This is a genomic window from Streptomyces sp. NBC_00637 (assembly GCF_045161545.1).
Taxonomy (GTDB): Bacteria; Actinomycetota; Actinomycetes; order Streptomycetales; family Streptomycetaceae; genus Streptomyces.
In genome coordinates this window covers 5,560,260-5,617,930 of the sequence record NZ_CP109046.1, presented here as the reverse complement: position 1 = coordinate 5,617,930, position 57,671 = coordinate 5,560,260, and the positions used below count along the sequence as shown (strand labels likewise).

Here is a 57,671-nt window from a genome sequence, read left to right as displayed (position 1 = left end):
GCCAAGGACCCGAAGTGGGCCCTGGACGTCCTGGAGCGGGTCCGCAAGCACGACGAGCGCTACCGACTGCTGCTGGTCGGCGGCGACATGGACCCGAAGACCAGCCAGGCCACCAAGGACTACCTGGCCGAGTTCGAGGAGCTGCTGGCCCCGCTGGAGGAGTCCGGCGCGGTGGTCCGGCTCGGCCCGACGGACGACGTCCCGTCGAAGCTCGTCGAGATCGGTACGATCCTCAGCTCCTCGGTGCGCGAGGGCTGCCACGTCGGTGTGATGGAGGGCGCGGCCAGCGGTGCCGTTCCCGTCGTCCGCGACTGGCCGTTCTACGCGGGCAAGCCCAACAGCGCCCGCACCCTCTACCCCGAGGGCTGGGTCGTGGCCTCGCCCGCCGAGGCGGCCGAGCGGATCCTGAAGATCACGGCCACCGAGGAGGCCTGGCGCGGGGCGGGCAAGCTCGCCACCGAGCACGCGCTGACCGTGTGGGACTGGCCCGTGGTGCAGAAGCACTTCGAGAAGCTGGTGCTCGAAGAGGGCTGAGCCGGCCGGATCGGCTCCTTGCCGACGGACGCCACGAGTGAGGGCCCCCGGGATCATCCCGGGGGCCCTCGGTCATCCGCTCACTCGCGTACTCACGGGTGCCGCAGCCGCCACCCCGCCCACGCGGACTCCACCATCTCCCGCACACCGCGCTCCGCGCTCCAGCCGAGCTCCTGGTGGATGAGGTCGGCGGAGGCCACGACCCGCGCCGGGTCGCCCGGACGGCGGCCGGACACGTCGGGCTCGACCTCCGCGCGGCCGGTCACGTCCTGGATGACGCCGATCATCTCGGCGACCGAGACGCCCTCGCCGCGGCCGATGTTGAGGACCAGCCGGGCGCCGGGGTCGGCGGCCAGCCGGCGGGCGGCCGCGACATGCGCGGCGGCGATGTCCTCGACGTGGATGTAGTCGCGGACACAGGTCCCGTCGGGCGTCGGATAGTCGTCACCGAAGATCCGCGGCGCGTCCCCGGTCTCGAGGCGCTCGAAGACCATCGGGACGAGGTTGTAGACGCCGTCGTCGCCCAGCTCCGGCGTGGCCGCGCCCGCCACGTTGAAGTAGCGCAGCGAGGCGGTGGCCATCCCGTGCCGGGCGCCGACCGCCCCGACCAGCCACTCGCCGGCGAGCTTGGTCTCGCCGTAGGGGTTGATCGGCGCGCACGGCGTCTTCTCGGTGACGAGGTCGACGTCGGGCATGCCGTACACGGCGGCGGACGAGGAGAACAGGAACCGGCCGACTCCCGCGGCGACGGCCGCGTCCAGCAGGACCCGCATGCCCTCGACGTTCTCGCGGTAGTAGTACAGCGGGCGCTCCACGGACTCGCCCACCTGCTTCTTGCCCGCGATGTGCACGATGCCGGTGATGCCGTGCTCGCGCAGCACCCGTGCGACGGTGTCGCCGTCGAGCACCGTGCCGACCTCCAGCGGCACGCCGTCCGGCAGCCGCTCGGCCCGGCCCGTGCTCAGGTCGTCGAGGACGACGACCCGCTCACCGGCGTCCGTCATCGCCTTCACGACATGCGAGCCGATGAAACCGGCGCCGCCCGTGATCAGCCAGGACATGGGAAAACCTTCCTGCACCAGGGCCCCGCCCCCGGATCCGGGGCGGGGCCACGAGGTTGTTCGCGTACGAGCGTCAGCCGCCGATGACGACACGCCGGACGCCCTTCCAGGCCTCCGGGTCCGTCGTACGGCGACCGTCGACCAGCACGGTGACGTCCGGCAGGTCGGCCGGGGTCAGCGTGCGGTACTCGGCGTGGTCGGCCTGGAGGATCGCCGCGGTGACCTTCTCGCCCGCGTGCGGGGTGAGACCGTGGGCGGCGAGCTCCTCGTCCGTGTACATCGGGTCCGAGACGAACGGCACCGCGCCCCGCGCCTTGAGGGCCTCGACGGTCGGGAAGACGCCCGAGAAGGCGGTCTCCTTCACGCCACCGCGGTAGGCGGCGCCCAGCACCAGCACGCCCACGCCGGTCAGGTCGCCGTAGGCGGCGGCCAGCAGGTCGACGGCGTACTCGGGCATCGCGGCGTTCGCCTCACGGGCGGAGCGCACGACGGTCGCGGCCGGGTCGTTCCACAGGTACATCCGCGGGTAGATCGGGATGCAGTGCCCGCCGACGGCGATGCCCGGCTGGTGGATGTGGCTGTAGGGCTGCGAGTTGCAGGCCTCGATGACCTTCTTGACGTCGATGCCGTTGCTGTCGGCGAAACGCGCGAACTGGTTCGCCAGACCGATGTTGACGTCCCGGTAGGTCGTCTCGGCGAGCTTGGCCAGCTCGGAGGCCTCGGCGGTGCCCAGGTCCCACACGCCGTTCGCCTGCGGCAGGTCGGCACGCTCGTCGAAGTCCAGGACCTGCTCGTAGAACTCCACGCCACGGGCGCTCGACGCCTCGTCGATGCCGCCGACCAGCTTGGGGTAGCGGCGCAGGTCGGCGAAGACCCGGCCGGTCAGCACGCGCTCGGGGGAGAACACCAGGTGGAAGTCCTCGCCCGCGGTCAGGCCCGAACCCTCGGCCAGCATCGGCGCCCAGCGGGTGCGGGTGGTGCCGACGGGCAGCGTGGTCTCGTAGCTGACGAGCGTGCCGGGCTTGAGGCCCTGGGCGATCGCCTTCGTCGCGGAGTCCATCCAGCCGAAGTCCGGGGTGCCCTCGGCGTCCACGAACAGCGGAACGACCACGACGACGGCCTCGGACTCGGCGACCGCGGACGCGGTGTCCGTGGTCGCGCTCAGCAGCCCGGCGTCGACGGCCTGCTTCAGCTTGACGTCGAGGTCGTGCTCGCCGGGGAACGGCTCGACGCCGGCGTTGACCAGCTCGACGACCTTCTCGTTGACGTCCGCGCCGATGACCCGGTGGCCCTTGGAGGCGAACTGCACGGCCAGCGGCAGGCCGATCTTGCCGAGTGCTACTACACAGATGTTCATGGAGGGTCGCTACTTCCTTTTGGAACCGGTCGGCTTCTTGGAGCCGTTCGGCTTGGACTTCTTGGGCCCGACCGCACGCTTCAGGCGGCCGGCCCCGGACTTCAGTTTCCGCACGAGTCTCGCCAGTCCCCGACGGAGCACGGTGATCTTCGGCGGGTACATCCGGGCCGTGTCGATCACGACACGCCCCTTGTCGTTCACCACGGCCGACGCCCGGTAGGGGTCCCCCTCCCGGCCCCACTGGCGCGCCAGCGGCATGGGCAGGTCCTTGCCCCGTACGGGGATCTCGTACGTCGAACCGGCCACGTCCAGGTATACCCGCACGCCCCGCTTCGCGGTGACGTACTCCAGCGGGACCCGGGCGTGCAGCACGGTGGCCGCGCCGTCCGCGGAGGGCTCGGTCGTGACCTCGCCCACCGGCGCCGGCAGGACGTGGTCCGCCTTCAGCCGGCGCGCGCCGGGCTTGTCCGCCGACTTGGGCATCGCCTTGTCGGCGAGCCGCAGCACCGCGCCGCCGACGTCGCCGAGCACCGGCACCCGCACGGACAGCGTGTACGTGAGCGCCTCGCCCTGCTGGTCCCAGGCGGAGGCCAGCAGCTCGGTGCCCTGGGCGAGACGGCCGGGCACCGACTCCCCGATCAGCTCGTAGACCCGGTCGGCCAGGCCGATGCGCGGGTCGCGGAAGCCCGCGTACCGGGCGTAGGCGCGTTCGCCCTCGAGGACGAACGGCGGCGCCCCGTGCTTCTTCTCCGAGCTGATCGCCTCGGCGAGCTCGTCGATGGCGCCGGCCCGGGCGAGCGCGATGCGCACCCGGCGCTTGACGTCCATCGCGTCGCGGATGCCGTCGGTGAAGTAGACGTCGGCGAGGCGCGCGATGCCCGCGCAGATCTGCCGCTGGAGCTCGCGGTCCAGGCCGGGGAAGTCGTCCTGGACGAGCTTGGCGAGCTCCCAGGTGAAGTGCCGGCGCAGCAGCGCGTCCCGGCCGGGGCCCGCCTCGACGAGACCGGCCGTGAAGTCCATGATCTCGCCGGCCGCCCGCAACCGCGCCAGGTGGTCGGCGCGGTAGGTGATGTTGCTGGCGTCGCCGCGCTTGACCGCGTAGTAGCAGGTGTAGTCGGCCACCACCGAGATCTTCTTCGCGCGGACGCACGCCTCGATGGTGAACGGCTGGTCGCTGCCCACGGGCAGGTGCTCGGGGAAACGCAGCTTGTACTTCTCGACCAGGTCCCGGCGGAACAGCTTGGTGTTGGCCAGCGTGAAGGGCAGCGCGGAGTCGTACAGGGAGACGTCCGGGTCGTTCTCCTTGTACAGCGCCTGGTGCACGTACCGGCCGTTGGTGCCGACCATCTTGCCGACCACGACGTCGGAGCCGTGCGTGTCGGCGCAGGTCACCATCCGCTCCAGCGCTTCCTCGCCGAGGTAGTCGTCGGAGCCGATGAAGTACACGTAACGGCCGGTGGCCACCTCCAGCGCGCGGTTGCTGGGCGCGGCCGGGCCGCCGGAGTTCGGCTGGTGGAGCACCTTGACGGTGTCCGGGTACAGCGCCGCGAACCGGTCCAGCTCGGCGCCGCTGTCGTCGGTGGAGCCGTCGTCGACGGCGACGATCTCCAAGCGCTCACGGCCGATGCTCTGCCCGACGAGAGAGTTCAGGCACTCCGTCAGGTACGGCATCGTGTTGTAGACGGCAACGACGACGCTGACGTCAGGCGCAGCACTCATGCTCCGGCTCCTGGTCTCCGACAGCCGACGGCCGGCTGGGTCCTGCGGGGAAAGTCTCACAGAACATAGGAGTCCTGCCGAGCACGCACCGTTCCCCCGATGTGTGATGCTCAGCTGCCATGTGCGGCCAGATCCTCCGGCTGAAGGGACACGCTGCGGTCGGTGTTCGCCGATTCGAGGACCGCGGCCGCCACCTCGACGGTGCGCATGCCCTGACGCAGGGTGCAGATGTCGGCGGGCTTGCCGAGCACCGCGTCCCGGAACAGCTCGTGCTCGACGAGCAGCGGCTCGCGCTTCGGGATGGCGTACCGGATCATGTCGCCCTCGGACACCCCGCGGAACGCCCGCAGGGCCTCCCACTCGGTGGTCACGGCGGCGTTGGAGTGGAAGGTCAGGTCGGCGGTGAGGGTGTCGGCGATGAAGCAGCCGCGCTCACCGGTGACCGAGGTGAACCGCTCCTTGAGCGGGCTCAGCCAGTTGACCAGGTGGTTGACCATGGTGCCGTCGTCGAGACGCCCCACCGCGGAGACCATGTCCTCGTGCTCACGGCCGCTCTTGGAGACGGTGTGCGCGGCGATGGACACGTAGCTGCGTCCGGTCACCCAGCCGGTGAGGTCGATGTCGTGGGTGGCGAGGTCCTTGACGACGCCGACGTCCGCGATGCGGTGCGGGAAGGGACCCTGGCGGCGGGTGACGACCTGGTAGACGTCACCGAGCTCGCCGGCCTCCAGGCGGGCGCGCAGCGACATCAGCGCCGGGTTGCACCGCTCGATGTGACCCACGCCGGCCACCAGGCCGCGCGACTCGAAGGCCTCGACGAGACGACGGGCGCCCTCGACGGTGTCGGCGACCGGCTTCTCGACCAGCGCGCACACGCCGGCCTCGGCGAGCGCCAGGCCGACCGGCTCGTGCAGGGCGGTGGGGCAGGCCACGACGGCGTAGTCCACACCGAGCGCGATCAGTTCCTCGACGGTGTTCAGGATCGGCGCGCCCTGGGCGGCGCCGAACTTGTCACCCATCGGGTCGACGACGCCGACGAGGTCGACGCCCTCCAGACCCGACAGGACACGGGCGTGGTGACGCCCCATGGAACCGAGGCCGACGAGTCCTGCTCGCAGCGACTTCCCGGTACTCACAGTTGCTCCCCCAGAGCATTGACAGCGGTGACGACGCGCTCCAGATCCTGGGCGGACAGGGCCGGGTGCACGGGCAGTGACACGACCTGGGCGGCCGCGCGGTCCGTCTCGGGCAGGTCCCAGTTACGGCCCGCCTTCTGGTCCGGCTCCCAGTACGGCTTCAGCCGGTGGATGGGAGTCGGGTAGTACACGGCGTTGCCGATGCCGGCCTCGGTCAGCTTGGCCATGGCGGCGTCGCGGTCGCCCAGGACGCGCACCGTGTACTGGTGGTAGATGTGCCGGGCGCCGTCGGCGACCTTCGGCGTGACCACGTTGGGCGCGGTGATGTGCTCGGTCAGGTACGCGGCGTTGGCGATGCGCTGCTCGGTCCAGCCGTTCAGCTTGCCGCGCTGGACGCGGCCGATCGCGGCGGACACGTCCGTCATACGGACGTTGGCGCCGACGATCTCGTTGGCGTAGCGCTTCTCCATGCCCTGGTTGCGCAGCAGGCGCAGGGTGCGGGCGGTCTCCGCGTCCCCGGTGGAGATCATGCCGCCCTCGAGGCTGTGCATGTTCTTCGTCGGGTAGAAGCTGAAGGTGCCCGCGGCACCGAAGGCGCCGACCGGGGTGCCGTGCAGCGCGGCCGCGTGGGCCTGGCAGGCGTCCTCGATCACGGCGAGCCCGTGCTGCTCGGCGATCGCCATGATCTTGTCCATGGCGGCCGGGTGACCGTACAGGTGCACCGGCATGATCGCGGCGGTGCGCGGGGACAGGGCGGCCTCGACGGCGGCCGGGTCCAGGCAGTACGTGTCCGGGTCGATGTCGGCGAAGACCACGTCGGCGCCGACCAGCCGCACCGCGTTGGCGGAGGCGGCGAAGGAGAACGACGGCACGATGACCTCGTCGCCCGGGCCGAGGCCGAGGGCGAGGAGCGACAGGTGCAGTGCGGAGGTTCCGGAGTTGACCGCGACGCAGTGACGTCCGTCGACGAGCTCCGAGAACTCCTCCTCGAAGGCGGCCACCTCGGGCCCCTGGACGACCATGCCGCTGCGCAGCACGCGCACCGCGGCCTCGATCTCCTCCTCGCCGATCACGGGTTTGGCGGCCGGTACGAACTCATGGGCGTCGGTCATCGACATCCCCTCCTCTACGGCGACCTCTAAGCCGCACCACGTCTTGCATGGTCGGGAAGAGACCGTGTCGATGCTCAGCACGGCCGCATCCCTGGTTGTCCGCCGGTGCCTGTGGGCGGGCGGACGGGTTTGTACACAGGACCCCGCCCCCCGAGGGCTCCTTGCGGGAAGTCAGCCGTGTCCGGTTGGAAGACCGGATGTGCTCATCGGCCGGGGTCACGGTGTGCATGCCTTTGGCCACCGGGACCACAGTGCACGTTACCAGCACGCGGACAGCGATTTTCCCCAGGGTTACCACAGTGAAACTCACGGAGAGCGTGCGCTCCATCACAAGCGGGGCACAGAGTAACGCGACGCTGGACGCAGGGCGACGCGGCCACCCGGAGGGTACCGGGTGCCCGCGTCGCATCACTGTCACAGAGCAGCGGACGTCACTCCTCGGTCGAGGCCGACACGGTCGGCTGGCCCTGCTGGGCCGCCGCCGTCGTCGTCTTCGACGCCGCCTTCTTCGCCGTCGTCTTCTTGGCGACGGTCTTCTTCGCGGCCGTCTTCTTCACGGCCGCCGTCTTCTTGGTGGCGGCCTTCTTGGCCGTGGCCTTCTTCGCCGTCTTGCGCGCGGCCGCCTTCTTCGCCGGAGCGGCCTCCGCCTCCTCGGCGGGCGCCTCGCCCTCCTGGACGGCGGTCTCCGCCGCGACCGTCGGCACGACCATGACGGCCGTCTCCTCGGAGGCGGTCGGCGCGGTGGCCTTGCGCACGGCACGGCGCCGCGGACGGGCCGGAGCCGCGCTCTCGACGACGGGCTCGGCGACCTGCTCCGCCGCGGGCTGCTCCACCGGAGCGGCCTCGGCGACCGGGGCCACCGCCACCGACGGCTCGGCGACCGTCAGCACGGCGGCCTCCGCCCCGGCGGGCGAACCGGCCGGCGCGGACACCTTGCGGGTGGCGCGGCGACGGGTACGGCCCTTGGGCGCGGCCTCGTCGACGACCGGAGCCTCGACGGCCGCGGCCTCGACGACCGGGTCCTCGACGGCGACCGGCTCGGTCTGCGCGGTGACCGCCTCGGCCGGCTGCACCGGACGCACGGCCTCCGCCTCGGCGGTGACGTCCTGCGCGGTGGGCACCTCGACGACCGCCTCGACGGACTCCTCCGTGACGCTCGTCTCGGAGCCGCCCGACCTGCGCGACGCGCCACCCCTCGGCGCACCCGCCGGAGCGGACGCCCGCCGGCTCGCCCGACGACGGCCCCGGCCGCGCGTGGCGGACGCCTCGGCCTCGGCGATGCTGCTGTACAGCTCCTCGTCCGGCGCGAACTCGGGGGCCGTGAGCGCGACCGGCTCGGCCACCTCGGCGGCGACCTCGGCCTCGCTCTCCGCCTCCTGCTCGGCACCCACGAACGGTTCGGCGACGTCGGCCGCCACCGTCTCGTGCTCGTGCTCGTGGTCGTGGCCCTGTCCGTCGCCACCGCGGCCGCGCTTCTTGCGCTTGCCGCCGCCACCGGCCGCGGTCGGCTGCTCCATGTGGACGATGACGCCGCGCCCGTTGCAGTGCACGCAGGTCTCGGAGAACGACTCCAGCAGCCCCTGGCCCACCCGCTTACGGGTCATCTGCACGAGCCCCAGCGAGGTCACCTCGGCGACCTGGTGCTTCGTACGGTCCCGGCCCAGGCACTCCAGCAGGCGCCGCATGACCAGGTCCCGGTTGGACTCCAGCACCATGTCGATGAAGTCGATCACGATGATGCCGCCGAGGTCGCGCAGCCGCAGCTGACGCACGATCTCCTCGGCCGCCTCCAGGTTGTTCCTGGTGACCGTCTCCTCGAGGTTGCCGCCCTGACCGGTGAACTTGCCGGTGTTGACGTCGACGACGATCATCGCCTCGGTCCGGTCGATGACCAGCGAACCGCCGCTGGGCAGCCAGACCTTGCGGTCCAGCGCCTTGGCGAGCTGCTCGTCGATCCGGTACGTGGCGAACACGTCGACCTCGGAGGTCCACCGGGACAGGCGGTCGGCCAGGTCGGGCGCGACGTGCGAGACGTACCCGTGGATGGTCGACCAGGCCTCGTCCCCGCTGACGATGACCTTGGAGAAGTCCTCGTTGAAGATGTCGCGCACGACGCGGACGGTCATGTCCGGCTCGCCGTACAGCAGCGTCGGGGCGTTGCCGCCGTTCTTCGCCTTCTTCTGGATGTCCTCCCACTGCCCCTGCAGCCGCTCGACGTCACGGCGCAGCTCGTCCTCGCTCGCGCCCTCGGCGGCGGTGCGCACGATGACGCCCGCGTCCTCGGGGACGATCCTCTTGAGGATCGTCTTCAGGCGGGCCCGCTCGGTGTCGGGCAGCTTGCGGCTGATGCCGGTCATGGAGCCCTCGGGCACGTACACGAGGTAGCGGCCCGGGAGCGAGACCTGGCTGGTCAGCCGGGCGCCCTTGTGGCCGATCGGGTCCTTCGTCACCTGGACGAGGACCGACTGGCCGGACTTGAGGGCGGCCTCGATACGACGCGGCCCGTTGGCCATGCCGAGCGCCTCGAAGTTGACCTCACCGGCGTACAGGACGGCGTTGCGTCCCTTGCCGATGTCGATGAAGGCGGCCTCCATCGACGGCAGCACGTTCTGGACCTTGCCCAGGTACACGTTGCCGACGTACGAGGTGGCCTGCTCCTTGTTGACGTAGTGCTCGACGAGCACGTTGTCTTCCAGGACGCCGATCTGGGTGCGCTCGCCGCTCTGGCGGACGACCATCACCCGCTCGACGGCCTCGCGGCGGGCCAGGAACTCGGCCTCGGTGATGATCGGCACCCGACGGCGGCCCTGCTCACGGCCTTCGCGGCGGCGCTGCTTCTTCGCCTCGAGACGGGTCGAGCCCTTGATGGACTGCACCTCGTCGGACGGCTCGGAGGGCTTGCGCGGCTCACGGACCTTGACGACCGTGCGCTCCGGGTCTCCGTCGACCGTCTCCACCTCGGAGGAGGAGTCACCGGCACGACGACGACGGCGACGACGGCGACGGCTGCCGGCGGTGGAGCCGGCGGCGTCCTCCTCGGCGTCCTCCGCGTCCTCGTCCTCCTGCTCGGCGGTGTCCTCGGCGTCCTGCGCGGCCTGCTCGGCGGCGAACTCGTCGGACTCGGCGTCCGCGGAGTCCCCCTCGCCGTCGGCGGCGTCGCCGCGGCGACGGCGACGGCCACCACGACGGCGACGGCGGCGCGACCCGGTCTCCTCGGTCTCGTCGTCACCGTCGACGACGTCCTCGGCCTCGTCGGCCTCCTCCGGCTCGGTCTCCGGCTCGTCCGCGGCAGCGGCCTCGACGGGCACGGCGGCCGGGGCGGTCCGGCCGGTCTCGGCCTCGTCCCCGAAACCGGCGGCCCGGCGACGACGGCGACGACGCGACCCGGTCGGCTCCTCCGGAGCCTCCTGGGTCACCTCGACCTCCTCGGGCTCCTCGGTCTCCGTCACCTCGGGCTCGGAGGCGGCAGCCTCGGCTGCGGCCCGCTGCGGCGTCTGGAACTGCGGCTCGGCGAACACCGGCGCCTGGAACACGGCCACCGCGGGCCGCGCCGGACGACGCGGCGCGTCGGCCTCACCGCTCTCCTGCGAGGGCGCGGAGAAACCCACGGCGGCCCGACGGACCACACGACGACGCCCACGACGGGAACCGGCGTCCTCTTCGGCCTCGGCGGGCTCGGCGGCGGGCGCGGCCTCGGCGGCAGCGGCAGGCGCCTCGGGAGCCTTCGCCTCCTCGACGGGGGCGGCGGCAGCGGTGACGGCCGGCTCGGGAACCTCGGCCTCGGCGGGCGCGGTCACCCGACGGGTGGCGCGACGGCGGGTCCGGGGGGCGGGCTCGGCGGGCGCCTCCTCGGCCACGGCGGGAGCCTCGGCCTCGGCGGCGACGGCGGGCGTCTCGGCCTCCGGCGCCCCGGCGGGCGCGGTCGCCCGACGGGTGGCCCGGCGCCGCGTGCGGGGCGCGGCCTCGGCGGGCGCCTCGTCGGCGACCGGGGCGGTCTCGGGCTCCGCGGCGGGCTGCTCCACCGCGGCGGGCTCGACGGCCTCGGCCGGAGCCTCGGTCGGCGTGGTCACACGGCGGGTGGCCCGGCGACGGCCACGGCGAGGTGCGGCGTCGTCGGCGGCGGCGGCCTCCTCTGCGGGGGCCTCCTCCACGACGGGCGCGCTCACCTCGGCGGCGACGGGCAGAACGGTCTCGGCGGCCTCGGCGGCGGCCGGAGCACCGGCGGGCGCGGAGGCGCGGCGGGTGGCCCGGCGCCGGGTACGCGGCGCGGCCTCGGCGGCTTCCGCGGCCTTGGTGCCGGCCGTGCCCTCGGCCTGGGCGGCCTGGGCGGTCTCGGTGGCCTCGTCTTCGAGGGCCTCCTCCGCCAACTGCTCGGCGGACTCCACGGCCGGTATGGCCGGCGTGGTGATCTCGGCCGAGGTGTCGGCGGCGGCGACCGGCGGACCCGCCGGCCGGGAAGCGGCACGGCGTCGCCGACGCGGCGGCAGGGTGTCGCTGGGGGTGTTCGCTTCGGAGTCCGTGGCGGACTCTGCGGATTCGGTTGGCTCGAGCATGCGGGCGTTTCTCCCGTCAGGCTCCCGGGCGCCGCGCCTGGTCCGGCGTCGATCACGAGGGATCGATCGCCGTTGACGTCCGCGGCTCGCGCGATGCGCGGTGCCGCCGTCCGGGGCGCGGGCGCCGCACGGGAGCTCTCTGTGTCCTGTCTCGCCGGTTCCGTACGCCGAATGCGTACGGCCTGGCGAAAGTCTTCTGGTCGGTTCGCCGCCCGACCCAGGTGGCTCCCGAGTACGAGGGCGGCGCTACGACGTGCGTTCCTTCGCGGAACCTTCCCTACGCGGGCGCCTTCGCGGTGGCAGCGGGTTCGGCCGTTGTGGGGGCCTGAGCTGCCTCGCGGTCGGGCGCGAGCGGGTCGGTCACCGTGCCGGTCTCTTCATCGAGCAGCCCCTGCGCCAGCCTGGTCACCGCAGCGGGGACCGGCGGCGCCAGGTCGGCCACGGCGCGAAGACCGGACAGGACGTCGTCGGGTCGTACGGCAGGCGTCACGTGCCGAACAACCAGCCGCAGTATCGCACAGGGCTGGTCCGTCGGCCTATCAGCAGGTTCACCGTGCGTCTCGAGGTGCACGACGGCGGCGCGGGCGTCGAAGGTTCGCACGCCGTTCTTGGCCATGCGCTGGACCTCTACGGCGTCGGCCCGGTTGAAGGCCTCCACCGCGCGTTCGGCGTCGGCCGGGTCCACACCGTCCAGCCGCAGCTCCCACACGGAAGCCGTCAGCCGGTCGGCGAGCCCCGAGGTCCGGGCCTCGACCGCGTCGACGATGTCGAGCCCGGTGGGCAGCGACTCGTCGAGGAGGACTCTCAGCTTTTCCGGGTCACGCGCCGCGGAGAGCGCGATCTCCAGATACTCCGCCTCACTGCCCGTGCCGGTGGGTGCGGCATTGGCGTACGACACCTTCGGATGCGGCGTGAACCCCGCCGAGTACGCCATCGGCACCTCGGCACGGCGCAACGCACGCTCGAAGGCGCGCTGGAAGTCACGGTGGCTGGTGAACCGGAGGCGGCCGCGCTTGGTGTAACGCAGTCGGATGCGCTGCACCGCGGGTGCGGGCGGCGGGCCTTCGGGCTGTCGCTTGCCCAGTGTCGTTCAGTCCTTCGTGAGAGCGGTCGTACTCCTACCAAGAGTACGTGTCTCGGCTCCCGATGGTTCCCGCCCGCCGACCGCCTCCCGCTCCCGCGACTCCCCGAAGAGCATCCGCCGCACGTCCTCGCGGGTCTGCCGGGCGGTCTCGCGGGCGGCGGCCAGGGTCTGCCGGGTGGCCCGGCCCACGGCGCGCGCGGCACGGGCGGCGGGCCGCAGCACGGCGTCCCGGACGACATGCCCGACCGGGGTGAGGACGGTCAGGTACACCCAGCGCACGGGCTCCACGAAGATCCACCGCAAGAGGGTGCCGAGGAACCGTCCGACGGCCCGTGAGATCCGTCCGGCGATCCGCCAGGCATGCCCGAGGGCCTCCCCCACCTCACGCGCGACGACCGCCAGGAAGCGGCCGACGGGGACGAGCACCCAGCGCCACAGGGCCGTCGCCGGCAGCACGACCAGGATCCGGGCCGTCCAGTAGAGGACCAGGCCGATCCCGGTGACGAGCAGCGTCAGGAGCCACCACACCCCTCGCGCGCACCGGACGAGCGCCCGCCCGACCGGCGCGAGGATCCACCGGTGGACCCAGCGGGCCGGAACGACGACGAGGTGCCGCACCAGCCATGCCACGACCGTGTACGCGCCGACGCCGACGGCGGCGAGAACGGCCCCGATCCCCTTCAGCAGCCATCGGCCCGCATGCCCGAGCGGCGTCAGCACGCGCGCGTACACCCACGCCAGCAACGCCCCGATCCCGCGCGCCAGCCACACGATGCCGTGCCCCACCGGGGTCAGCACGCACCTGTGGAACCACACCGACGGCACGACGACGAGTACCCGGACGAGTACCTGCACGAGCCGACCGACCGCCCGGCCCACGGGGACGACGACGTACCGCCACGCCCCGATCAACGGCCAGACGAACAGCGCCTTGCCCAGCCAGAGCAGGGCCCGCCCCAGCGGTCGGAGCAGCGTGTCCCGCAGGAGCCGCCCCACGACGACGAGCGCGTCCCACACCATCCGTACGGGCACGACCAGCACGAGCACGACGATCCGCACGGGCAGCCGGATCGCCACGACGAGACATCCCTCGGGCGCCCGCGGGGGCGGCTGCGCGGGCGATCCGGCGGGGGGCCCGGCGAGGGGCGGCTTCTCCAGGTCCATAACGACGTAGACGCTACAACCGCCCCGGTGGATGCACTGCTGAGGGTGGGTCAGGCCCGGGCCACGGACGGGCTACCGCTTCCGCGGCCGCGCCGCCTTCCCCGCCCGGGACGCCTTCGGCCGGCGTTCCGGGCCGGCCGGCCGGGGGACTGCCTGGACATGGGGTGCGGAGAACTCGCGGTTGGTCTCCGTCTGACGGCGGACGGCATCGGGCAGATCCGGCATGGCCAGCAGCGTGTCGCAGGCCCGGACGGCGGCCGGATGGTCGCCGACCCAGTAGGCGCAGATGGAGAACTCGAAGAGCAGACCCCACCGGTAGACCCAGGACCTGGTGAAGAGCAGGTCCCCGGGTTCGTCCCTGCCGACGACCGCGCTCAGCAGGGCGTACGCCGTGTGGTAGCGGCTTTGCAGGCGCAGCCGCGACGCCAGTTCGTAGACGGCTTCGAGGCGCTCCGGGCGGGACTCCCAGGCGCGGGAGAAGGCGTCCATGGCCCCCGGCCAGTCGTCCGTCCGCTCCGCCCGCAGGATCCCCGCCTCCAGGAGGGAGCAGTACACCTCCTCGCCCCAGCCGCCCAGTTCCGCGCGCCGCTCGTACAGCGCGATCGCCTCGTCCGCGTGGCCCAGGTCGCGTTCGGTGTTGGCGAGGTAGAAGACCGTGCGTGCGTTGGCGGGGTCGCGCTCCAACTCGCCCCGCAGCAGGCGCGCGTCGCGCTCGAACTTGTCGCTGCGGCAACCGCCGTCCGCGTGGTCCTCGATGACGAGCGCGTCCAGGTTCTCCTGCCGGTCGGGGCCGTCGGTGCAGGGGTACTCGTGGGTGACGCCCTCGTAGCGCCAGGCACGGTCGCCCCGCATGAGGTGCTTGAAGCGGTGCTGGGTGCCCGGGGTGTCGTAACGCAGCATGTACGAGCCCGCCGTCAGCCGGGGCAGCGGGCCGTCCTGACGCATGACGTGGTCGGCGTCGAGAGTGAGCAGATAGTCGGCCTTGCCGCGGGCGTGCTGGATGTTGAGCGTCCGGTTGTGCCCGAAGTCGACCCAGGGCTCCTCGTGGAGCTCGCCCGGGATGCCGTCGAGCACCTTGCGGATCAGATCCTGCGTGCCGTCCGTCGAGCCGGTGTCGGAGATCACCCAGTAGTCGATGAGGGGCCGCACGGACTCCAGGCAGCGTTCGATGACGCGCGACTCGTCCTTGACGATCATGCACAGGCACAGGGTCTGGTGTGTCACGGGCGCCAAGGTGACACAGGTCCGCTCCCCGGACCGTCCGCTCCGCGCGACGAATACCCCATCAGTACGCATCGATTAGTCCGATACGTCGATAAAAATTATCTTTTGGACCTTGTGCCTCGCATGACCGGGTTGTTCAGGTCAAGCTCGCCCTCAGGTTCGGGGAGCGCCCGGACCGGTCGATACAAGGAGCACGTGAATGCGACCCCAGTTCGGACCGTACTCCCTCCTCGGGCCCGTGGCCCGACTCAGATGCAAGCAGGCCGGCATGGTGGCCTCGCTCGCCGTGATCCTCACGGCCGGCGTGGTCAGCCCTGCCGTGGCGGCGGCCCGCAGCGTCACCGACGGGGTGCAGGCGGAGCTCCCCTCCCCGGGCGGCAAGGGTGGCAAGGGCGGCAAGTGCAAGCCGGGGCACCACAAGCCGGAGCACCACAAGCCGAGGGCGATCGAGGCCGGCGGCAAGGACAAGTGCAAGGGCCCGACGGGTCCCACCGGCCCCAAGGGCCCCAAGGGTCCCAAGGGCGACAAGGGATCCACCGGCGCGACCGGCCCCACGGGACCGACGGGACCGACAGGCTCCACCGGCGCGACCGGTACCCAGGGCCAGCAGGGCGTGACGGGTCCGACCGGACCGACGGGCGCGACCGGAGGCACCGGTGCCACCGGCACGGCAGGCGTCGACGGCGTGACCGGCGCGACCGGGGCGACGGGGGCGACGGGCATCAACGGCGTGACCGGAGCCACGGGCGCCACCGGCACGGCAGGCATCGACGGCGTGACCGGACCCACGGGCGCCACCGGAGCCACCGGCGCGACGGGCGCCTGCTCCGACATCGACGCCGCGCAGGACTCCGACAACTTCGAACTGCGGGTCGCGCTGACCGGCGGATCGACCTTCGCCGGTATCCACGACCTCCGCGGCGTGCTCCCCCGCCCGTTCCTGTGGACCGACCTCAGCACCCACCCCGGCTACCCCGCAGGCGGCGTGGACCCGGACGGACGCGACGTGGGCTTCGTCTGCGGAGCCGCCGTCAACGGGCACGACGCCAACACCGGAAACCCCGTCAAGTTCGACGTCATGACCACCACCGGCCAGGTCTGGGAAACCACCTGCGTCGCGGTCGGCGGCACCAACCCCGCCACCCTGAACTGCAACGACCCCAGCGGCCTCCCCAACCCCTGGACCAAGGTGACCCTCCAGCCCCTCGTGGGCGCCGTCAACGGCGGCTCGTGACGACCCTCGCACCACGCAGGTAGCGATGCCCGGAGGTCCGCCGACAGACCTCCGGGCATGTGTCGCGATACCCCCCACCCCCCGCGACCAACCCTCGACGGCCACCCGCCACGCCTGCACACGGCACCAACACCTCGCCGACCGGGTCGAGCCGAGGAGGGAGTGCCCGGCACACGATCGGGAGCGGGGGCTCGCAGGGCCGAGCACGGCCCTGCCCCGTTCAGCCGGTCGGCAGGTTCAGCCGGTCGGCGCCGTCTTCTTGACCTCCAGCGGGAGCAGCTTCCTGCCGGTCGGGCCGATCTGGATGTGGGTGTCCATCGCCGGGCACACCCCGCAGTCGAAGCAGGGCGTCCAGCGGCAGTCCTCGACCTCCGTCTCGTCGAGGGCGTCCTGCCAGTCCTCCCAGAGCCAGTCCTTGTCGAGGCCCGAGTCCAGGTGGTCCCAGGGCAGGACCTCCTCGTAGGACTTCTCGCGTGTCGTGTACCAGTCGACGTCGACGCCGAAGGCGGGCAGCGTCTTGTCCGCGCAGGCCATCCAGCGGTCGTACGAGAAGTGCTCGCGCCAGCCGTCGAAGCGGCCGCCGTCCTCGTAGACGGCCCGGATGACGGCGCCGATACGGCGGTCGCCGCGCGAGAGGAGGCCCTCGATGATGCCCGGCTTGCCGTCGTGGTAGCGGAAGCCGATCGAGCGGCCGTACTTCTTGTCGCCGCGGATCTTGTCCCGGAGCTTCTGCAGCCGCGCGTCCGTCTCCTCGGCGGAGAGCTGCGGCGCCCACTGGAACGGGGTGTGCGGCTTCGGTACGAACCCGCCGATCGACACCGTGCAACGGATGTCGTTCTGGCCGGAGACCTTGCGGCCCTCGGCGATCACCCTCATCGCCATGTCGGCGATCTGGAGGACGTCCTCGTCCGTCTCCGTCGGCAGACCGCACATGAAGTACAGCTTCACCTGGCGCCAGCCGTTGCCGTACGCGGTGGAGACGGTCCGGATCAGGTCCTCTTCGGAGACCATCTTGTTGATGACCTTGCGCATGCGCTCCGAGCCGCCCTCGGGGGCGAACGTCAGGCCGGAGCGGCGGCCGTTGCGGGTCAGCTCGTTCGCCAGGTCCACGTTGAAGGCGTCCACGCGCGTGGAAGGGAGGGACAGACCGATCTTGTCATCCGTGTAGCGGTCCGCGAGGCCCTTGGCGACCTCGCCGATCTCGCTGTGGTCGGCGCTCGACAGGGAGAGGAGGCCGACCTCCTCGAAGCCGGTCGCCTTCAGGCCCTTCTCGACCATGTCGCCGATCCCGGTGATCGACCGCTCGCGCACGGGGCGGGTGATCATGCCGGCCTGGCAGAAACGGCAGCCGCGGGTGCAGCCTCGGAAGATCTCCACCGACATCCGCTCGTGCACCGTCTCGGCGAGCGGGACCAGCGGCTGCTTCGGGTAGGGCCACTCGTCCAGGTCCATGACCGTGTGCTTCGACACGCGCCAGGGGACACCCGACTTGTTCGGCACCACACGGGCGATCCGGCCGTCCGGGAGGTACTCCACGTCGTAGAACCGCGGGATGTACACCGCGCCCGTCTTCGCGAGGCGGAAGAGGACCTCTTCGCGGCCGCCCGGCCGCCCCTCCGCCTTCCACTCACGGATGATCTTCGTCATGTCCAGCACGGCCTGCTCGCCGTCGCCGATGACCGCCGCGTCGATGAAGTCGGCGATCGGCTCGGGATTGAAGGCCGCGTGGCCGCCCGCGAGCACGATCGGGTCGTCGAGACCGCGGTCCTTGGACTCCAGCGGGATACCGGCGAGGTCCAGCGCCGTCAGCATGTTCGTGTAGCCCAGCTCCGTGGAGAAGGACAGTCCGAACACGTCGAAGGCCTTCACCGGACGGTGGGCGTCCACGGTGAACTGCGGGACCGAGTGCTCCCGCATCAGCGCCTCCAGGTCCGGCCACACGCTGTACGTGCGCTCGGCCAGAACCCCCTGCTGTTCGTTCAGCACCTCGTAGAGGATCATGACGCCCTGGTTGGGCAACCCGACCTCGTACGCGTCCGGGTACATGAGCGCCCAGCGGACGTCGCACGACTCCCAGGGCTTGACGGTGGAGTTGAGCTCGCCGCCCACGTACTGGATCGGCTTCTGCACATGCGGGAGCAAGGCTTCTAGCTGCGGGAAGACCGACTCGACAGACATCGCGGCTTACCTTCGTGAGCTGGCAGGGACAGGGGTGACCATCAAGCGTAACCCGCTCGGAGGACTCCCCCGTCCGCGAAGATCCGGGCGCTAAACCTTCATCGACCCGCTGGTCTTCTTCCACTCCGCCGGCATGGCCTCCTCGACCCGCTCCGCGCGTCGCTCCTCGCGGGCGTACAGCACGCCGTAGGTGAAGGTGTTCTCGCCCGCCGCGTGCGCCACGGCGGACAGCTCCCGCAGGGTGGTGCGGGCCATGACGCTGTCCTGGTGGTCGCCGAGCAGGCTCTGGAGCGACTTCATCGACTTGACCAGGGCCTTGGCCGCGCCGCCGAGGACCGGGCCGGCGGTCTCGGCGGCGTACCGCGTCCGCTTGGCCTTCTTGCGGGCCTCGTGCAGTCCGAGGTCGCGGTCGACGCCCGGTGGCTGCTCCATGGCCTCCTCGACCAGCGCGGACACCTTTCGGAAGTCCTTGCGTACGGCCTTGGCGAGCACCTTGTCCGGCTTCTTGGCGGCCGCCCCGAGGGTCGGCGGGTCGTCGACCACGGCGTCCAGGCTGTCGAGGAGCGTCAGATAGCGCTGGGAGTCGAGTACGCCGAGCAGCCGGCGGCGCGAACCGTGCTCCCCGGCCTTGGCCCAGGTACGCAGCCGGTCGTGGACGGGGCCGGAGACCAGCGTGGAGGGCAGTTCGCCGAGGGCCGCGTCCAGCCGTTCGGCCAGCACCTCGTGGTCGCGGCCCTTACCCAGCTCCCCCGCCAGCCATTTCAGCTCGACGCTGATCGGGTCGGTGACGACCCGGTCGAGGACCTTGTGGAAGGAGCGGAACGTGCTGCGCAGCCGGCGGGTGGCGACCCGCATGTCGTGGATCGACTCCTCGGCGTCCCGGCGCACGGCCGGGTCCAGCTCGACGATCGCGTCCCGCTGGACGCGGATGTACGCCAGGACGTGGTCCCCGGCGGTGACGGGCTCGGCGGGGCCCTTGTCCTTCGGCCGTGGATGCCCGCCCTTGGTCTCGGCCAGCGCCCGCGCCAGCTTCGACACCGACTTCGAGGGCCGTACGCCCGCCTTGCGCAACCGCTTCTCCACCTTGTCGAGGAGGACGGGATCGCCGCCGTCGGCGAGTTCCACCTCGATCTCGGTCCACTGGGCGCTGCCCTCACCGCCGAACCGCCTGTCCGCGCGTACGGCGTCCACGCTCGCCTCGGCGAGCAGCCGGCCCCGGGCGTCGACGAGCTCGCGGAGGTCCCGGCTGGAACGCAGCCGCACCACGGGGACGAGCTGCCCCTCCCGGACGCGGGCGCGGACCAGCCCGGCGAGTTCGTCGGGCACGGCGTCGGAGAGCGGGGCCCGGATCTCGTCCCGGACGCCGGGTCCCACCGGCAGCTTCAGGTGCCAGCCGGCGTCGGCGCCCCCGGTGCGGCGACGCAGGGTGATCGAGGCCGCGGCCAGGCGCAGGTCGGAGGTGTCGTAGTAGGTCGCGTCCAACTCGGTGACGCCCTTGTCGAGGACGGACGCGACCCCGGCGACCCCGGTCAGGTCCGGCAGCCCGCTCTCATCGGATTCGTACTTGCGCTCGATCTCGCGTTTCGTCTCCGTCATGAATCGAACCTAGTCGCAGTCGGGCCCGAACGGCACTGCGCACCGGGCCCGAATCACGACCCCGCCAGGGGAAAACAGAAGGTCCGGCGCTTTGTCGTGGCTCCTACGCCGACATGGGCCGCTGCACCCGGATGGACTGGAGCAGTCCCACCGCCACCCAGACCGCGAACATCGATGTGCCGCCGTAGGAGACGAACGGCAGCGGCAGACCGGTCACCGGCATGATCCCCAGGGTCATCCCGATGTTCTCGAAGGACTGGAAGGCGAACCAGGCCACGATGCCCGCGGCGACGATCGTGCCGTACAGCTCCGTCGTCTCGCGAGCTATGCGGCTGGCACGCCAGAGGACCACACCGAGCAGGATGATGATCAGGCCCGCGCCCATGAAGCCCAGTTCCTCACCGGCGACGGTGAAGACGAAGTCCGTCTGCTGCTCCGGGACGAACTGGCCCGTCGTCTGCGAACCGTGGAACAGTCCTGCGCCGGTGAGGCCGCCGGAGCCGATCGCGATCCGCGCCTGGTTGGTGTTGTAGCCGACACCCGCGGGGTCGAGGCTCGGGTTGGCGAAGGCGGCGAAACGGGCGATCTGGTACTCGTCCAGAATGTGCAGCTGCCAGACGGCGATCGCGCCGGCCGCGCCCGTGCCGAGCAGTCCGAAGACCCAGCGGTTGGACGCGCCGGAGGCCAGCAGCACACCGAGCACGATCATCACCATGACCATGACCGACCCGAGGTCGGGCATCAGCATCACGATCAGCATGGGGATGACCGCGAGCCCGAGAGCCTGGAGCACGGTGCGGTGGTCGGGGTAGAGCTTGTCGCCGGCGTCGACCCGGGCCGCGAGCAGCATCGCCATGCCCAGGATGATCGTGATCTTCACGAACTCCGAGGGCTGGAGCGAGAAGCCGCCGCCGACCACGATCCAGGAGTGCGCGCCGTTGACCGTCGAGCCCAGCGGCGTCAGCACCGCCAGGATCCCCATGAGCGAAAGGCCGTAGAGGACCGGTACCGCGTTGCGCAGGGTGCGGTGGCCGAGCCAGATCGTGCCGATCATCAGGCAGATACCGATGCCGGTGTTCATCAGGTGCCGGACGAGGAAGTAGTACGGGTCGCCCTGGTTGATCTCGGTGCGGTTGCGGGTCGCCGAGTAGACCAGGAGCGAGCCGATCAACGACAGGGCGATCGCCGACATCAGTATCGGCCAGTCCAGCCGCCGGGCCAGCGAGTCACGGGCGAAGACCCGGGTCCAGCCGGCCCGCTCGGGCCCGTATCCGGAGACGGAGAAACCGTTCGCGCCGCTCATGTGCACATCCTCCGGCTTCCCCTCTTCCGCCGTCGCCTGCGGGTGTCGCGGTTGGTGCTGGTGTTCTGCTGCACGGTGGCCCCCGACTGCGACTCGTCCGGCTCCGGCGCGCCCTCCTGGCTGACGCGCTGCTCCTTCGCCGGGTCCTTGGAGACCTTCGGCGCCTTGATCGTGCCGTCCGCCTGGACCTTCGGCAGGCTGGTCTGCGGGGTGGGCAGCAGGGCGTTCTTCTTGTCGATCTTGCCGTCGTCGGCGACGCCGTACATGGCGTTGTAGATGTGCCGCACGGCCTCACCGGAGGCGCCCGAACCGGTACCGGCCTGAGCGATCGTCATGACGACCGTGTAGTCCTTGCTGTACGTGGCGAGCCAGGACGTCGTCTGCTTGCCGTAGACCTCGGCGGTACCGGTCTTGGCGTGCAGCGGGATCTCCTCCTGCGGCCAGCCGCCGAACTTCCAGGCGGCGGTACCGCGCGTGACCACGCCCTCCAGCGCGGCGTCCATGCCCTTGATCGTCGCCTTGTCCACCGGCAGCTTGCCCTTGACCTTGGGCGCGATCTCCTGGACGGTCTTGCCGTCCGCGCTGACGATCGCCTTGCCGATGGTCGGGGTGTACATGGTGCCGCCGTTGGCGAGCGCCCCGTAGATCACGGCCTCCTGGATCGGGGTGACGAGGGTGTCGCCCTGTCCGATGGAGTAGTTGATCGAGTCGCCCTCGCGCATCTTGTTGCCCTCGAGGCAGTTCTCGTACGCGATCTTCTCGACGTAACTGCCGTCCTTCTTGCCGTACTTGCACCAGGAGTCCTTGTTGGCCTTCCAGTAGGACTCCTTCCACTGACGGTCCGGGACGCGGCCGGTGACCTCGTTGGGCAGGTCGATGCCGGTCTCCTTGCCGAGACCGAACTGGTGGGCGGCCTTGTAGAAGTAGTCCTTGGGCTCACCCTTGGCCGGGTTGATGCCGCCGTCCTTCTTCCACTCCCGGTCCGCGAGGCCGTAGAACACGGTGTCGCAGGAGACCTCCAGGGCCCGGCCGAGCGAGATGGGGCCGAAGCTCTCGCCCTCGAAGTTCTTGAAGACCTGGCCGCCGACCGAGTACGAGCTGGTGCACGGGTAGCCGCCGTCCCACTCGTAGCCCGCCTCGACCGCGGCGGCCGTGGAGACCACCTTGAAGGTCGAACCGGGGGCGGACTGACCCTGTATGGCCCGGTTGAGCAGCGGATAGTCGGAGTTCTTGCCGGTGAGCTTCTTGTAGTCCTTGGCCGAGATGCCGCCGACCCAGACGTTGGGGTCGTAGGCCGGGGCGGACGCCATGGCGACGATACGGCCGGTCTTGGCCTCCATCACCACGACCGCTCCGGAGTCGGCCTTGTAGTTCTCGCCGGTGATCTTGTCGAACTGGGTGCGGGCGATCTTCATCGCGTTGTTCAGTTCGTACTCGGCGACCCGCTGGACGCGGGCGTCGATGCTGGTGACGAGGTTGGAGCCGGGCTGGGCCGCGTCCGCCTCGGCCTGGCCGATGACCCGGCCGAGGTTGTCCACCTCGTAGCGGGTGACGCCGGCCTTGCCGCGCAGCTCCTTGTCGTACTGGCGCTCGAGGCCGCTGCGGCCGACCTGGTCGGAGCGCAGATAGGGCGAGTCGCTGTCCTGAGCCTTGGTGATCTCGTCGTCCGTCACCGGGGAGAGGTAACCGAGGACCTGGGCGGTGTTGGCGTTGCCGGGGGCCGCGTAACGCCGGACGGCCTCGGGTTCGGCGGTGATGCCGGGGAAGTCCTCGGCGCGCTCGCGGATCTGGAGGGCCTGCTTGGCGGTGGCCTCGTCGGTGATCGGGATCGGCTGGTAGGGCGAGCCGTTCCAGCAGGGCTGGGGCGTCTTCGCGTCGCACAGCCGGACCTTCTGCTCGACCTCTTCGGCGGTCATGCCGAGGACGGCCGCGAGCTTGGCCAGGACCGCCTTGCCGTCGTCCTTCTGCTTCAGCAGGTCGGTGCGGGAGGCGGAGACCACGAGCCGCGTCTCGTTGTCGGCGAGGGCCACCCCGCGCGCGTCCAGGATCGAGCCCCGCACGGCGGGCTCGACGACCTGCTGGACGTGGTTGCCGGAGGCCTCCTTGGCGTACTCGGCGCCCTCCCGGATCTGGAGGTACCAGAGGCGGCCGCCGAGGGTGCCGAGCAGGGAGAGGACGAGGATCTGGATCACGACGAGCCTGATCTGGACCCGTGGGGTCCGACCGGTCTCGGGAATGTTGGTCACTGCGGTGCCTCCCCCTCTCCGTACGCGGACGTGTGCACGCGGACAGGTGTGCGTACGAATGATGAACGACGGGCCTGTGAGGCCGCGTTCCGCCGGAACCTCCCCGTTCGGGTGAATCCGCGGGTGCGGCTGCGGGTGAGTCCACGGACGGGCCTCGGGGTGGACATTCGGGTGAACCCGCCCGCGCTCACAGCCGCTTGACCCCCTTGATACGACCGGCGCGCGCCCCGCGTGAGCGGGCCGCCTTCAGCTTCAGCCCGTTGCGCTGCCCGTCGATCCTGAGACCCGTCCCGGAGGAGAGCCAGCCGGACGAGATGTCCGGGCTCTTGGCGGCGGAGTTGGTCTCCGCGAGCGGGTCGTTGTCGGCGCGCCGGGCCAGGAACATGACTGCGGGGACGACGAACGGGGCCAGCAGCAGGTCGTACAGGCCGGCCGTGAACAGCAGCCCGGTCAGGCCGACATGGCGGGCGGCGGTGTCGCCGACGAGGGCGCCCACCCCGGCGTACAGCAGGGTGGAGCCGATCGCGGCGCCGACGACCACGACCATCGGGCCGGTGGCCGACTTGATCTGCCCGCTCTCGGGCTTGACGAGCCCGGCGAGGTAGCCGATCACGCACAGCACGAGGGCGTAGCGCCCGGCGGCGTGGTCGGCGGGCGGCGCGAGGTCGGCGAGAAGTCCGGCGCCGAAGCCGATGAGGGCGCCGCCGACATGTCCGTAGACCATGGCGAGGCCCAGCACGGTGAGCAGGAGGAGGTCGGGGACGGCGCCGGGCAGGTGCAGGCGGGCGAGGACGCTCACCTGGATCACCAGGGCCACGACGACCAGCGGGACGGAGAGCAGGATCCGGTTGACGCGCATGGGGGTGTCAGCTCCTACTGCTGCTGGCCGTCGACGGGTGCGTTCGCGTTCGGAGTGACCGTGACGGTCACCGTCGGCGTGGGGACCGGCTTGGGCTTCGAGGGGAGCACGGTGTCGCGCGGGTCCTTCTTCGGGGCCTCGACGACCACACCCACGATGTCGAGCTTGGTGAAGCTGACGTACGGCGTGACGTAGAGGGTGCGGGTGAGGTCGCCGCCGGAGGGGTCGACGCGGGAGACGACGCCGACGGGGACGCCGGGCACGAAGGGCTTGTCGGCCTGCGAGCCGAAGGTGACCAGCCGGTCGCCCTTCTTCACCTCGGCCTTGCCGTTGAGGAGTTCGACGCGCAGCGGCCGGTCGCCCTGCCCGGAGGCGAAGCCGAGTTCGTCGGACGCCTCCATCCGGGTGCCGACGGTGAAGTCGGGGTCGCTGGCCAGCAGCACGGTCGCCGTGTGGGGTCCGACGGTCGTGACCCGCCCGACCAGACCCTCCCCGTTGAGGACCGTCATGTCGCGCTTGACGCCGTCGTTCGCGCCGACGTCGATGGTGATGGTCCAGGAGAAGCCCTGGGCCGCTCCTATCGCGATGACCTCGGCGCCCTTGATGCCGTACTGGCCCGTGCCGGCGATCTTCAGCATCTTGTCGAGCTGTGCCAGCCGGCTGCGGTTGCGGTCGTCGCTGCCGAGTTTCGCCTTGAGAGCCGCGTTCTCCTTCTCCAGATCGGTGAGCCGGTCATGGCGTTCACCGGAGTCCCGGACGGCGGAGACGGCGTTCCCGACGGGATCCACCGCCGACGACACGCCGTTCTCGATCGGGCCGAAGGCCGCGGCCGCGGCCTGCCGGGCACCGTCGACCGGGGAATCCTCCCCACCCCGGATGTCCACCGTGATCAGCGCGAACGCTACGGCGACCAGCAGCACCAGGAGCAGCCGGCTCTCTCGTGTGTCCCTCACGTGCGGCGGCCGTGCCCTTCCTCGAGAGAAAAACCAAGAACAGGAATCAGGAAGCAGAATCTGGAATTGGGGTAGCCCCGGGCCAAGATGACCAAGGGCGCTTTGTGGGAGCTTATGCCTCTATATCAACGATCCGCCGCACGAGAGGAGATCGTCCCGTACGGCGGAATCGAAGCGTTACGTCATCTGCGGGGCGCGGCGTCCAGAACCTGCTGGAGCGCCTCGAACTCCTCCACGCACTTTCCGGAGCCGAGCGCCACGCTGTCGAGCGGGTCCTCGGCGATGTGGATGGGCATGCCGGTCTCCCGGCGCAGCCGCTCGTCCAGACCGCGCAGCAGGGCTCCGCCGCCGGTCAGAACGATTCCTCGGTCCATGATGTCGCCGGAAAGCTCCGGCGGGCACTTGTCGAGGGTGGTCTTCACGGCGTCGACGATCGCGTTGACCGGTTCCTCGATCGCCTTGCGCACCTCGGCGGCCGAGATGACGACGGTCTTGGGCAGCCCGGACACCAGGTCCCGGCCGCGGATTTCGGTGTGCTGGTCGTCGTCGAGGTCGTAGGCCGAACCGATCGTGAGCTTGATCTGTTCGGCGGTCCGCTCACCGAGGAGGAGGCTGTACTCCTTCTTGATGTGCTGGATGATCGCGTTGTCCAGTTCATCGCCCGCGACGCGGATGGACTGGGCGGTGACGATGCCGCCGAGCGAGATGACCGCGACCTCCGTGGTGCCGCCGCCGATGTCCACCACCATGTTGCCCGTCGCCTCGTGGACCGGCAGGCCGGAGCCGATGGCCGCGGCCATGGGCTCCTCGATGATGTGCACCTGACGGGCGCCGGCCTGGGTCGACGCCTCGATGACGGCGCGGCGCTCGACGCCCGTGATGCCCGAGGGCACACAGACGACGACCCGCGGACGAGCCAGATACCGCCGCTTATGGATCTTCAGGATGAAGTAGCGGAGCATCCGCTCGGTGATCTCGAAGTCGGCGATCACGCCGTCCTTCAGCGGACGCACGGCAACGATGTTGCCGGGCGTGCGCCCGATCATCTTCTTCGCTTCGGCGCCGACCGCGAGGATGCCACCGGTGTTGGTGTTGATCGCGACGACGGACGGCTCGTTGAGTACGATCCCGCGACCCCTGACGTACACCAGCGTGTTGGCGGTCCCGAGGTCGACAGCCATGTCACGGCCGATGAACGACATTGAGTTCCCCATCAGGATTCGACTGGCCTTCCATGAGCTTTGAGGGCTTATCAGGTCGGCGAGGTGGGTGCTGTGACGTGAAGGCTTCCATCGTAAACGCGCCTGCACGAACACTGCGGAGCGGTCTCCGCCATTGTTTGCAGATGCTGTGAGGGTTCGCTTCCGGAGACGAGCGTTCGGGGGCTCACGTTCCCTCGATCGCCCGCTTCGGCAGCTCCGTACGCCGTCGGATCAGGCACGACCGGGGAAGAAGATCTTCACCTCGCGCTCGGCGGACTCCTCGGAGTCGGAGGCGTGGATGAGGTTCTCGCGGACGATCACACCGTAGTCCCCGCGGATGGAACCGGGGGCCGCGGCGATCGGGTCGGTCGGACCCGCGAGGGCGCGCACACCCTCGATGACCCGGTCGCCCTCGACGATCAGCGCGACGACCGGACCGGAGGCCATGAACTCCACCAGCGGCTCGTAGAAGGGCTTGCCCTTGTGCTCGCCGTAGTGCTGCTCCAGCGTGTCCTGGTCCAGGGTCCGCAGCTCCAGCGCGGTGATCTGCCAGCCGGCCTTGCGCTCGATACGGCTGAGGATCTCGCCGGTCAGGCCACGACGGACGGCGTCGGGCTTGAGCAGGACGAGGGTGCGCTGGCTCACGAGGTGACTCCTTTTGCGGCCGGTGTGTTTCTACTGCCGGTGTGTGCGGTGGGATGAGGTTACAGGGCGTGTCCTGGCACCTGTCACGCAGCGTCAGCGGTATCCGGAGAGCCTGCGGCCGCCTGGGCGGCGAAGCGCGCCTTGGCCTCGTCGATCTTCTGCCCGTAGTGCACGGACGCCCACCACAGGGCGCCGAAGAGCACCCCCAGGAAGAACATGATCGGGACGAAGAAGCCGGACGCGACCAGGGCGATCTGCAGCGCCCAGCCGAGGGCGACGCCCCCGGGCCGGGTCACCATGCCGCACAGCAGCACGCTGAGGAACATGGCGATGCCGCACACCGTCCACACCGTGGCGGTGGACAGGTCGGCGTCCTTCATGGCGACCAGACCGGCGAAGCCGATGACGAAGAACTCGCCGATCAGGGTCGAGGAGCAGAGCGTACGCATGGTGGGGGACCTCAGCCCTTTCCGAGGAGCAGCCGGGCCTCGCCGACCGTGATGACGGAACCGGTGACCAGTACCGCGCCGCCCGCGAACTCGCCCTCCTCCTCGGCGAGCGTGACCGCCGCCTCCAGGGCGTCGGGCAGTCGCGGCTCGACCTGGACGCGGTCGTCGCCGAACACCTCGACGGCGATCGCCGCCAGCTCGTCGGCGTCCATCGCGCGCTGGGTGGAGTTCTGGGTGACGACGACCTCCGCGAAGATCGGCTCGAAGGCCTCCAGCAGCCCCCGTACGTTCTTGTCGCCGCTGGCGCCGACCACGCCGATCAGCCGGCTGAAGTCGAAGGCCTCGCCGACGGCCTCGGCGGTGGCTCGGGCGCCGGCCGGGTTGTGGGCGGCGTCCAGGACCACGGTCGGGGAGCGCCGTACGACCTCGAGGCGGCCCGGCGAGGAGACGGCCGCGAAGGCCTTGCGGACGGTGTCGATGTCGAGCGGCTCGGGGCGCTGCGAGCCGACGCCGAAGAACGCCTCGACGGCGGCGAGCGCGACAGCCGCGTTGTGTGCCTGGTAGGGGCCGTGCAGGGGCAGGTACACCTCGGGGTACTCGCCGCCCAGGCCACGCAGGGTGACCATCTGTCCGCCGACGGCGACCTGGCGGGCGACGACCCCGAACTCCAGCCCCTCACGGGCCACGGTCGCGTCGACCTCGACGGCCTTCTTCAGCAGCACCTGGGCCGCGTCGACGGGCTGCTGGGCCAGGATGACGGTGGCGTCCTGCTTGATGATCCCGCTCTTCTCGGCGGCGATCTCGGCGGTCGTCTCCCCGAGCCGGTCGGTGTGGTCCAGGTCGATGGGCGTCACGACGGCGACGTCACCGTCGATCACGTTGGTCGCGTCCCACGAGCCGCCCATCCCCACCTCCACGACGGCGACGTCGACGGGCGCGTCCGAGAAGGCGGCGTACGCCATGCCGGTGAGCACCTCGAAGAAGGACAGCCGGTACTCCTGCATGCCGTCGACCATCTCGACGTACGCCTTGATGTCCTCGTACGTCTCGATGAACCGCTCGGCGGAGATCGGCGCGCCGTCCAGGCTGATCCGCTCGGTGATCGACTGCACGTGCGGGGAGGTGTACCGGCCCGTGCGCAGGTCGAAGGCGTTCAGCAGGGCCTCGACCATGCGGGCGGTGGAGGTCTTGCCGTTGGTCCCGGTGATGTGGATCGAGGGGTACGACCGCTGCGGGTCCCCCAGGACGTCCATCAGCGCGGCGATGCGGTCGACCGAGGGCTCCAGCTTGGTCTCGCCCCAGCGGGTGGCCAGCTCCGCCTCGACCTCGCGCAGGGCCTTGTCGACCGCGGGGTCCGCGGGACGCGTGGGCACATCGGCCTGCGGCGCGCCGCCCTGGGTGCGGAGAGTGCGGCTGCCGGCTTCGATGATCGCGAGATCGGGGTCGCGGTCGGTCTCCTCCGCGATGATCTCGTCGAAGGGATCGAGGGGGCCGGGCAGGTCGTCGTGGTTGCCGTTCGGGGGGAGCTCGCTCACGGGGCCAGTCTACGGACGGCCGGTGACAGACGTGGGCGAAGGCCCCCGGAACCGAAGCGGTCCCGGGGGCCTTCGTCGTCATGGCGCCTTGCGGGGCCTACGCCTGCGGCAGGCTTTCGAGCTGGTTCTGGATGCGGGCGATGTCCTCGTCCGCCTTGGCGAGGCGGGTGCGGATCTTGTCGACCACGTTGTCCGGGGCCTTCGCCAGGAACGCCTCGTTGCCGAGCTTGGCGTTGGCCTGGGCCTTCTCCTTCTCGGCGGCCGCCAGATCCTTGGCCAGGCGCTTGCGCTCCGCGACCAGGTCGATCGTGCCCGACAGGTCCAGCGCGACCGTGGCGCCCGCGACCGGCAGCGTCGCCGTCGCCGAGAAGGCGTCGCCCTCCGGCTGGAGTCGGAGGAGCTGCCGGATGGCCGCCTCGTGGGGCGCCAGCGCCGTGCCGTCGAGCGACAGCCGCGCGGGGACCCGCTGGCCGGGCTGGAGACCCTGGTCGGCGCGGAAGCGGCGGACCTCGGTGATCACGGACTGGAGGCTCCGGATCTCCTGCTCGGCCCCGGCGTCCCGGAAGCCGCTGTCCTCGGGCCACTCGGCGACGACGACGGACTCGCCACCCGTGAGCGTGGTCCACAGCGTCTCGGTGACGAAGGGGACCACCGGGTGCAGCAGCTTGAGGGTGACGTCGAGGACCTCGCCGAGGACGCGGCCGGAGACCTTCGCGGGCTCTCCCCCGGCCATGAACGTCGTCTTGGACAGCTCGACGTACCAGTCGAAGACCTCGTCCCAGGCGAAGTGGAACAGCGCGTCGGAGAGCTTCGCGAACTGGAAGTCGTCGTAGAGCGCGTCGACTTCGGCGACCGTCTTGTTCAGGCGGGAGAGGATCCAGCGGTCCGTCGCCCCCATCTCGGACGGACTCGGGAGGGGGCCCTCCACCGTCGCGCCGTTCATCAGGGCGAAGCGCGTGGCGTTCCAGATCTTGTTGGCGAAGTTCCGGGACGCCTGGACCCAGTCCTCGCCGATCGGCACGTCCGTACCGGGGTTGGCGCCGCGGGCCAGGGTGAAGCGGACGGCGTCGGAGCCGTACTTGTCCATCCAGTCCAGCGGGTCGACGACGTTGCCGAAGGACTTCGACATCTTCTTGCCGCGTTCGTCGCGGACCAGGCCGGTGAGGGCGATGGTCTTGAAGGGGACCTCGCCGTCCATGGCGTACAGGCCGAACATCATCATCCGGGCGACCCAGAAGAAGATGATGTCGTGGCCGGTGAGCAGGACGTCGGTCGGGTAGAACTTCCGCAGGTCCGCGGTCTGTTCGGGCCAGCCGAGGGTGGAGAAGGGCCACAGGCCGGAGGAGAACCAGGTGTCGAGGACGTCGGTGTCCTGGCGCCAGCCCTCGCCCGTCGGCGGCTCCTCGTCGGGGCCGACGCAGACGACCTCGCCCCCGGGGCCGTACCAGACCGGGATGCGGTGGCCCCACCACAACTGGCGCGAGATGCACCAGTCGTGCATGTTGTCGACCCAGTCGAAGTACCGCTTCGACATGTCCTCGGGGTGGATCTTGACCCGGCCGTCGCGGACCGCTTCGCCGGCCGCCTGGGCCAGCGGGCCGACCTTGACCCACCACTGGAGGGACAGGCGCGGCTCGACGGTGGTCTTGCAGCGCGAGCAGTGGCCGACACTGTGGGCGTACGGCCGCTTCTCGGCGACGATCCGGCCCTGGGAACGCAGCGCCGCGACGATGGCGGCACGGGCCTCGAAGCGGTCGAGTCCCTGGAACGGACCGTGGACGGTGATGACCGCGCGCTCGTCCATGACCGTGATCGACTCCAGGTCGTGGCGCCGGCCGATCGCGAAGTCGTTCGGGTCGTGGGCCGGGGTGACCTTGACGGCGCCCGTGCCGAACTCGGGGTCGACGTGGGTGTCGGCGACCACCGGGATGGTGCGGTCGGTCAGCGGCAGCTTGATGCGCTTGCCGACCAGGTGCCGGTAGCGCTCGTCGTCGGGGTGGACGGCGACAGCGGTGTCACCGAGCATCGTCTCGGCGCGGGTGGTGGCGACGACCAGCGTCTCCTCGCCCTCGCCGTACTTGATGGAGACGAGCTCGCCGTCGTCCTCCTGGTACTCGACCTCGATGTCCGAGATGGCCGTCAGACACCGCGGGCACCAGTTGATGATGCGCTCGGCGCGGTAGATCAGCTCGTCGTCGTAGAGCTTCTTGAAGATGGTCTGGACGGCCTTGGACAGGCCCTCGTCCATGGTGAAGCGCTCGCGGTCCCAGGCGACTCCGTCGCCGAGCCGGCGCATCTGGCCGAGGATCTTGCCGCCGTACTCCTCCTTCCACTGCCACACCCGCTCGACGAACTCCTCGCGGCCCAGGTCGTGGCGGGACTTGCCCTCCTCGGCGAGCTGCTGCTCGACCTTGTTCTGGGTGGCGATGCCGGCGTGGTCCATGCCGGGCAGCCACAACGCCTCGTAGCCCTGCATGCGCTTGCGGCGGGTCAGGGCGTCCATGAGCGTGTGCTGGAAGGCGTGCCCCAGGTGCAGGCTGCCCGTGACGTTCGGCGGCGGGATGACGATGGTGTACGGAGGCTTCTCGCTCTTCGCGTCGGCCTCGAAGTAGCCCCGCTCCACCCAGCGCTCGTACAGCGGCCCCTCTACGTCGGCCGGCGCGTACTGGGTCGGCAGTTCGGTGTGGGGCGCTGATGGCTGCTGCTGAGCGTTCTCGGTCACGGGCCCAGTTTAGGGGTGTCACGGCGCCGTCCCGAAACGTGTTTCCTCTGTAACGGTGAGGGCCCCGGCGCCATGCCGGTGTGGGCGTTGAGCCAGGATGTGAAAATCACATAAGCACTGGAGGGGAACCCAGAAATGAGTCACAACCAGCCGGGCCCGTACGGCGGACCGCCCCAGCAGCCCGGACCGTACGGCCAGCCAGGTCCGTACGGTCAGCCGCCGCAGGCCCCGCAGCCCGGCTACGGCTACCCCCAGCAGCCCCCCGCCCCGCAGCCCGCGCCGGGCTACGGCTACCCGCAGCAGCCCCCGCAGGGCGTTCCCCCGCAGACCCCGCCCTACGGCCAGCAGCCGCCGTACGGCAGCCAGCAGCCGGCACCTCCGTACGGCCAGCAGCCGCCCTACGGCCAGCCTCCTTACGGCGTCCCGCAGCCCCCGCCGCCGAGCGGCGGCGGCAAGAAGGCCGGCATCATCATCGGCGCGGTCGCGGTCGTCGCCGCGATCGCCGTGGGCGCGTACTTCGTGATCGGCGGAGGCGGGGGCGGTCTGGAGGACGACGGCGCGCACACGTTGAACACCCCGGCGACCGTGATCACCGAGTACAAGCAGGTCGGCAAGGGCGGCGAGAGCAGCGACTCGGACACCACCAAGTACCTGACGGCCAGCGGCGTCAAGGGCGGCAAGGCCGTCGTCGGACAGTGGTCGACGGCGGACTTCGGCGACTACGACCCCCAGAACCCCGACACCTCCGACCTGCCCAGCGAGGCGGAGCTGCTCACCGCCAAGGGCATCACGATGGTGGGCGGATACGGCGAGATCGCGGACCCCGAGGCGGCCCTGGACAAGTACTTCGTCGCCATCCAGAAGGAACTCGAGGACAGCAACTCCTCCAGCTCGTCGAGCAGTACCGAGGGCAAGACCGAGCTGATCGGCCAGCCCGAGGAGGCCGACATCGACGGCGCGCTCATGAAGTGCCAGTCGGCGAAGAGCACCAACTCGCTGACCAAGAAGGAGTCGACCGACTGGTTCTGCGTCTGGTCCGACTACAGCACGATCGCCATGGTGTCCCCGGGCGACAACACGAAGAGCATCACCAAGGACGCGGCGATCGACATCACCACGAAGCTGCGCGACGAGGTCCGCGTCAAGGCCTGACGCTCCGGACCGTCCGGTCAGACGTCGAAGGGGCCCCGGTCGATCGACCGGGGCCCCTTCGACGTACGGGTACGGGTCAGGCCGTCTTCTGCTCGCCCGGACCGCGGCCGCCGCGGGCGTCGCGCGGGATCAGGGTCGGGTTGACGTTGGAGAGGACCACGTCCGCCGTGATGACGACGCGGGCCACGTCCTTGCGGGACGGGACCTCGTACATGACCGCCTGGAGGACTTCCTCCATGATGGCGCGCAGGCCGCGGGCACCGGTCTGACGGAGGATGGCCTGGTCGGCGATGGCCTCCAGGGCCTCCCGCTCGAAGTCCAGCTCCACGCCGTCGAGTTCGAAGAGCCGCTGGTACTGCTTCACCAGCGCGTTGCGCGGCTCGATCAGGATCTGGAGGAGCGCCTCGCGGTCCAGGTTGTGCACCGAGGTGATGACCGGGAGCCGGCCGATGAACTCCGGGATCATGCCGAACTTGACCAGGTCCTCCGGCATGACGGCCTCGAACTGGTCCTTGGACTCCAGCTCGCGCTTGGAGCGGATCGTCGCGCCGAACCCGATGCCCTTGGCGCCGGCCCGGGTCTCGATGATCTTCTCCAGGCCCGAGAACGCACCCCCCACGATGAACAGGACGTTCGTCGTGTCGATCTGGATGAACTCCTGGTGCGGGTGCTTGCGGCCGCCCTGCGGCGGCACCGAGGCGGTGGTGCCCTCGAGGATCTTCAGCAGGGCCTGCTGCACGCCCTCGCCCGACACGTCGCGGGTGATGGAGGGGTTCTCGCTCTTGCGCGCGACCTTGTCGATCTCATCGATGTAGATGATCCCGGTCTCGGCCTTCTTGACGTCGTAGTCCGCGGCCTGGATCAGCTTCAGCAGGATGTTCTCGACGTCCTCGCCGACGTAGCCCGCCTCGGTGAGCGCGGTGGCGTCGGCGATCGCGAACGGGACATTCAGCATGCGCGCCAGGGTCTGCGCCAGGAGCGTCTTGCCCGAGCCCGTGGGGCCGAGCAGGAGGATGTTGGACTTCGCCAACTCGATGGCGTCCTCGCGGCTTTGGGCGCCGCCGTTCTCACCCGCCTGGACGCGCTTGTAGTGGTTGTACACCGCTACCGACAGGGCCTTCTTGGCGGGCTCCTGGCCCACCACGTAGCCCTCGAGGAACTCGTAGATCTCGCGCGGCTTCGGGAGTTCCTCCCAGCGGACCTCGCTCGTCTCCGCGAGTTCTTCCTCGATGATCTCGTTGCAGAGGTCGATGCACTCGTCGCAGATGTACACACCGGGCCCTGCGATGAGCTTCTTGACCTGCTTCTGGCTCTTGCCGCAGAACGAGCACTTGAGCAGATCGCCGCCGTCACCGATGCGTGCCACGGTGTGCTTCCCCTTCGCCTGGGAGCCGACTGGACGCTTTCGAATCCAGCGGCTCCTGGTGCTGCCTTATTCCGACGGTACCTTGCCTGGCCCCCCGTTCGGGCCCCCCTTGGCACGGTTCACTGTGACGTGGACCGAGTCACACCGTGCCGAGAGGGCCCGAATGGGACGACCTCGCGTGTCAACGCACAGAGTCGTTGTTCATCTTGCGGGTGGAGATGATCTGGTCGACCAGGCCGTACGCCAGGGCGTCCTCGGCCGTGAGGATCTTGTCGCGCTCGATGTCCTCGCGGATCTTCTCGATCGGCGTGGTCGAGTGCCTGGCCAGCATGTCCTCCAGCTGCGCGCGCATCCGGAGGATCTCGTTGGCGGCGATCTCCAGGTCGGAGACCTGACCGCGGCCGGTCTCGCTGTAGGGCTGGTGGATCAGCACGCGCGCGTTCGGCAGCGCCATGCGCTTGCCCGGCGTTCCGGCGGCCAGCAGGATCGCCGCGGCGGAGGCCGCCTGACCCATGCAGACCGTCTGGATGTCGGGCTTCACGAACTGCATCGTGTCGTAGATCGCGGTCAGCGCCGTGAAGGAGCCGCCGGGGCTGTTGATGTAGACCGAGATGTCCCGGTCGGGGTCCATCGACTCCAGGCACAGCAGCTGCGCCATGACGTCGTTGGCGGAGGCGTCGTCGATCTGCACGCCGAGGAAGATCACGCGCTCCTCGAAGAGCTTCGCGTACGGGTCGTACTCGCGGACGCCCTGGGAGGTGCGCTCGACGAAGCGCGGGATCACGTAGCGGGATTCGGCGCGAGGGCCGGTGTACTCGGCCTCGGTGCGGGCGTAGATGCCGCTGCCGGGGAAGTCGTTCACGGTGTCTCCTGGAAAGAGGACTGGGGCGGTGGGCTGAAGGGGCTGGATGGGGCTCTGACGGCTTCCGGGGTCTTCGGCGATCCCGGGAGGCCCGGCGGGCCTCGAAGGGCTCCGAGCGGCCCCCAGTGGCTCCTGGAGCTTCGGGGACCTACGAGGGGCTTCCCGAGTCCGGGAGTCGCGGTGGCCTCCGAGCCACTCCGCGGGCCCCGGACTTCCGGGGTCTCCGGGTGCCTCCGGGTGCTCCTCGGCCTCTCGGAGCTCCGGAGGCAGCTGGGCCCTTTCGGAGTTCCGCAGGATTCCAGGGGGCTCCCGGAGACTCCGGAAGGGGCTCGGGGGGTCAGGGGGCTCCGGGGAGCGCCCTGACCGGCCCTGGTGCCGTCAGTGGTCCTCAGGCCGCCCCGGTACCGCCGCCGCCCGGCATGCCGGCGGCCGTCGGGATGACGTCGTCGATGAGGCCGTACTCCTTGGCCTCGAACGCGTCGAACCAGCGGTCGCGGTCCGAGTCGCGGGTGACCTGCTCGACCGTCTGGCCGGTGTGCTGGGAGGTCAGCTCGGCCATGCGCTTCTTGGTGTGCAGCAGCCGCTCGGCGTGGATCTTGATGTCGGAGGCCGAGCCCGCCAGACCCGCGGAGGGCTGGTGGATCAGGATCTCGGCGTTCGGCAGCGCGAAGCGCTTGCCGGGGGTGCCCGCGCTGAGCAGGAACTGCCCCATGGAGGCCGCGAGACCCATGGCGATGGTCACCACGTCGTTCTTGATGAACTGCATCGTGTCGTAGATCGCCATGCCGGCCGTGATCGAGCCGCCGGGGCTGTTGATGTACAGGTAGATGTCCTTGTCCGGATCGGCGGCAAGGAGCAGCAGCTGTGCGGTGATCTTGTTGGCAATGTCGTCATCGACCGGCTGGCCGAGAAAAATGATCCGCTCGCCGAGCAGCCGGTTGTAGACCTGGTCGCCGAGGCCACCACCGATGGAAGGCTCGCCGGCGGCGTAGGGCATCAGATTCGTCACGTATCCACCTGCTCGTCTTACGACGGCGCCGGGCCGTCTCACGTGTACTGCCGGGGGCAACGGAGACTCCCCTGCCCTCGTACTCATGGACCCTAACGCGCGGGTCCCTTCGGGGAATCCCGGAGAGGAGAGTGTTCGCCGGGGGCGTAGACGTGGAGGCCTCGTCCGTGGGCCGTGACGGGCCGTCCACGGACGGTCGTCGCGCCGTCCACGAGCGGTCGCGCGCCGCCCCCGAGGGGTTCCGGCCGCGAGGCGCAGCCGTGCCCGCGCCGCCGCGGCGGCCGCCCCGACCCGCTGAGCGCCGGCGGCCGGCCGCCCATGACAGAGGGGCCCCGGAGCGCATGCCGCTCCGGGGCCCCTCATGTCTGCGTCAGAGGCGACGCGAGGCCTGTCAGGCCTCGGTGTTCTCCTCGGAGGTCGCCGACTCGGCGGCGTCCTCCTCGGTCTCCTCCTCGTCGTCCAGGTCGATGACCTCGCCGTTGGTGTCCTTCACCGTGGCGGACTCGACGACCGTGGCCAGGGCCTTGCCGCGGGCGACCTCGCCGACCAGGAGCGGAACCTGGCCGCCCTCGACGACCGCCTGGGCGAACTGGTCGGGCGACATGCCGGAGGAGGCGGCACGGCGCATGAGGTGCTCGGTGAGCTCCTCCTGGTTGACGTTCAGCTTCTCGCGCTTGACGAGCTCGTCGAGCACGAACTGGGTCTTGATGCCCTTGACCGCGGCCTCACGGGTCTCGGTCTCGAACTCCTCGGCGGTCTTGCCCTGGATCTCCAGGTACTTGTCGAGGTCGAGGCCCATCTGGCCGAGCTGGTGGTGCTCCAGGTTGTGCTTGCGGGTGTTGACCTCTTCCTCGAGCAGCTTCTCGGGGACGGGCACCTCGACGAGCTCCAGCAGCTTCTCCAGGACGCGCTCCTGGGCCTGCGTGGCCTGGTCGTACTGCTTCATGTTCTCGAGGCGCTTGCGGCTGTCCGCCTTGAGCTCCTCGAGGGTGTCGAACTCGGAGGCGAGCTGCGCGAACTCGTCGTCCAGCTCGGGGAGCTCGCGGGCGGCGACCTGGGAGACCTTGACGGTGACCTCGGCCTCCTTGCCGGCCGCCGAGCCGCCCTTGAGCTCGGAGGTGAAGGTGGTCTCGCCACCGGCCTCCAGGCCCTTCACGGCCTCGTCGATGCCTTCCAGCAGCTCGCCCGAGCCGATGGTGTAGGAGACGCCGCTGGCGACGCCGTCCTCGAGGATCTCGCCGTCGACCTTGGCCTCCAGGTCGACGGTGACGACGTCGCCGTCACCGGCGGCACGCTCGACCGGGGAGGTCGAGGCGAAGCGCTCACGGAGCTGCTCGACCGACTTGTCGACGTCCTCCTCCGACACCTCGACGGCGTCGACCTCGACCTCGATGGAGGAGAAGTCCTCGGGGAGCTCGAGGGAGGGACGGATGTCGACCTCGGCGGTGAAGTTCAGCGTCTCGCCGTCCTTCAGCTCCGTGATGTCGACCTCGGGCTGGCCGAGGACGTCGATCTCGGCCTCGTTGACCGCCTCCGTGTAGAACTTCGGCAGCGCGTCGTTGACGGCCTCCTCCAGCACGGCGCCACGGCCGAAGCGCTGGTCGATGACGCGGGCGGGGATCTTGCCCTTGCGGAAGCCCTTCACCGTGACCTGCTGGTTGATCTTCTTGTACGCCGCGTCGAGGCTGTCCTTGAGCTCCTCGAAGGGCACCTCGATGCTGAGCCGAACCCGAGTCGGGTTCAGGGTCTCCACGGCGCTCTTCACGGTTCGGTCTCCTTGGGGGCTGACTTCTTGGTTTCTGCAGGAGCCAGACCGGCTCCCGCGGATTCGCCGCCCGGAGGACTTACCAGAGGATGAGGCATACGGGCGTGCAGCTTGCATAGTAACGGCAGCGACGACACGCCCCAAAGGCGATCAAGCGAGGTGCCCGCGCAAATGGCCGGTGACGGCCGGTGAAGGCTGTTCGGTGGCCACTGATGGTCGAGTCGACAGCCGGTGACGGCCGGGTCGACGACCAGGTCCCCGGTCCGGTGGTGGCCGGTGCCCTGCGGACCCGTGGCCACTGACGGCCGGTCGTTGGTCGGGGTGGCGGGATTTGAACCCACGGCCTTCCGCTCCCAAAGCGGACGCGCTACCAAGCTGCGCCACACCCCGTCTGGTGCGACACGAAGGGTACATGCCCGCAGGCCGCCTGACCGCCGCTTTTACCGAGCCTCGGGGCGCGCCGCGGCGGGCCCCGGAAACGGGGTGTGCGCGGCACGGTGCCGACCCGCTACGATGCCTGCAGTGCCGCGGTCGCTGACCTGCGGCGCGTCATGTGCGGGCGTAGCTCAATGGTAGAGCACTAGTCTTCCAAACTAGCTACGCGGGTTCGATTCCCGTCGCCCGCTCTGTACGACGAAGGCCCGGGTGAGAGGTCGGTTTCCTCTCCCCGGGCCTTCGGTGCGTCCTGGGCTGTTGCAGCCCTCCGCGCCGGAATCCGATGTGCGTCCCCGAGTGGGCCGAGCCGTGGATCACGGCGCAGTCGGAGCAGTCGGGAGCAGTTGGAGCGGTCGGAGCGCGACGTACGGCCCCTCCCCCGCGTGTTCGGTCCGGCGCACGCGGGGGCGGGCCTCAGAAGCTGATCGAGTTGATGGTGTCGGCCAGGGAGTCGAGGAAGCGGTTGATCGACGGGGCCATGCCGGTCGACGCGAGGAAGAAGCCGAACAGGATCGCGACTATCGCCGGCCCCGCCTTGATCGACCCTCCCCGGATGAGCACCACCAGGATGATCGCCAACAGCAGCACCACTGACAGTGAAATGGCCACAACTGATCACACACCCTCGGTCGGTCCGCACTCCCGACACCATCGTGCCACCAACAGGGCCTCCCCATGCGGCCCGTGACACATCATCGCGCGGACCCTCCGGTCCGGGGGTGCGCCGCACAGCAATTCGAGTACATGCCCGCACCGGGAATTGGGGCAGTTCGTTGCCGTGTCCACACAACGCCAGTGCAGGTAATTCGAATTGTGGTCGTAACCACTTCAACTACGGGTGCACAACCGACGTTATGCACCTTTTAGTCGGGATGAATCGTGACATCAAGGTCGCGCCGGAGGCGTGGCCCCTCTCCCTCATGGCCAATGCCGCGATCAAGGCCGAGGGCAATAACAAGGAATGACCTGGGGCGTTTTACGAATACGCGTGCGCGACGCTAGGGTGCCTCGAATGTCCCACGCCGCCTCGTCTCTCGTTCCGAGCTCCAGCTCACCCCAGAACCAGAACGATCAGCACGACCAGAACGATCAAGCCGGCCGGGCCGCCCGGCACGACCGGCCCGGGAACAGATCCGACGGACGGCCGTCGCCGCGGCCCGTCGCGAAGCGTGACGCGTTCTTCGACAACGCGAAGTACCTGGCGATCGTGCTGGTGGCCATGGGGCACGCCTGGGAGTCGCTGAAGGGCGACAGCCGGGTGCTCACGGCGGCGTACGTGCTGTTGTACACGTTCCACATGCCGGCCTTCATCGTCATCTCCGGCTTCTTCTCCCGCAGTTTCGACGGGAGTCCCGCCAAGCTCAAGCGGCTGGTGACGGGCGTCGTCGTGCCGTACATCGTCTTCGAGACCGCCTACCCGCTCCTGAAGACGTACGTCGGCGGCGCTCCCCAGGACATCAGCCTGCTCGACCCGTACTACCTGACCTGGTTCCTGTGCGCACTGTTCATCTGGCGGCTGACCACGCCCCTCTGGAAGCTGGTCCGTCATCCGCTGCCGGTCGCGCTGGGCATCGCCATGCTGGCGTCCGCCACCCCGAACATCGGCGGTGATCTGGACCTCCCGCGTGTCCTTCAGTTCCTGCCGTTCTTCGTGCTGGGACTGAACCTGAAGCCGGAGCACTTCGCGCTGGTGCGCCGGCGCTGGTTCCGGATCGCGGCGGTGCCGGTGTTCGCCTTCGCGCTGGCGTTCTCCTGGTGGGCGGTGCCGCGGATGAACAGCGGATGGCTCTACCACCGCAACTCCGCGCAGGAGTTGGGCGTGCCGTGGTGGGTCGGTCCCGTCATGCAGCTCGCCCTGTTCGGCTGCTCCCTGCTGCTGACCGCCTGCTTCTTCTCCTGGGTGCCGGGCCGCACGATGTGGTTCACCGCGCTCGGCGCGGGCACGCTCTACGGCTATCTGACGCACGGCCTGCTGATCAAGACCGCCGACTACCGCGGCTGGTTCGATCACCCCGCGCTGCACCGCCCGCTCGGGGAGATCGCCGTCACCGTCGTCGTGGCCGTAGCCATCACGCTGTTGTGCACCGGGCCCGTACGGCGGGTGCTGCGGTTCGTGATGGAGCCGAGGATGGACTGGGCCTTCAAGCGGGACGCCGCCGAACTCGCCCGCGAGCGCGGGAAGGCCGAGAGAGGCGAGAAGGGCGAGAAGGGCGGGGCTGCCGGCGAGGGCGCGCAGCGGCAGGAGTCCGGCGCACGGCGACAGCGGGAGCGGTCGGCCGACGTCGCGGGTTAGGCGCTCTCGTCCCGGTGGGTTGTGAGGCCGAGGAGGGCGCGCATCCGTGCGTACTTCTCGGTCAGTCGCGCCCGGGTCGGTGCGTCCAGGACCGCGAGCCGAGCCGGGTCCGCGTTGTGCGCCAGGTCCGCCTCCTTCACCAGCAGCGCGCCGGGGGTGGCCAGGATGCGCCCGGCGTAGGCCTCCGGCGTCTCTCCCGCCCGCTTGGTGACCGCGAGGACGACGGCCTTCGTACGGTCGCCGAGCGCCGCCCCGTCCAGCCAGGCCTCGGACAGGGCGTGGTCCTCGACGGCGTCGTGCAGCCACGCGGCGGCGATCTGCTCGGAGTCGCCGCCCCGCGCGCGTACGCCCTCGGCGACCGCCTGGAGGTGCTCGGCGTAGGGGCGGCCCGCCTTGTCGGTCTGTCCCTGGTGGGCGGCGCGGGCGAGGCTCTCGACCTCGGACAGGGTGAGCATGGCGGGTGGCCTCTCGGGAGAGCTCGGGACGATGCGGGAGAGCTTCGGGAGAGCTCTGACGGTTCGCTGGTCGGTGCGGAAGAGGTCAGGACAGGGGGGTCGACTGGGCCGTCGGGCCCTCGCGGCAGACGAGCAGCAGGGCACGGTCGTCGTTGACGTCCTTCGCCACCGCCTCGATCAGGTGCCAGGCGGCGCCCTGGAAGCCGCCGGCCACGTACCGGTCGGCTTCGCCGGTGAGGCGGTCGATGCCCTCGACGATGTCCCGGTCGGAGGTCTCCACCAGGCCGTCGGTGAAGAGCATCAGCACGTCTCCGGGGCGCAGCGAGCCCTTCACGGGGTCGAACTGGGCGCCGTCGTACACGCCGAGGAGGGGGCCCTCGGCGGCCTTCTCCTCCCAGCGGCCGCTGCCCGCGCTGAGCTGGAGGCCCGGCGGATGGCCGGCCGAGTAGAGCTCGTAGTCGCCGGAGTCGAGGTCGAGGACCAGGTGGATGGAGGTGGCGAAGCCCTCGTCCCAGTCCTGGCGGAGCAGATAGCCGTTGGCGGCCGGGAGGAAGGCGTGCGGCGGCAGCGAGCCGAGCAGGCCGCCGAAGGCGCCCGACAGCAGGAGGGCTCGCGAACCGGCGTCCATGCCCTTGCCGGAGACGTCCGTGAGGACGACCTCCATGGTGCGGCCGCCGTTCGTCCGGGCCGCGACGACGAAGTCACCGGAGAACGACTGGCCACCGGCGGGCCTCAGCGCCATCTCGCGGTGCCAGCCCTGCGGCAGGCTCGGCAGCTTGCTCTGCACCCGGATGCGTTCGCGCAGGTCGAAGAGCATGGTGCCGCCGCGCCGCCAGGGCACACCGACCCTGCTGCGGAACTGGGCGATGAGAAGTCCGAAGAAACCGCATGCTGCGACGACCAGGACGACACCGGGGGTGACCCTGGACGGGCCCTCGGTGTAGGGCCCCAGTTGCACCGACTCCACGATGAGGGCCGTGGCCGCCGCCGCGTACAGGCCGAGCAGGCTCGACGGGCGCAGCAGCAGTCCGCCGGCGACGATCGGCAGGACCAGGGCGGCCGGTGAGCACCACACCGAGTTGGCGAGTGTGGTGACGGCGATCAGCGGGACGGTGAGCAGCAGGAAGGCCAGCGCGATCCAGTCCGAACCGTCGCCGCGGAAGTAGTCCACGGCGCTTCTGCGCAGGCCGGTGCGGACCCGGTGCATCAAGTGCTTCAACCGGGCCGTCAACGTCTCGGCTTCCGCGCGCCGCTGCCGTCCTACTGCCATTAGTTCGGGACCCTATCCATCGAACCCGCCGCTTGGCACGGGAGGTCCCACTTGTCCCCCCTCCGAGGCTCAACTTCACAGTGAACTTCACGGAAAGCGCTCGCGCCCCGAGGAGAGGGAAATTGGCTGGCTCGTCCCGCACCGGACTGCTAGGCATGAATCCATGACGAGTGAGGCGACGGGCCGTGCGACCTCTTCCGCGGCCGGGCGCCGGAAATGCGGAAGGTGCGGGAGATGCGGGAGTCGCGGGAACCACGGGTACTACGTCGGGACGAATGGGACGAGTGGTACGACACCCTGCTCCGCGCCTTCGGCGGAATCGGGGAGTCGACCGAGGAACGGGAGCTCTTCAGGGCGCTCACCTCGTACGAGCGCTCCCTGGGCGTGTGGGACGGCGACCAGTGCGTGGCCACCGCGGGGGCGTACGACTTCCGGCTGACGGTACCGGGCGGGGCCTCGGTGCCGGCGGCGGGCGTGACGATGGTCGGCGTGAGCGCGACCCACCGGCGGCGCGGGGTCCTGACGTCGATGATGCGGCGGCAGCTGGACGATGTGCGGGCGTGGGGCGAGCCGCTCGCGATCCTGACCGCCTCCGAACCGGACATCTACGGACGGTTCGGGTATGCCGCGGCGACGTTCGGGCTGCACGCCGAGATCGACACCAGTCGGGTACGGCTGTCGGTCCCGGCCGGTACGGACGACGTACGGCTGCGGTACGTCGACCCCGGCACGACGCTCGAGGTGTGCGAGTCGGTGTACGCGCGGACCGTGCCCACCCGGGCCGGGATGCTCGCGCGCCGGCCCGGCTGGGAGCGGCTGGGGCTGCTCGATCCGGCGAGTGACCGGGGCGGGGCGTCGCCGCTCCAGTGTGTGCTCGCCGAGCGGGACGGGGAGGTCACCGGGTACGTCCGGTTCCGGGTGCGGTCCGAGTGGCGGGACAGCGGGCACAACGGGCAGGTGCGGCTCCAGGACCTGGTGGGCGTGGATCCGGCGACGGAGGCGGCGCTGTGGCGGTTCCTGTTCGGGATCGACCTCACCACCTCGCTGAAGGTGCGGGGGCGGCCGATGGACGAGGCGTGGCAGCATCTCGTCTCCGACATCCGGCGGTGCGAGCTGCGGGTGCGGGACTCGTTGTTCGTACGGCTGGTGGACGTCGGCGCGGCCCTCGAAGCGCGGACGTATCAGGCGCCGGTGGACGTCGTGTTGGAGGTCGAGGACGCCTTCTGCCCCTGGAACTCGGGGCGTTGGCGGCTCTCGGGGGTCGCCAAGGGCGCGGTGTGCGCGCGCACCTCGGACGCCCCTGACCTCGCCCTGTCCGTACGGGAGTTGGGAGCGGCGTATCTCGGAGGCGTCGGCCTTGCCTCGCTGGCACGGGCCGGGCGGGTACGGGAGCTGCGGCCGGGCGCGCTGGCGGAGGCCGCGGTGGGGTTCGGGGCGATTACCGCCCCGTGGCTGCCGCACGGGTTCTGATGTCACGACGAGGCGCGCGGTCAGTTCTTCTGACAGGTCGGGCACCAGAAGAGGTTGCGGGCGGCGAGGTCGGCGGTGCGGACGGCGTCGCCGCAGAGGTGACAGGGCTGATGGGTGCGGCGGTAGACGTACACCTCGCCGCCGTGGTCGTCGACGCGGGGCGGGCGGCCCATCGCCTCCGGGGTGTGCTGCGGGCGGACCGTGTCGATGCGGTTGCTGCGGACGCCCTCCCGCATCAGGACGACCAGGTCGGCCCAGATCGCGTCCCACTCGGCGGGCGTGATGTCGCGGCCCGCGCGGTACGGGTCGATGCCGTGCCGGAAGAGGACCTCGGCCCGGTAGACGTTGCCGACGCCGGCGATGATCTTCTGGTCCATGAGGAGAGCGGCGATCGTCGTACGGCTGCGGGAGACGCGGGCGTACGCGGCCCGGGGGTCGGCGTCGGCGCGGAGGGGGTCGGCGCCGAGGCGGGCGTGTATCGCACGCTTCTCGTCGCCCGTGATCAGGGCGCAGGTGGTGGGGCCCCGGAGATCCACGTAGGAGGTGGGGTCGGCGAGGCGGAGACGGACCGTGTCCGTGGGCGGCGGCGCGGGCGCCGGACCGAAGGTGACCTTGCCGAAGAGACCCAGGTGGATGTGGATCCACCGGTCGCCGGTGAAGCCGAGGAAGAGGTGTTTGCCGTGGGCCTCGGTGCGGGTGAGAGAGATGTCGGCGAGGAGGGCGGCGGCGTCGGCGAACTTGCCCTGCGGGCTGGTCACTTGGAGGGGGCGACGGGTGAAGCGGGCGTAGTCCTGCGCCAGTCGGTGAATCGTGTGCCCTTCCGGCACCGGCGTCTCCCTTCCTCTCCCACCCGGCCACCGGAGCCGGCGGACCCGCCCATCGGATCGGCCGGATGAAAGGCCGCTTCACCGGGGCTGCTCCGCCCCGGACCTTCGCACCCCTTTCACCCGGCTTCGGTCGGGTGAAAGGGAGAAGTCCGGGGCTTCGCCCCGGACTCCGTGTGTCCTCGCCGCTGGCCTACTGCTGCTGCGGGTGGTGGGCCGGGATCGCCGGCAGGTCGCCGGTGGTCTCGTACGACGAGAGCATGTCGATGCGGCGGATGTGACGCTCGTCCTCGGAGAACGGGGTGGCGAGGAAGGTCTCGACGAACTTCGTCGCCTCGTCCTGGGTGTGCATGCGGGAGCCCACCGCGACGACGTTGGCGTTGTTGTGCTGGCGGCCGAGGGCCGCGGTCTCCTCGCTCCAGGCCAGGGCGGCACGCACGCCCTTCACCTTGTTCGCCGCGATCTGCTCGCCGTTGCCGGAGCCACCGATCACGATGCCGAGGGATCCGGCGTCGGCGGCCGTCCGCTCCGCGGCACGGAGGCAGAAGGGCGGGTAGTCGTCCTGGGCGTCGTAGATGTGGGGCCCGCAGTCGACCGGGTCGTGACCCGCCGCCTTGAGCCATTCCACGAGGTGGTTCTTGAGTTCGAAGCCGGCATGGTCCGAGCCGAGATACACGCGCATGGGATGAGTGTGACACGACTGCCGTGGGGTAGCAGCGCCGGGTGCCGCGTCCGAAAACTGCGAGCAATCCCATGGAAGCTCAGGAAAACCTCAAGTAACAATCCGGAATCAAAGGTTCCCGAATTCATTTACCTCGGATTCACTGGACCGGCTCGTATGCCCCCCACGCACGACGCACCCGATTCCCCTCACGCGGCGCAAAGGAAAACCAAGCTCATGACTTCGCAGCCGACCCTCACCAAGGCCGAGCACGGCCCCGGAGGTTCCGGAGATCCCGGCAACGGATCCGGGTCCGGACTTCAGGCAGGGCTCAAGAACCGGCATCTGTCGATGATCGCCATCGGCGGAGTCATCGGAGCCGGACTGTTCGTCGGTTCCAGTTCCGGCATCGCCACCGCCGGGCCGGGCATTCTGCTGTCCTACGCGCTCGTCGGCACGCTCGTGGTGCTGGTGATGCGGATGCTCGGCGAGATGTCCGCGGCCAATCCGACCTCCGGTTCGTTCTCGGCGCACGCCGACCGGGCGCTCGGCCGCTGGGCGGGCTTCTCCATCGGCTGGTTGTACTGGTTCTTCTGGGTCGTCGTGCTCGCGGTGGAGGCCACCGCCGGGGCCAAGATCCTCGAAGGGTGGATGCCCGGCGTACCGCAGTGGGGATGGGCGCTCATCGTGATGGTGGTGCTGACCGCCACCAACCTCGTCTCCGTCGGGTCCTACGGCGAGTTCGAGTTCTGGTTCGCCGGTATCAAGGTCGTCGCGATCAGCGCCTTCATCATCGTCGGTGGACTCGCCGTCTTCGGCGTGCTGCCCGGTGCCGACAGCGACAAGGCGGGACTCGGCAACCTCACCGACCACGGCGGCTTCCTGCCCCACGGCCCCGGCGCCATCCTCACCGGCGTGCTGCTCGTCGTCTTCTCCTTCATGGGCAGCGAGATCGCGACCCTCGCGGCCGGCGAGTCCGAGAACCCGCAGCGGGCCGTGACGAAGTCCACGAACAGCATCATCTGGCGGATCGGCGTCTTCTACCTCGGGTCGATCTTCGTCGTCGTCACGCTGCTGCCCTGGGACGACGCGTCCATCAAGGAGCAGGGCTCCTATGTGGCCGCCCTCGACTCCCTCGGGATCGCACACGCCGGTCAGATCATGAACTTCATCGTGCTGACGTCGGTGCTGTCCTGTCTCAACTCCGGGCTCTACACGGCGTCCCGTATGGCCTTCTCGCTCGGTGAGCGGGGGGACGCGCCGAAGATGTTCGCCCGGACGACGAGTCGTGGGGTTCCGCTCGCGGCGATCGTCGCCTCGGTGACGTTCGGGTTCGTCGCCGTCTTCTTCAACTACAAGTTCCCGGACTCCGTCTTCCTCTTCCTCGTGAACTCCAGCGGCGCCGTGGCCCTGTTCGTCTGGCTGGTCATCTGCTTCTCGCAGCTGCGGATGCGGAAGATCATCCAGGCCGAGGCGCCGGAGAAGCTGGTCGTGCGGATGTGGCTGTACCCCTACCTGACCTGGGCGACGGCCGCGCTGATCGTCTTCGTGCTCGGCTACATGCTGACCGACACCGAGGGCGAGAGCAGCGGGCGGACGACCGTGCTGCTGTCGCTGCTCGTCGCCGCCCTCGTGGTGGCCGTCGCCTTCCTGAAGGAGGGCCGGGTCAAGGCCAGGGCCAAGGCCGGGACCGAGACGACTGCCTCTGCCCCTGCCCCTGCCCCTGCCCCTGCCCCTGCCCCTGCCCCTGCCCCTGCCCCTGCCCCTGCCCAGAGCGAAGTCGAGTAGCTCTGCTCGGAGACCGATGAGAAGGGGTCCGCTTCGGCGGGCCCCTTTTTTCCCGCCCCGCCGTCACATCACGGTGAAGCTGTCCTTGACCTTCTCGTACGTCTTCAGGGCCGCCGACTCGGCCGCGGGTTGGTACCAGGTGTTGATCTGGTACGACTTCCCGCTCTCGTCGAAGCCCAGGAGGCGGGCGTGCCACGGGGTTCCCTGAAGGGTGAACGTGTACTCCCAGACGACCGCCGGGTGGCCCCGGAACGTCGTCTCCTCCAGACGGATCTTGCTGTAGTCCCGCCCCTGGTGGGCGTTCCGTTCGGAGGTACGCCAGGTGTCCATCAGGTCGCCGCGGGCCAGGGAGGACTTGGCGACGAGTTCCTGGCTGCCGTCGGGCGACGTGTAGTGCACCTCGGCGCCCGTCTTCACATCCCGCCGCCAGCCCTTGGGCGTCGCCCACGCGAAGCCTCCGGCCTCCTGGTGCGCGCCGGGGGGCAGGCTCGGCGGCCTGAACGTCCCCTCGACGGTGGGCGAGGGGGAGGGACTCGAACCGGAGGCCGTTCCGGCACCGGTACCGGCACCCGCGCCGGTACCGGAATGCGAGCCGGTGACAGGCGACGGGGACGGCTTGGGCGAGGCGCCGCCGGCCTGGTCGTCGCCGTCGTGCGAACCGGGGGCCGCCGCCAGGACGATCGCGAGGACCGTGGCCACGACGACGACACCGACGGCGGCGACCGCGGCACCGGTACGGCGAGTCGTCCATCTCTCCCCCGCACGACCCCTACGACCCGCACGACCCCGACGACCCGTAGGACCCGTAGGACCCGTAGGACCCGTAGGACCCGTACGCAGCTCACCGTCCGGCGGTCCGCCCGCTCGACGGGTCGGGACCGGGTCCGGGGTGGGGGCGCGTTCCGTCACCGCGAGGGAACGGGCGAGCGAGATCCCCGAGGGCGGGGCCGGGGTCCCCGGCGGGCCGGGGGACGGAGGTTCGGAGCCCGACTCCGAGCGCATCTCCGAGGCCGCCGCGCCGGAGGCATCGGGGAAGGCACCGGCGGTGGCATCAGGGGTGGCATCCGGTGCGTCGGGCGGGTGGAGCGGGTGGGGCACCTTGGCGGGGTTCAGGAGTACGCGGGTCGGCGATTCCCTCGGCGGCGACTCCCCCACGTCGGCGACCGGTTCCGGCCCTCGATCCCCTGTTGCCCCCTCGACTCCCCCGGCCTTCTCGCCTCCCTCGGCGCCGCCGAGTTCGTCGGCGGACGGCGGTGCGGGCGGCGGGAAGGCCAAGCGTGCGAGAGCGGCTTCCAGGTCGGTGAGGGTGGGGCGGGCGGTGGGCTCCTTCGCCAGGAGTGCGGTGAGAATGCCGTGCAACGGGCCCGCGTTGGAAGGGAGTCGGGGTTCCTCGTAGAGCACCGCGTGCAGGGTCGCCAGGGTGGTGTCCCGGGAGAACGGGGAGTGCCCGGCCAGGGCGGCGCAGAGTGTCGCGCCCAGCGACCACACGTCGGAGGGTGGGCCCTGAGGGTGGCCCGAGATGCGCTCGGGGGCCATGTAGTCCGGGGAGCCGACCAGCATCCCGACCATGGTCAACGCCTTCGTGTCCTGGATCGCGGCGATGCCGAAGTCGGTGAGGACGATCCGTCGGACGCCGGTCACCCTGTCACCCGCGCTCGACCGGTTTCCCGCGTTCCCCGTGTTTTCCCTGTTCGCCGCGTTCCCCCTGCTTCCCGTGCTCTCCCTGTTTCCCGCGTTCCTCCGGTCCCCCGATCCCCCCTCGATACCCGCCCTCCCCTCGTTACCCGCGTTACCCGCGTCGCCCGCGCTTCCTTCACTCCACGGGCTCCCCGCGTCCTCCACCAGGACGTTGCCGGGTTTGATGTCGCGGTGCAGTACCCCCCTCGCGTGTACCTGGCGCAGGGCCGTGACCAGGCCCAGGCCGATCCGGGCGGTTTCGCGCGGGTCCAGTGGGCCCTCCTCGGCCATGATGCGTTCGAGGGAGCGGCCGACGACCAACTCCATGACGATCCACAGGCGTTCGCCCTCGTCCACGACGTCGTAGACGCGCACCACGTTGGGGTGGTCGATCCGGGCGGTGGCTCGGGCCTCGCGCAGGGTGCGTTCGCGACGGGTGCGGGTGTCCTCCGAGTCGAGGCCGTCTATGCGCATCTCCTTGACCGCTACCTGCCGGTCGAGCACCTCGTCGGCGGCTCGCCACACGCGCCCCATTCCCCCCTGGCCGATACTCTCGACCAGCCGATAGCGCCCCGTCACGAGTAACCCGGCGAAACCGCCACTCCCCGAATTCCCTGTGTTCCCCGGATCCTCTGCGTTTCCCGTGTTTCCCGCATTTCCCGGCAATCCGCTGCACCCCCTCCATTGCCCGGCCCCTGGAACACAATAGTCACACTTACTGCCCTATCAGCATAGTGCGGAGAAATCTTGTGGTACCTCTTCCAGTACTGCGAATTCAGGCGCAGCCAAGGGGGGCGAACATGAGTTCTCGTCGCGCGACGACCGTCGCCGGATCGCTGGTCGTGGCTTCATTCTCGGCGGTGTTGATCCTTTCCTTCCCCGCCGGGGCCGATGATCAGGGGCCGGCCAGCGGCAAGGGGGGAAAGCCCGTCGACGAGGCGCCCGCGGGCGTGAAGACGACGACGACACTGCCGGAGCGGATCTCGGTCGACAACAGTTCCAGGAAAACGGAGATCACCGCCACGGTGAAGAACGAGGGAACCAATGACAGCGGACAGATAAGGCTTTTGGTCGTCGGTTTCGACGGCCTGACGGTCAAAAGCGTTCAGGGGTGTGATGCCATCGCGAAGAAAGATCTCCCGGAAGGATCCAACAGCGCTTTCTCCTGCCCCATCGACCATCTCGCGGCCGGGGCGTCGAAGTCGTACGCCGTCGACGCCACGTTCGATCTGAGCAAGACCGGGAAGATCTGTCTGCCCGTCCAGACCGGTGACGGGAAGAAGACGTTCTGGCAGCAGGGCCCGGTGCCGTTCGGCACGACGAACCCGTCCCCGAACGCGCCCGCCACCCCGCTGCTCCTCGGTACCGACAACGCACCCGTGGGCCCCGGCGGCGAGGAACTGCCCAAGACCGGTGTCGGGCGGGACGTGTTGCCGCTCGGCGCTGCCGGGGCCGCACTGCTCGCGGCGGGCACGGCGGGGCTGTGGTGGTCAAGGCGACGCCCGGAGCCACGGGAGAGCTGAGCGGGCCCACGCGAAAGGGGTCCGCCGGGTCGGTCGCGTGCTGCGACCCGACCCGGCGAACCCCTCGACGCGTATCCGCGGGCGGCTACTCCTTGACGAGCTTCCACGCCGTCGGGAGCAGGCCCATCGCCAGGACGGCCTTGACCAGGTCGCCGATCAGGAACGGAGTGAGACCGGCAGCGATCGCGGCGGAGGCGGACATGTCGGCGGCGAAGGCCAGGTACGGGACGCCGACGAGGTAGATGACCGCCTCGCCCAGCAGCATCGTGCCCGCCATGCGCGGCACGGAGCGGTCGGCACCCCGGCGGGCCAGGGCGCCCACGGCGGCGGTCGCGAGGATCATGCCGAGGATGTAGCCGAAGGAGACGGAGACGCCGGAGCCGCCGCCCGCGAACCACGGCACACCGGCGAGACCGGCGAGCGCGTAGACGGCGAGGGAGGAGACCCCGCGGCGGACGCCGAGGGTGGTGCCGACGAGCAGCGCGGCGAAGGTCTGGCCGGTCACCGGGACCGGGGAGCCGGGGACCGGGACCGCGATCTGGGCCGCGAGGCCGGTCAGCGCGGCACCGCCGAGCACGAGCGCGAGGTCCCGGACACGAGAAGCGGGGAGGAGGTCGGCGAGGACCTTGCCGGGACGGGCGGGAGCGAGGGCGGCGGTGCTCATGGGGACTCCGCGGGACGGGGACGGACGGGACACGGCGACGCTATCCCAGGGGGGGCGAGGCGATCACCGTCAGTGGTCGACAAACGGTCGAACACGAGGTTGGTGGGCTCCTGACAAAGAGTGGCGGTTACACGCGGTACGAGGTGACCCTGGTCACTGAGGTGGCGTGGTCCGGGATACGCGGGCGTCCCGGGCGGCCTCTGTGGGATTCCACCAAGCGAACGGCGGCCGTCTCGCCCGTCGGTCGCCATCTGGGCAGGGCCGACCCCCTTTGCTAGCTTCGAGCCATGGTTGCCCAGGCCCAAGCCCTGAACTTCTCGTCGCGTCGCCATGTCGACCTGCGACGCGTGGGCGCGGCCGCCTGTCGCCCTCCGGTGTGAGGCGGGCGGAGCCGATCATCCGGCGCGCCGCGCTCCACAGACGGCGCAGTGTCGGACCGGCTCCCGACTTCCGAGGAAGTTCCCCATGCCCCGTACCGCGGTTCCTCCCGCCCCCGCCTCCCCCGTCGCCCGGGTCGCCGACAGCGACCGGCGCCGTACCAGCGCCAGTGTGATCATGCGGTCCGTGCTGGAGCACGGACCGGTCGCGCGCTCCACCATCGCCCGGCTCACCGGGCTGTCCCCCGCTTCCGTCACCGACCACTGCGCCCGGCTCACCGGGCTCGGGCTGATCCGGGAGGCGGCGGTGCCCCGGCGCAGCAACGGGGTGGGCCGACCGCACGTTCCCGTGGACCTGGACGACTCGCGGTTCGTGGTGGGCGGGATACACGTCGCGGTGCCGTACACGACGGTGTCGCTGCTGGATCTGCGCGGCCGGGTGGTGGCGCGGCGTGAGTTGCGGCACCACGGCCGCCTCGAACCGTCCGAGGTGCTGGCGCGGGCCGCCGCCGGGCTCGGCGCGCTGCTGGCGGAGGCCTCGGGCTGCCGGGCCCTCGGCGTGGGGGTGGCCACCGGCGGCTGGGTGGACCGTGCCTCGGGGACCGTCGTCGACCATCCGCTGCTGGGCTGGCGGGACGTGCCGGTACGGGAGGTGGTGGGCGCGCGTCTCGGGCTGCCGGTCGAGGTGGACGGGCACGCACGCGCGTTGGTCAACGCGGAGCGGCTGTTCGGGCAGGCGCGCGGGTGCCTCAGCGTGCTGCATCTGTTCGTGGGGAACATGGTCGACGCGGCGTTCGCCACGAACGACGAGGTGCACCACGGGCCGCGTTCCCAGGCGGGCGCCATCGCGCATCTGCCGTTGGCCGGCGGTACCGAGCCCTGTGCGTGCGGCCGGGTCGGCTGCCTCCAAGTGGAGTTGAGCGAGGGGACGTTGTGCCGGCGGGCCCGGCGGGCCGGGGTGATCGACGGGGTCAACCCGATGCACGTGGTCGCCGCGGCGGACGCCGGGAACCCGGTGGCCGTACGGCTGTTGCGGGAGCGGGCGCGAATGGTGGGCCGGGCGGCCGGGCTGCTGCTGGACGTGCTCAATCCGGAGCGGGTCGTCGTCACCGAGGTGGGTGTGCTGTTCCGCGAGGACTGCCTCGCCGCGCTGCGGGACGAGGTCGGGGCGGAGCGCGCCGCCGCCGTCTCGCCGAGCGGATTCCCCGACTCCGTGCTGGCCGTGGCGGGCGGGGCGGTGGCCCTGGACGTGCTCTACCGGGATCCGCTGGCCTCGGCCTGGGCCCGTCCCGCGGGCTCCTCGCACGAGTCGAGTTAATTCAGAAACTCCGAATATTGACAGGCCCCCCACGTGGACAGGAACATCTTTTCCATGAGCTGTCGCACCTTCTGTTGCTGACGCCCCGGCGCGCCGGGAGCGCGCCCTTCTCCCGCCTTTAGTCGCGGGTTTCGTTCCGGTTCCGTCGCAGATTCCCCGCGGATTTCTCCGGATTCCGCACGCCCTTGCGGACTCTGCCACGCCCGCTTTCCTCTGCCGGCTTCCGCCTGCCTTGTCTCCGTGTTCCCCTGGGGGTTCTCCCGTGCCTGTTTCCCGTACGTCCGGTGTCGACCGGCGTCTCTTCCTCGCCTCGCTGCTGGGCGCCGCCGCCGGTGTCGCCGGGCTCAGCGGTTGCGCCGAAAGCAGTGCCGCCACCGGTGGCGAGGGCGCCTCCACGGCCCCGCTCGCCGACAAGGTGCCCTCCGGTACGAGCCTGAAGATCGCCTCCTACCAGGGCGCGCAGCAGTTGCAGCTGAAACTGGCGAAGCTGCCCGAACTGCCTTTCGCGGTGTCGAGTTGGCTGAACATCGGGGCCGGTCCCGATGTCATCAACGCCTTCCGTGCGAAGTCCCTGGACGTCGCCAACAACGCCGGAATTCCGCCGATCCAGGCGCATTACCAGGGCTTCGACGCGAAAATCGTCGCGATCAACATCACGCGGAAGCCGAACTACGTCTTCGCCACCAAGCCGGGCAGTGATATCAGGAGCGTCGACGGCTTCCGCGGAAAGAAGCTGGCGTTCTCCCAGGGGCAGGCGCAGGGCGTCGTCCTGCTGCGGGCGCTGAAGAAGGCCGGCCTGAAGTACGACGACGTGAAACTGGTCCCGCTGACCAGCAACCAGTTCCTCACCGCCCTCCAGTCGGGCCAGGTGGACATCGCCCCGCTCGGCAACACCCAGTCGCCCGCCTACCTCAAGCAGTACGGGTCCAAGGGCGCCCGCGTCATCACCACCGACGTCGTCGACCTGCTCAGCCTGCTGTGGGCGCCGGCGTCCGTGCTGAACGACAGGGCGAAGGCCGCCGCCGTCGCCGCGTACATCCCGCAGTGGGCGCGGGGCCTGGTGTGGAGCTACGAGAACCCGGACGTCTGGAACGAGGAGTTCTACGTCAAGACGCAGAACCTGACCCTCGACCAGGCCCGGTCGATCACCGCGCTCGCCAACAAGCCCCTTTTCCCGCCGAGTTGGGACGAGGCCGTCAAGTGGGAGCAGGAGACCGCGGATCTCCTCGCGGAGGGCGGCTTCGTGAAGAAGTTCGACGTCTCCTCGCTGTTCGACCACCGCTTCGAGGGCATCGCCGCCGAGTCCGTGACCGCCGAGTACCGGAGTTGACCGCCATGACCACCAGCGCAAGCACGACCACGACCACCGGCACGACCGCCGCGACGAACGCCGACACGACCGCCGCGACGACCGGCGGCACGACCACGGACACCGGCTCTGCCCGGGCCACGGCCTCCGCTGCCGCCGGTGACGGTCACCGGGTCCGGCGCCGGCCACGACGCCGGGGGCTCGCCCCCGGCAAACCGTGGCCCGCCTCCCGGCTCGTCGGGCCCCTGCTGCTCATCGTCCTGTGGGCGGCCGCCTCGGCCGCCGGGCAACTGGACACCGGGGCCGTCCCCGCGCCCTGGACGGTGCTGCGGACCGGCGTCCACCTGTGGACCGACGGGACACTGAGCACCGACGTCCTCACCTCGCTGGAACGCGCCGCCTACGGTTTCGCGATCGGTCTGACCGCCGGGGTGGTGCTCGCACTGGCCTCGGGGCTGACCCGGACCGGCGAGGCGCTGATCGACGGGACCGTGCAGCTCAACCGGGCGATCCCGACCCTCGGTCTGATCCCGCTGTTCATCCTCTGGCTGGGCATCGGCGAGACCTTCAAGATCGCGATCATCGCCATCGTCGTCTACATCCCGATCTACCTCAACACGCATGCCGCGCTGTCCGGCATCGACCACCGGTTCGTCGAACTCGCCGAGGTGCAGGGCCTGTCGAAGGTCGCGTTCATCCGGCAGATCGTGATCCCCGGCGCCCTGCCCGGATTCTTCGTGGGACTCCGGCTCGGCGTGACCGGCTCCTGGCTGGGACTGGTGGTCCTGGAGCAGATCAACGCCACCAGCGGCCTCGGCTACCTGATGTTCCAGGCCCAGAACTACGGCCAGTCCGACGTCATCCTCGTCGGCCTCCTCATCTACGGCGTCTTCGGTCTCCTCTCCGACGCCGCGGTCCGTCTCATCGAACGGAGGGTGCTGTCGTGGCGCCGCACACTGAGCAACTGACCCGCCCGGCCGCCGTCCGACTGCGGGGCCTGACACGGTCGTTCGCGGATCGCACGGTTCTCGACGGAGTCGATCTGGACATCCCCGCCGGGCAGTTCGTGGCGCTCCTCGGGCACAGCGGATCCGGCAAGAGCACCCTGCTGCGGGCGGTCGCCCGACTCGACCACGAGGTCGTGGGCAGCGGCGGGCTCACCGCCCCCGAGCGGGTGTCGGTGGTCTTCCAGGACTCCCGGCTGCTGCCCTGGCGGCGGGTGCTGGACAACGTCCTGCTGGGGCTCGACGGCGGGGAGGCGGAGCGCGAGGGCCGCGCGGCCCTCGCCGAGGTGGGGCTGAAGGGCCGCGAGCGGGCCTGGCCCAACGAGTTGTCCGGCGGTGAGGCACAGCGCGCCGCCCTGGCCCGCTCGCTCGTCCGTGAACCCGAACTCCTCCTCGCCGACGAGCCGTTCGGGGCGCTGGACGCCCTCACCCGGATCAAGATGCACACCCTGCTGCGCGAGCTGTGGGAGCGCCACCGGCCTTCCGTACTGCTCGTCACCCACGACGTGGACGAGGCGATCGTGCTCGCGGACCGGGTCCTCGTCCTCGACCACGGCCGGATCGGTCTCGACCTGACCATCGACCGCCCGCACCCGCGCTCGTACCGGGACCCGCTGCTCGGCGAGTACCGCGAACGACTGCTCGCCGCGCTGGGCGTGACCGGGGACGTGGCGTGAGCGTCACCGACCGTCCCGCGCGGGCCGTCCCCGCGCTCCCGTTCGGGCCCTGACCGGGCCTCGTCTCCCTCACCGGACGGGCTGAACGCAGCCGACCGGCGCTCGCAAGTCCTCCACCACACCTGGCCGAAGAAGGGCCCCCATGACCCGGCAACTCCACCTCAACGCGTTCCTGATGAACACCGGCCACCACGAGGCGTCCTGGCGGCTCCCGGAGAGCGACCCGTACGCCCACGTGGAGCTGGACCACTACGTCCACCTGGCCCGGATCGCCGAACGCGGCACCTTCGACTCCCTGTTCCTCGCCGACGGCCCGCAGCTCTGGGGCAACATCGCCCAACGCCCGGCCGGCGCACTGGAACCGCTCACCCTGCTCACCGCGCTGGCGACGGCCACCCGGCACATCGGCCTCATCGCCACCGCCTCCACCTCCTACAACTCCCCCTACAACCTGGCCCGCAAGTTCGCCTCTCTCGACATCATCAGCGGCGGCCGGGCGGGCTGGAACATCGTCACCACCGCCGGCGCCGAGGCCGCCCGCAACTTCGGCCTGGAAGCCGAGCCGGCGCACGCCGAGCGCTACGCCCGGGCCGGCGAGTTCCTCGACGTGGCCCTGAAGCTCTGGGACAGCTGGGAGGACGACGCGATCGTCGGCGACAAGGCGGCCGGCGTCTGGGGCGACGACGCGAAGGTCCACCCGCCCCGGCACCGGGGCACGTACTTCAGTGTCGACGGCGCCCTCAACGTCCCGCGTTCGCCGCAGGGTTACCCGCTGCTGGTGCAGGCCGGGTCGAGCGAGGACGGCAAGGCGTTCGCCGCCCGGTACGCGGAGGCGGTGTTCACCGCACAGCAGACGCTCGCCGACGCGCAGGCCTTCTACGCCGACCTCAAGTCCCGTACCCGGCAGGCCGGCCGGGATCCCGAGCACCTCAAGGTGCTGCCCGGGATCGTCCCGGTGATCGGCTCGACGGAGGCCGAGGCCCGGGGGTACGAGCAGGTCCTGGAGGACCACATCGTGCACACGCACGGGGTCCAGCGGCTGGAGCAGCTGCTCCAGCTGGAGCCGGGCGCCCTGGAGCTGGACGCGGAGCTGCCCGCCGACCTGCCGCCGGAGAGCGCGATCGAGGGCGCCAAGAGCCGCTACACCCTCGTGGTGGAGCTGGCCCGGCGCGAGCGCCTCACCGTGCGGCAGCTGATCGGGCGGCTCGGCGGCGGGCGCGGGCACCTCACCTTCGCGGGCACGCCCGAGCAGGTCGCCGACGCGATCGAGAGCTGGTTCACCCAGGGCGCCGCCGACGGCTTCAACATCATGCCCGCGGTGCTGCCCTCCGGCCTGGACGCCTTCGTCGACCACGTCGTGCCGATCCTGCGCGCCCGCGGCCTGCTGCGCACCGAGTACGGGCCGCGCACGACCCTGCGCGAGAGGTACGGCCTCCCGCGCCCCGCCAACCAGTACGTGAGCGCCCCCGCACCCGTCCTCGTCTGACCCGCCCGAAAGGAACCTCCCATGAGCATCGAGATCCGCAAGGTCACCGCGAACATCGGCGCGCAGGTCACCGGCGTCGACATCGCGAAGCCCCTCGACGAGGAGACCGCCACCGCGCTGCGCGAGGCGCTCAACATCCACAAGGCCCTGGTCTTCGACGACGTCCACCTCGACGACGCGGGCCAGCAGGCCTTCGTCCGCCACTTCGGCGACCTCACCACCGCCCACCCGACCGTGCCGGCCGTCGACGGCGCCCCGAACGTGCTGCCGGTCGACAGCGAGCGCGGCCGCGCCGCCAACCACTGGCACACGGACGTCACCTTCGTCCTCAACCCGCCCCAGGCCAGCACCCTGCGCAGCCTGGTCCTCCCGCCGTACGGCGGCGAGACCCTGATCACCAGCTCGGCGGCGGCCTACCGC

44 protein-coding genes and 2 tRNA genes (2 of these 46 cut by a window edge) are annotated in these 57,671 nt (G+C 70.5%); 14 read left to right on the top strand and 32 right to left on the bottom strand.

Annotation, left to right across the window (positions count from 1 at the left end; translation table 11 throughout):
* Positions 1–534: the 3' end of a glycosyltransferase family 1 protein gene (locus OG440_RS24665; protein ID WP_406008960.1), read on the top strand. It extends 1,611 nt beyond the left edge of the window; the window shows 534 of its 2,145 coding nt (coding positions 1,612–2,145); the start codon falls outside the window, past its left edge; the stop codon is at positions 532–534.
* 92 nt (positions 535–626) lie between these two features.
* Here the strand turns inward: OG440_RS24665 and galE are convergent, their stop codons facing one another.
* The 9 genes from galE to OG440_RS24620 all read right to left on the bottom strand — a co-directional run bounded on the left by galE (position 627) and on the right by OG440_RS24620 (position 14,944).
* Positions 627–1,595 (bottom strand): UDP-glucose 4-epimerase GalE, encoded by a 969-nt coding sequence (gene galE / locus OG440_RS24660; RefSeq protein WP_406008959.1) that lies wholly within the window; start codon positions 1,593–1,595, stop codon positions 627–629.
* Positions 1,596–1,668: 73 nt separating this feature from the next.
* Positions 1,669–2,952, bottom strand: a complete 1,284-nt coding sequence (locus OG440_RS24655; RefSeq protein ID WP_355701322.1) for a nucleotide sugar dehydrogenase — start codon at positions 2,950–2,952, stop codon at positions 1,669–1,671.
* Positions 2,953–2,961: 9 nt separating this feature from the next.
* Positions 2,962–4,671, bottom strand: a complete 1,710-nt coding sequence (locus OG440_RS24650; RefSeq protein ID WP_406008958.1) for a glycosyltransferase family 2 protein — start codon at positions 4,669–4,671, stop codon at positions 2,962–2,964.
* Between the two features lie 110 nt (positions 4,672–4,781).
* Entirely contained in the window at positions 4,782–5,807 is a 1,026-nt protein-coding gene (locus tag OG440_RS24645; protein ID WP_406008957.1) for a Gfo/Idh/MocA family protein, read from the bottom strand.
* Positions 5,804–6,919, bottom strand: coding sequence for a DegT/DnrJ/EryC1/StrS family aminotransferase (locus OG440_RS24640; protein WP_406008956.1), 1,116 nt, complete (start codon positions 6,917–6,919; stop codon positions 5,804–5,806). Before OG440_RS24640 ends, OG440_RS24645 begins: the two co-directional genes overlap by 4 nt.
* A gap of 431 nt (positions 6,920–7,350) precedes the next feature.
* Positions 7,351–11,472, bottom strand: a complete 4,122-nt coding sequence (locus OG440_RS24635) for an Rne/Rng family ribonuclease (RefSeq protein WP_406008955.1) — start codon at positions 11,470–11,472, stop codon at positions 7,351–7,353.
* Between the two features lie 277 nt (positions 11,473–11,749).
* Entirely contained in the window at positions 11,750–12,514 is a 765-nt protein-coding gene (locus OG440_RS24630) for a TIGR03936 family radical SAM-associated protein (RefSeq protein WP_406008954.1), read from the bottom strand.
* A 48-nt stretch (positions 12,515–12,562) separates the two neighbouring features.
* Entirely contained in the window at positions 12,563–13,720 is a 1,158-nt protein-coding gene (locus OG440_RS24625; protein WP_406008953.1) for a hypothetical protein, read from the bottom strand.
* A 72-nt stretch (positions 13,721–13,792) separates the two neighbouring features.
* Complete coding sequence (locus tag OG440_RS24620; RefSeq protein ID WP_406008952.1) at positions 13,793–14,944, bottom strand: glycosyltransferase; 1,152 nt, start codon at positions 14,942–14,944, stop codon at positions 13,793–13,795.
* Between the two features lie 199 nt (positions 14,945–15,143).
* Between OG440_RS24620 and OG440_RS24615 the strand changes: the two genes are divergently transcribed.
* Entirely contained in the window at positions 15,144–16,178 is a 1,035-nt protein-coding gene (locus tag OG440_RS24615) for a hypothetical protein (protein ID WP_406008951.1), read from the top strand.
* Positions 16,179–16,415: 237 nt separating this feature from the next.
* Here the strand turns inward: OG440_RS24615 and OG440_RS24610 are convergent, their stop codons facing one another.
* From OG440_RS24610 to OG440_RS24560, 11 genes are all read right to left on the bottom strand, one after another.
* Entirely contained in the window at positions 16,416–18,356 is a 1,941-nt protein-coding gene (locus tag OG440_RS24610) for a TIGR03960 family B12-binding radical SAM protein (protein ID WP_406008950.1), read from the bottom strand.
* A 90-nt stretch (positions 18,357–18,446) separates the two neighbouring features.
* A complete protein-coding gene (locus OG440_RS24605) occupies positions 18,447–19,952 on the bottom strand; it encodes a CHAD domain-containing protein (RefSeq protein ID WP_406008949.1) in 1,506 nt (501 codons plus the stop codon).
* A gap of 103 nt (positions 19,953–20,055) precedes the next feature.
* Complete coding sequence (gene rodA, locus OG440_RS24600) at positions 20,056–21,255, bottom strand: rod shape-determining protein RodA (RefSeq protein ID WP_406008948.1); 1,200 nt, start codon at positions 21,253–21,255, stop codon at positions 20,056–20,058.
* Positions 21,252–23,501, bottom strand: a complete 2,250-nt coding sequence (gene mrdA / locus OG440_RS24595) for a penicillin-binding protein 2 (protein WP_406008947.1) — start codon at positions 23,499–23,501, stop codon at positions 21,252–21,254. Before mrdA ends, rodA begins: the two co-directional genes overlap by 4 nt.
* 187 nt (positions 23,502–23,688) lie before the next feature.
* Entirely contained in the window at positions 23,689–24,360 is a 672-nt protein-coding gene (gene mreD / locus OG440_RS24590; protein WP_406008946.1) for a rod shape-determining protein MreD, read from the bottom strand.
* Between the two features lie 14 nt (positions 24,361–24,374).
* Positions 24,375–25,313, bottom strand: a complete 939-nt coding sequence (gene mreC, locus OG440_RS24585; RefSeq protein ID WP_406008945.1) for a rod shape-determining protein MreC — start codon at positions 25,311–25,313, stop codon at positions 24,375–24,377.
* A gap of 182 nt (positions 25,314–25,495) precedes the next feature.
* Positions 25,496–26,515, bottom strand: a complete 1,020-nt coding sequence (locus OG440_RS24580; protein ID WP_406008944.1) for a rod shape-determining protein — start codon at positions 26,513–26,515, stop codon at positions 25,496–25,498.
* A gap of 231 nt (positions 26,516–26,746) precedes the next feature.
* Positions 26,747–27,160, bottom strand: coding sequence for a nucleoside-diphosphate kinase (gene ndk, locus OG440_RS24575; protein WP_406008943.1), 414 nt, complete (start codon positions 27,158–27,160; stop codon positions 26,747–26,749).
* Between the two features lie 83 nt (positions 27,161–27,243).
* Positions 27,244–27,609, bottom strand: a complete 366-nt coding sequence (locus OG440_RS24570) for a DUF4233 domain-containing protein (protein ID WP_406008942.1) — start codon at positions 27,607–27,609, stop codon at positions 27,244–27,246.
* Positions 27,610–27,620: 11 nt separating this feature from the next.
* Positions 27,621–29,144: a bifunctional folylpolyglutamate synthase/dihydrofolate synthase gene (locus OG440_RS24565; protein WP_406008941.1), complete on the bottom strand. Its 1,524-nt coding sequence runs from the start codon at positions 29,142–29,144 to the stop codon at positions 27,621–27,623.
* Between the two features lie 97 nt (positions 29,145–29,241).
* Positions 29,242–31,866, bottom strand: coding sequence for a valine--tRNA ligase (locus tag OG440_RS24560; protein WP_406008940.1), 2,625 nt, complete (start codon positions 31,864–31,866; stop codon positions 29,242–29,244).
* Between the two features lie 135 nt (positions 31,867–32,001).
* Between OG440_RS24560 and OG440_RS24555 the strand changes: the two genes are divergently transcribed.
* On the top strand, positions 32,002–33,018 hold the full coding sequence (locus OG440_RS24555) for a hypothetical protein (RefSeq protein WP_406008939.1): 1,017 nt from the start codon (positions 32,002–32,004) through the stop codon (positions 33,016–33,018).
* A gap of 76 nt (positions 33,019–33,094) precedes the next feature.
* On the opposite strand, the gene clpX is transcribed toward OG440_RS24555, so the two are convergent.
* The 5 genes from clpX to OG440_RS24530 form a co-directional block, all read right to left on the bottom strand.
* Positions 33,095–34,384 (bottom strand): ATP-dependent Clp protease ATP-binding subunit ClpX, encoded by a 1,290-nt coding sequence (gene clpX, locus OG440_RS24550; RefSeq protein ID WP_356249114.1) that lies wholly within the window; start codon positions 34,382–34,384, stop codon positions 33,095–33,097.
* A gap of 181 nt (positions 34,385–34,565) precedes the next feature.
* Positions 34,566–35,246, bottom strand: a complete 681-nt coding sequence (locus OG440_RS24545) for an ATP-dependent Clp protease proteolytic subunit (protein WP_406008938.1) — start codon at positions 35,244–35,246, stop codon at positions 34,566–34,568.
* Between the two features lie 388 nt (positions 35,247–35,634).
* Entirely contained in the window at positions 35,635–36,243 is a 609-nt protein-coding gene (locus OG440_RS24540; protein WP_189709844.1) for an ATP-dependent Clp protease proteolytic subunit, read from the bottom strand.
* A gap of 403 nt (positions 36,244–36,646) precedes the next feature.
* The gene (gene tig / locus OG440_RS24535; protein ID WP_406008937.1) at positions 36,647–38,020 is read right to left on the bottom strand and encodes a trigger factor; all 1,374 of its coding nucleotides are present in this window, start codon (positions 38,018–38,020) and stop codon (positions 36,647–36,649) included.
* A 313-nt stretch (positions 38,021–38,333) separates the two neighbouring features.
* A tRNA-Pro gene (locus OG440_RS24530) sits at positions 38,334–38,410 on the bottom strand.
* Positions 38,411–38,575: 165 nt separating this feature from the next.
* Here OG440_RS24530 and OG440_RS24525 point away from each other — a divergent pair.
* Positions 38,576–38,646: transfer RNA gene (locus OG440_RS24525), tRNA-Gly, on the top strand.
* A gap of 223 nt (positions 38,647–38,869) precedes the next feature.
* Here OG440_RS24525 and OG440_RS24520 read toward each other — a convergent pair.
* Entirely contained in the window at positions 38,870–39,064 is a 195-nt protein-coding gene (locus OG440_RS24520; protein ID WP_030779494.1) for a hypothetical protein, read from the bottom strand.
* A gap of 403 nt (positions 39,065–39,467) precedes the next feature.
* Here OG440_RS24520 and OG440_RS24515 point away from each other — a divergent pair, with 403 nt between their 5' ends.
* On the top strand, positions 39,468–40,748 hold the full coding sequence (locus tag OG440_RS24515) for an acyltransferase family protein (RefSeq protein ID WP_406008936.1): 1,281 nt from the start codon (positions 39,468–39,470) through the stop codon (positions 40,746–40,748).
* Here OG440_RS24515 and OG440_RS24510 read toward each other — a convergent pair.
* Together OG440_RS24510 and OG440_RS24505 are read right to left on the bottom strand one after the other, a co-directional pair.
* Positions 40,745–41,203, bottom strand: a complete 459-nt coding sequence (locus OG440_RS24510) for an HD domain-containing protein (RefSeq protein ID WP_406008935.1) — start codon at positions 41,201–41,203, stop codon at positions 40,745–40,747. The genes OG440_RS24515 and OG440_RS24510 overlap by 4 nt on opposite strands.
* Positions 41,204–41,288: 85 nt before the next feature.
* Positions 41,289–42,473 carry a PP2C family protein-serine/threonine phosphatase gene (locus OG440_RS24505; protein WP_406008934.1) on the bottom strand — a complete coding sequence of 395 codons (1,185 nt, stop codon included), beginning with the start codon at positions 42,471–42,473 and terminating at the stop codon, positions 41,289–41,291.
* 234 nt (positions 42,474–42,707) lie between these two features.
* Here OG440_RS24505 and OG440_RS24500 point away from each other — a divergent pair, with 234 nt between their 5' ends.
* Positions 42,708–43,943: a GNAT family N-acetyltransferase gene (locus OG440_RS24500; RefSeq protein WP_406008933.1), complete on the top strand. Its 1,236-nt coding sequence runs from the start codon at positions 42,708–42,710 to the stop codon at positions 43,941–43,943.
* A 20-nt stretch (positions 43,944–43,963) separates the two neighbouring features.
* Here the strand turns inward: OG440_RS24500 and OG440_RS24495 are convergent, their stop codons facing one another.
* Positions 43,964–44,770: an Fpg/Nei family DNA glycosylase gene (locus tag OG440_RS24495; protein ID WP_406008932.1), complete on the bottom strand. Its 807-nt coding sequence runs from the start codon at positions 44,768–44,770 to the stop codon at positions 43,964–43,966.
* Positions 44,771–44,960: 190 nt separating this feature from the next.
* Positions 44,961–45,449, bottom strand: a complete 489-nt coding sequence (locus OG440_RS24490; RefSeq protein ID WP_406008931.1) for a ribose-5-phosphate isomerase — start codon at positions 45,447–45,449, stop codon at positions 44,961–44,963.
* Positions 45,450–45,665: 216 nt separating this feature from the next.
* Here OG440_RS24490 and OG440_RS24485 point away from each other — a divergent pair, with 216 nt between their 5' ends.
* Entirely contained in the window at positions 45,666–47,216 is a 1,551-nt protein-coding gene (locus OG440_RS24485; RefSeq protein WP_406008930.1) for an amino acid permease, read from the top strand.
* 63 nt (positions 47,217–47,279) lie between these two features.
* Here the strand turns inward: OG440_RS24485 and OG440_RS24480 are convergent, their stop codons facing one another.
* A complete protein-coding gene (locus OG440_RS24480; protein ID WP_406008929.1) occupies positions 47,280–49,472 on the bottom strand; it encodes a protein kinase domain-containing protein in 2,193 nt (730 codons plus the stop codon).
* 221 nt (positions 49,473–49,693) lie between these two features.
* Here OG440_RS24480 and OG440_RS24475 point away from each other — a divergent pair, with 221 nt between their 5' ends.
* On the top strand, positions 49,694–50,416 hold the full coding sequence (locus OG440_RS24475) for an LPXTG cell wall anchor domain-containing protein (protein ID WP_406011445.1): 723 nt from the start codon (positions 49,694–49,696) through the stop codon (positions 50,414–50,416).
* Positions 50,417–50,501: 85 nt separating this feature from the next.
* Here OG440_RS24475 and OG440_RS24470 read toward each other — a convergent pair whose 3' ends face one another.
* On the bottom strand, positions 50,502–51,080 hold the full coding sequence (locus OG440_RS24470) for a biotin transporter BioY (RefSeq protein WP_406008928.1): 579 nt from the start codon (positions 51,078–51,080) through the stop codon (positions 50,502–50,504).
* A 465-nt stretch (positions 51,081–51,545) separates the two neighbouring features.
* Here OG440_RS24470 and OG440_RS24465 point away from each other — a divergent pair, with 465 nt between their 5' ends.
* The 6 genes from OG440_RS24465 to OG440_RS24440 form a co-directional block, all read left to right on the top strand.
* On the top strand, positions 51,546–52,775 hold the full coding sequence (locus OG440_RS24465; protein ID WP_406008927.1) for an ROK family protein: 1,230 nt from the start codon (positions 51,546–51,548) through the stop codon (positions 52,773–52,775).
* A gap of 262 nt (positions 52,776–53,037) precedes the next feature.
* Positions 53,038–54,105 carry an ABC transporter substrate-binding protein gene (locus OG440_RS24460; protein ID WP_406008926.1) on the top strand — a complete coding sequence of 356 codons (1,068 nt, stop codon included), beginning with the start codon at positions 53,038–53,040 and terminating at the stop codon, positions 54,103–54,105.
* 5 nt (positions 54,106–54,110) lie between these two features.
* Positions 54,111–55,052, top strand: coding sequence for an ABC transporter permease (locus OG440_RS24455; RefSeq protein WP_406008925.1), 942 nt, complete (start codon positions 54,111–54,113; stop codon positions 55,050–55,052).
* On the top strand, positions 55,028–55,765 hold the full coding sequence (locus tag OG440_RS24450) for an ABC transporter ATP-binding protein (RefSeq protein WP_406008924.1): 738 nt from the start codon (positions 55,028–55,030) through the stop codon (positions 55,763–55,765). Before OG440_RS24455 ends, OG440_RS24450 begins: the two co-directional genes overlap by 25 nt.
* Positions 55,766–55,907: 142 nt before the next feature.
* Positions 55,908–57,251, top strand: coding sequence for an LLM class flavin-dependent oxidoreductase (locus OG440_RS24445; protein WP_406008923.1), 1,344 nt, complete (start codon positions 55,908–55,910; stop codon positions 57,249–57,251).
* Between the two features lie 21 nt (positions 57,252–57,272).
* On the top strand, positions 57,273–57,671 hold the 5' portion of the coding sequence (locus tag OG440_RS24440; RefSeq protein WP_406008922.1) for a TauD/TfdA dioxygenase family protein. Its footprint extends 495 nt past the window's final position; the window shows 399 of its 894 coding nt (coding positions 1–399); its start codon is at positions 57,273–57,275; its stop codon lies beyond the right edge, outside the window.

What these genes read in the sequence shown, in the direction of transcription:
- OG440_RS24515 (WP_406008936.1), top strand. Translation starts at nt 39,468, where the DNA reads ATGTCCCACGCCGCCTCGTCTCTCGTTCCGAGCTCCAGCTCACCCCAG.
- OG440_RS24640 (WP_406008956.1), bottom strand. Translation starts at nt 6,919, where the DNA reads ATGACCGACGCCCATGAGTTCGTACCGGCCGCCAAACCCGTGATCGGC.
- OG440_RS24465 (WP_406008927.1), top strand. Translation starts at nt 51,546, where the DNA reads ATGCCCCGTACCGCGGTTCCTCCCGCCCCCGCCTCCCCCGTCGCCCGG.
- OG440_RS24555 (WP_406008939.1), top strand. Translation starts at nt 32,002, where the DNA reads ATGAGTCACAACCAGCCGGGCCCGTACGGCGGACCGCCCCAGCAGCCC.
- galE (WP_406008959.1), bottom strand. Translation starts at nt 1,595, where the DNA reads ATGTCCTGGCTGATCACGGGCGGCGCCGGTTTCATCGGCTCGCATGTC.
- OG440_RS24580 (WP_406008944.1), bottom strand. Translation starts at nt 26,515, where the DNA reads ATGTCGTTCATCGGCCGTGACATGGCTGTCGACCTCGGGACCGCCAAC.
- OG440_RS24470 (WP_406008928.1), bottom strand. Translation starts at nt 51,080, where the DNA reads ATGAGCACCGCCGCCCTCGCTCCCGCCCGTCCCGGCAAGGTCCTCGCC.
- OG440_RS24635 (WP_406008955.1), bottom strand. Translation starts at nt 11,472, where the DNA reads ATGCTCGAGCCAACCGAATCCGCAGAGTCCGCCACGGACTCCGAAGCG.
- rodA (WP_406008948.1), bottom strand. Translation starts at nt 21,255, where the DNA reads ATGAGCGGCGCGAACGGTTTCTCCGTCTCCGGATACGGGCCCGAGCGG.
- OG440_RS24445 (WP_406008923.1), top strand. Translation starts at nt 55,908, where the DNA reads ATGACCCGGCAACTCCACCTCAACGCGTTCCTGATGAACACCGGCCAC.
- OG440_RS24570 (WP_406008942.1), bottom strand. Translation starts at nt 27,609, where the DNA reads ATGCGTACGCTCTGCTCCTCGACCCTGATCGGCGAGTTCTTCGTCATC.
- OG440_RS24475 (WP_406011445.1), top strand. Translation starts at nt 49,694, where the DNA reads ATGAGTTCTCGTCGCGCGACGACCGTCGCCGGATCGCTGGTCGTGGCT.
- OG440_RS24485 (WP_406008930.1), top strand. Translation starts at nt 45,666, where the DNA reads ATGACTTCGCAGCCGACCCTCACCAAGGCCGAGCACGGCCCCGGAGGT.
- OG440_RS24505 (WP_406008934.1), bottom strand. Translation starts at nt 42,473, where the DNA reads ATGGCAGTAGGACGGCAGCGGCGCGCGGAAGCCGAGACGTTGACGGCC.
- OG440_RS24615 (WP_406008951.1), top strand. Translation starts at nt 15,144, where the DNA reads ATGCGACCCCAGTTCGGACCGTACTCCCTCCTCGGGCCCGTGGCCCGA.
- OG440_RS24650 (WP_406008958.1), bottom strand. Translation starts at nt 4,671, where the DNA reads ATGAGTGCTGCGCCTGACGTCAGCGTCGTCGTTGCCGTCTACAACACG.
- OG440_RS24605 (WP_406008949.1), bottom strand. Translation starts at nt 19,952, where the DNA reads ATGACGGAGACGAAACGCGAGATCGAGCGCAAGTACGAATCCGATGAG.
- OG440_RS24510 (WP_406008935.1), bottom strand. Translation starts at nt 41,203, where the DNA reads ATGCTCACCCTGTCCGAGGTCGAGAGCCTCGCCCGCGCCGCCCACCAG.
- OG440_RS24500 (WP_406008933.1), top strand. Translation starts at nt 42,708, where the DNA reads ATGCGGGAGTCGCGGGAACCACGGGTACTACGTCGGGACGAATGGGAC.
- mreD (WP_406008946.1), bottom strand. Translation starts at nt 24,360, where the DNA reads ATGCGCGTCAACCGGATCCTGCTCTCCGTCCCGCTGGTCGTCGTGGCC.
- OG440_RS24655 (WP_355701322.1), bottom strand. Translation starts at nt 2,952, where the DNA reads ATGAACATCTGTGTAGTAGCACTCGGCAAGATCGGCCTGCCGCTGGCC.
- OG440_RS24540 (WP_189709844.1), bottom strand. Translation starts at nt 36,243, where the DNA reads ATGCCCTACGCCGCCGGCGAGCCTTCCATCGGTGGTGGCCTCGGCGAC.
- OG440_RS24610 (WP_406008950.1), bottom strand. Translation starts at nt 18,356, where the DNA reads ATGTCTGTCGAGTCGGTCTTCCCGCAGCTAGAAGCCTTGCTCCCGCAT.
- OG440_RS24455 (WP_406008925.1), top strand. Translation starts at nt 54,111, where the DNA reads ATGACCACCAGCGCAAGCACGACCACGACCACCGGCACGACCGCCGCG.
- OG440_RS24625 (WP_406008953.1), bottom strand. Translation starts at nt 13,720, where the DNA reads ATGGACCTGGAGAAGCCGCCCCTCGCCGGGCCCCCCGCCGGATCGCCC.
- OG440_RS24490 (WP_406008931.1), bottom strand. Translation starts at nt 45,449, where the DNA reads ATGCGCGTGTATCTCGGCTCGGACCATGCCGGCTTCGAACTCAAGAAC.